Source organism: Corynebacterium pilosum DSM 20521 = CIP 103422, from assembly GCF_000373805.1.
Lineage (GTDB): Bacteria > Actinomycetota > Actinomycetes > Mycobacteriales > Mycobacteriaceae > Corynebacterium > Corynebacterium pilosum.
Genome location: NZ_KB892471.1, coordinates 57,510 through 103,164, shown reverse-complemented (window position 1 = coordinate 103,164; position 45,655 = coordinate 57,510). Strand labels below are relative to the sequence as shown.

At 58.9% G+C, this 45,655-nt stretch carries 46 protein-coding genes, 3 tRNA genes and 1 pseudogene (1 of these 50 running past the window's edge); 17 read left to right on the top strand and 33 right to left on the bottom strand.

The window, feature by feature from the left end:
* Positions 1-232, top strand: a 232-nt coding sequence (locus tag B097_RS13005; protein WP_018582717.1) for an integrase core domain-containing protein, incomplete at its 5' end; no start/stop codon positions are given.
* On the opposite strand, the gene B097_RS0111720 is transcribed toward B097_RS13005, so the two are convergent.
* From B097_RS0111720 to B097_RS0111710, 3 genes are all read right to left on the bottom strand, one after another.
* Positions 195-1,634 carry a hypothetical protein gene (locus B097_RS0111720; RefSeq protein WP_018582716.1) on the bottom strand — a complete coding sequence of 480 codons (1,440 nt, stop codon included), beginning with the start codon at positions 1,632-1,634 and terminating at the stop codon, positions 195-197. The genes B097_RS13005 and B097_RS0111720 overlap by 38 nt on opposite strands.
* Before the next feature lie 146 nt (positions 1,635-1,780).
* Positions 1,781-4,027, bottom strand: coding sequence for a 5-methyltetrahydropteroyltriglutamate--homocysteine S-methyltransferase (metE, locus tag B097_RS0111715; RefSeq protein WP_018582715.1), 2,247 nt, complete (start codon positions 4,025-4,027; stop codon positions 1,781-1,783).
* A gap of 90 nt (positions 4,028-4,117) precedes the next feature.
* A complete protein-coding gene (locus tag B097_RS0111710) occupies positions 4,118-5,104 on the bottom strand; it encodes a methylenetetrahydrofolate reductase (RefSeq protein WP_018582714.1) in 987 nt (328 codons plus the stop codon).
* A gap of 298 nt (positions 5,105-5,402) precedes the next feature.
* Here B097_RS0111710 and B097_RS0111705 point away from each other — a divergent pair, with 298 nt between their 5' ends.
* A complete protein-coding gene (locus tag B097_RS0111705) occupies positions 5,403-6,122 on the top strand; it encodes a hypothetical protein (RefSeq protein WP_018582713.1) in 720 nt (239 codons plus the stop codon).
* Positions 6,123-6,365: 243 nt separating this feature from the next.
* Entirely contained in the window at positions 6,366-6,719 is a 354-nt protein-coding gene (locus tag B097_RS0111700; RefSeq protein WP_018582712.1) for an ArsR/SmtB family transcription factor, read from the top strand.
* 20 nt (positions 6,720-6,739) lie between these two features.
* On the opposite strand, the gene B097_RS0111695 is transcribed toward B097_RS0111700, so the two are convergent.
* The 11 genes from B097_RS0111695 to B097_RS0111640 all read right to left on the bottom strand — a co-directional run bounded on the left by B097_RS0111695 (position 6,740) and on the right by B097_RS0111640 (position 15,357).
* Complete coding sequence (locus B097_RS0111695; protein WP_018582711.1) at positions 6,740-7,618, bottom strand: urease accessory protein UreD; 879 nt, start codon at positions 7,616-7,618, stop codon at positions 6,740-6,742.
* A gap of 1 nt (position 7,619) precedes the next feature.
* Positions 7,620-8,234 (bottom strand): urease accessory protein UreG, encoded by a 615-nt coding sequence (ureG, locus tag B097_RS0111690; protein ID WP_018582710.1) that lies wholly within the window; start codon positions 8,232-8,234, stop codon positions 7,620-7,622.
* Between the two features lie 33 nt (positions 8,235-8,267).
* Entirely contained in the window at positions 8,268-8,987 is a 720-nt protein-coding gene (locus tag B097_RS0111685; RefSeq protein WP_018582709.1) for an urease accessory protein UreF, read from the bottom strand.
* Entirely contained in the window at positions 8,968-9,444 is a 477-nt protein-coding gene (gene ureE, locus B097_RS0111680) for an urease accessory protein UreE (RefSeq protein ID WP_018582708.1), read from the bottom strand. Before ureE ends, B097_RS0111685 begins: the two co-directional genes overlap by 20 nt.
* Positions 9,445-9,586: 142 nt before the next feature.
* Positions 9,587-11,299, bottom strand: a complete 1,713-nt coding sequence (gene ureC / locus B097_RS0111675) for an urease subunit alpha (protein ID WP_018582707.1) — start codon at positions 11,297-11,299, stop codon at positions 9,587-9,589.
* Positions 11,300-11,352: 53 nt separating this feature from the next.
* Positions 11,353-11,664: an urease subunit beta gene (gene ureB, locus B097_RS0111670; protein WP_018582706.1), complete on the bottom strand. Its 312-nt coding sequence runs from the start codon at positions 11,662-11,664 to the stop codon at positions 11,353-11,355.
* A 26-nt stretch (positions 11,665-11,690) separates the two neighbouring features.
* Positions 11,691-11,993, bottom strand: coding sequence for an urease subunit gamma (locus B097_RS0111665; RefSeq protein WP_018582705.1), 303 nt, complete (start codon positions 11,991-11,993; stop codon positions 11,691-11,693).
* 237 nt (positions 11,994-12,230) lie between these two features.
* Positions 12,231-13,418 carry a DMT family transporter gene (locus tag B097_RS0111660; RefSeq protein ID WP_018582704.1) on the bottom strand — a complete coding sequence of 396 codons (1,188 nt, stop codon included), beginning with the start codon at positions 13,416-13,418 and terminating at the stop codon, positions 12,231-12,233.
* Between the two features lie 368 nt (positions 13,419-13,786).
* Positions 13,787-14,236: an Hsp20/alpha crystallin family protein gene (locus B097_RS0111655; protein ID WP_018582703.1), complete on the bottom strand. Its 450-nt coding sequence runs from the start codon at positions 14,234-14,236 to the stop codon at positions 13,787-13,789.
* 400 nt (positions 14,237-14,636) lie between these two features.
* Positions 14,637-14,709 (bottom strand) — tRNA-Ala (locus tag B097_RS0111645).
* 57 nt (positions 14,710-14,766) lie between these two features.
* Complete coding sequence (locus B097_RS0111640) at positions 14,767-15,357, bottom strand: TetR/AcrR family transcriptional regulator (protein WP_018582702.1); 591 nt, start codon at positions 15,355-15,357, stop codon at positions 14,767-14,769.
* A gap of 99 nt (positions 15,358-15,456) precedes the next feature.
* On the opposite strand from B097_RS0111640, the gene B097_RS0111635 reads away from it, so the two are divergent.
* Together B097_RS0111635 and B097_RS0111630 are read left to right on the top strand one after the other, a co-directional pair.
* Positions 15,457-16,119 (top strand): hypothetical protein, encoded by a 663-nt coding sequence (locus B097_RS0111635; RefSeq protein ID WP_040429639.1) that lies wholly within the window; start codon positions 15,457-15,459, stop codon positions 16,117-16,119.
* A complete protein-coding gene (locus B097_RS0111630) occupies positions 16,120-18,168 on the top strand; it encodes a YhgE/Pip domain-containing protein (protein ID WP_018582700.1) in 2,049 nt (682 codons plus the stop codon).
* 95 nt (positions 18,169-18,263) lie between these two features.
* On the opposite strand, the gene B097_RS0111625 is transcribed toward B097_RS0111630, so the two are convergent.
* From B097_RS0111625 to gyrA, 4 genes are all read right to left on the bottom strand, one after another.
* Positions 18,264-18,336: transfer RNA gene (locus B097_RS0111625), tRNA-Ala, on the bottom strand.
* A gap of 1 nt (position 18,337) precedes the next feature.
* Positions 18,338-18,414 (bottom strand) — tRNA-Ile (locus B097_RS0111620).
* Positions 18,415-18,550: 136 nt separating this feature from the next.
* The gene (locus B097_RS0111615; protein ID WP_018582699.1) at positions 18,551-18,922 is read right to left on the bottom strand and encodes a DUF3566 domain-containing protein; all 372 of its coding nucleotides are present in this window, start codon (positions 18,920-18,922) and stop codon (positions 18,551-18,553) included.
* A gap of 2 nt (positions 18,923-18,924) precedes the next feature.
* Entirely contained in the window at positions 18,925-21,486 is a 2,562-nt protein-coding gene (gene gyrA / locus B097_RS0111610; RefSeq protein ID WP_018582698.1) for a DNA gyrase subunit A, read from the bottom strand.
* A gap of 134 nt (positions 21,487-21,620) precedes the next feature.
* Here gyrA and B097_RS0111605 point away from each other — a divergent pair, with 134 nt between their 5' ends.
* Positions 21,621-21,875 carry a hypothetical protein gene (locus B097_RS0111605; RefSeq protein ID WP_018582697.1) on the top strand — a complete coding sequence of 85 codons (255 nt, stop codon included), beginning with the start codon at positions 21,621-21,623 and terminating at the stop codon, positions 21,873-21,875.
* A gap of 179 nt (positions 21,876-22,054) precedes the next feature.
* Here the strand turns inward: B097_RS0111605 and B097_RS13395 are convergent, their stop codons facing one another.
* Positions 22,055-22,723, bottom strand: a complete 669-nt coding sequence (locus B097_RS13395) for a DUF3800 domain-containing protein (RefSeq protein WP_081618066.1) — start codon at positions 22,721-22,723, stop codon at positions 22,055-22,057.
* Positions 22,724-22,835: 112 nt separating this feature from the next.
* On the opposite strand from B097_RS13395, the gene B097_RS0111595 reads away from it, so the two are divergent.
* Positions 22,836-23,114: a hypothetical protein gene (locus B097_RS0111595; protein WP_018582695.1), complete on the top strand. Its 279-nt coding sequence runs from the start codon at positions 22,836-22,838 to the stop codon at positions 23,112-23,114.
* Between the two features lie 32 nt (positions 23,115-23,146).
* Here the strand turns inward: B097_RS0111595 and B097_RS0111590 are convergent, their stop codons facing one another.
* Complete coding sequence (locus tag B097_RS0111590) at positions 23,147-24,319, bottom strand: globin domain-containing protein (RefSeq protein WP_018582694.1); 1,173 nt, start codon at positions 24,317-24,319, stop codon at positions 23,147-23,149.
* Between the two features lie 213 nt (positions 24,320-24,532).
* On the opposite strand from B097_RS0111590, the gene B097_RS13000 reads away from it, so the two are divergent.
* Both B097_RS13000 and B097_RS0111580 read left to right on the top strand, forming a co-directional pair.
* Positions 24,533-24,883, top strand: coding sequence for a hypothetical protein (locus B097_RS13000; protein WP_018582693.1), 351 nt, complete (start codon positions 24,533-24,535; stop codon positions 24,881-24,883).
* A 377-nt stretch (positions 24,884-25,260) separates the two neighbouring features.
* A complete protein-coding gene (locus B097_RS0111580; RefSeq protein ID WP_018582692.1) occupies positions 25,261-25,698 on the top strand; it encodes a DUF6918 family protein in 438 nt (145 codons plus the stop codon).
* Between the two features lie 9 nt (positions 25,699-25,707).
* Here the strand turns inward: B097_RS0111580 and B097_RS0111575 are convergent, their stop codons facing one another.
* The 13 genes and pseudogenes from B097_RS0111575 to dnaA form a co-directional block, all read right to left on the bottom strand.
* The gene (locus B097_RS0111575; RefSeq protein ID WP_018582691.1) at positions 25,708-26,331 is read right to left on the bottom strand and encodes a metallophosphoesterase family protein; all 624 of its coding nucleotides are present in this window, start codon (positions 26,329-26,331) and stop codon (positions 25,708-25,710) included.
* 21 nt (positions 26,332-26,352) lie between these two features.
* Positions 26,353-27,207 (bottom strand): prenyltransferase, encoded by an 855-nt coding sequence (locus B097_RS0111570; RefSeq protein ID WP_018582690.1) that lies wholly within the window; start codon positions 27,205-27,207, stop codon positions 26,353-26,355.
* Between the two features lie 3 nt (positions 27,208-27,210).
* Positions 27,211-27,504 carry a lycopene cyclase domain-containing protein gene (locus B097_RS0111565; RefSeq protein WP_018582689.1) on the bottom strand — a complete coding sequence of 98 codons (294 nt, stop codon included), beginning with the start codon at positions 27,502-27,504 and terminating at the stop codon, positions 27,211-27,213.
* On the bottom strand, positions 27,501-27,815 hold the full coding sequence (locus tag B097_RS0111560) for a lycopene cyclase domain-containing protein (RefSeq protein WP_018582688.1): 315 nt from the start codon (positions 27,813-27,815) through the stop codon (positions 27,501-27,503). The genes B097_RS0111565 and B097_RS0111560 overlap by 4 nt, the downstream gene beginning before the upstream one ends.
* On the bottom strand, positions 27,808-29,403 hold the full coding sequence (gene crtI / locus B097_RS12995; RefSeq protein WP_018582687.1) for a phytoene desaturase family protein: 1,596 nt from the start codon (positions 29,401-29,403) through the stop codon (positions 27,808-27,810). The genes B097_RS0111560 and crtI overlap by 8 nt, the downstream gene beginning before the upstream one ends.
* 2 nt (positions 29,404-29,405) lie before the next feature.
* Positions 29,406-30,293 carry a phytoene/squalene synthase family protein gene (locus tag B097_RS0111550; RefSeq protein WP_026254503.1) on the bottom strand — a complete coding sequence of 296 codons (888 nt, stop codon included), beginning with the start codon at positions 30,291-30,293 and terminating at the stop codon, positions 29,406-29,408.
* Positions 30,283-31,242 (bottom strand): polyprenyl synthetase family protein, encoded by a 960-nt coding sequence (locus tag B097_RS0111545; RefSeq protein WP_018582685.1) that lies wholly within the window; start codon positions 31,240-31,242, stop codon positions 30,283-30,285. Before B097_RS0111545 ends, B097_RS0111550 begins: the two co-directional genes overlap by 11 nt.
* Positions 31,239-32,108: a glycosyltransferase family 2 protein gene (locus B097_RS0111540; protein WP_161795904.1), complete on the bottom strand. Its 870-nt coding sequence runs from the start codon at positions 32,106-32,108 to the stop codon at positions 31,239-31,241. Before B097_RS0111540 ends, B097_RS0111545 begins: the two co-directional genes overlap by 4 nt.
* Positions 32,086-34,185, bottom strand: coding sequence for a DNA topoisomerase (ATP-hydrolyzing) subunit B (gene gyrB / locus B097_RS0111535; RefSeq protein ID WP_018582683.1), 2,100 nt, complete (start codon positions 34,183-34,185; stop codon positions 32,086-32,088). Before gyrB ends, B097_RS0111540 begins: the two co-directional genes overlap by 23 nt.
* A gap of 138 nt (positions 34,186-34,323) precedes the next feature.
* Positions 34,324-34,953, bottom strand: coding sequence for a DciA family protein (locus tag B097_RS0111530; RefSeq protein ID WP_018582682.1), 630 nt, complete (start codon positions 34,951-34,953; stop codon positions 34,324-34,326).
* Positions 34,950-36,131: a DNA replication/repair protein RecF gene (recF, locus tag B097_RS0111525; protein ID WP_018582681.1), complete on the bottom strand. Its 1,182-nt coding sequence runs from the start codon at positions 36,129-36,131 to the stop codon at positions 34,950-34,952. The genes B097_RS0111530 and recF overlap by 4 nt, the downstream gene beginning before the upstream one ends.
* 82 nt (positions 36,132-36,213) lie before the next feature.
* The gene (gene dnaN / locus B097_RS0111520; RefSeq protein ID WP_018582680.1) at positions 36,214-37,410 is read right to left on the bottom strand and encodes a DNA polymerase III subunit beta; all 1,197 of its coding nucleotides are present in this window, start codon (positions 37,408-37,410) and stop codon (positions 36,214-36,216) included.
* 599 nt (positions 37,411-38,009) lie between these two features.
* Positions 38,010-39,584 (bottom strand): annotated as a pseudogene (dnaA, locus tag B097_RS0111515) (chromosomal replication initiator protein DnaA); the annotation flags it as partial.
* Positions 39,585-40,576: 992 nt separating this feature from the next.
* Here dnaA and rpmH point away from each other — a divergent pair.
* The 8 genes from rpmH to B097_RS0111480 all read left to right on the top strand — a co-directional run.
* Entirely contained in the window at positions 40,577-40,714 is a 138-nt protein-coding gene (gene rpmH / locus B097_RS0111510; protein ID WP_018582678.1) for a 50S ribosomal protein L34, read from the top strand.
* A gap of 10 nt (positions 40,715-40,724) precedes the next feature.
* Entirely contained in the window at positions 40,725-41,111 is a 387-nt protein-coding gene (rnpA, locus tag B097_RS0111505; RefSeq protein WP_018582677.1) for a ribonuclease P protein component, read from the top strand.
* 15 nt (positions 41,112-41,126) lie between these two features.
* A complete protein-coding gene (yidD, locus tag B097_RS13390) occupies positions 41,127-41,399 on the top strand; it encodes a membrane protein insertion efficiency factor YidD (RefSeq protein ID WP_081618067.1) in 273 nt (90 codons plus the stop codon).
* A gap of 35 nt (positions 41,400-41,434) precedes the next feature.
* Positions 41,435-42,412 (top strand): membrane protein insertase YidC, encoded by a 978-nt coding sequence (yidC, locus tag B097_RS0111500; RefSeq protein ID WP_018582676.1) that lies wholly within the window; start codon positions 41,435-41,437, stop codon positions 42,410-42,412.
* Positions 42,413-42,568: 156 nt separating this feature from the next.
* Entirely contained in the window at positions 42,569-43,072 is a 504-nt protein-coding gene (locus B097_RS0111495; RefSeq protein WP_018582675.1) for a 16S rRNA (guanine(527)-N(7))-methyltransferase RsmG, read from the top strand.
* Between the two features lie 108 nt (positions 43,073-43,180).
* Positions 43,181-44,164: a ParA family protein gene (locus B097_RS0111490; protein ID WP_026254500.1), complete on the top strand. Its 984-nt coding sequence runs from the start codon at positions 43,181-43,183 to the stop codon at positions 44,162-44,164.
* Positions 44,165-45,274: a ParB/RepB/Spo0J family partition protein gene (locus B097_RS0111485; RefSeq protein ID WP_018582673.1), complete on the top strand. Its 1,110-nt coding sequence runs from the start codon at positions 44,165-44,167 to the stop codon at positions 45,272-45,274. It abuts the gene before it with no gap.
* An 11-nt stretch (positions 45,275-45,285) separates the two neighbouring features.
* On the top strand, positions 45,286-45,655 hold the 5' portion of the coding sequence (locus tag B097_RS0111480) for a hypothetical protein (protein WP_018582672.1). It continues 287 nt past the right edge of the window; only the first 370 of its 657 coding nucleotides appear in the window; the start codon lies at positions 45,286-45,288; the stop codon falls past the right edge of the window.

Sequence of the window (45,655 nt, the reverse complement as noted above, 5' to 3'; positions counted from 1 at the left end):
GATCAACGGGCTGTACAAGACCGAGTGCATCGGCTCCCGGATCTTCACCCCGGAGCGCTTGGAGTCGATCGTGGACGTGGAGCTGGCGACCATGTCGTGGGTGCAGTGGTACAACACCCGTCGACTGCACTCCACCCTCGGGATGGTCCCACCCGCGGAGCACGAGGAGACCTACTGGGCCGGGCACGCTACAATCACCGAGTCACCTGAGAGGGTGGCTCAGCCAATCTAACGGTGGCAACAAAACCGTGACGGTTCACACTGCGATCCCAACGAGTCCCAACTGGTCCCCAAAACCATGAATTCCGCCGGGGCTGAGCCTCATGCATGAAAGCCGCAGAATCTTCCGTCGCAGCGTGCCAGTCTGAGCCCCAGCCGTCGTTATTTCCGCGTTTCTCATGCTTGCCGGAGTAGTAGGTCTTTCCACCGCTGCGATCGATATTGGGTGTCGCGTACGCATAACGAAGGATCTGGCCTTCGTCCGTTCTTTTGGCACCAGAACCGCCGGTTCGAACTGCCTCTTGGATTTCGAAACCAGGGGATGCCTTGGTCATTCCGACCCAATAGTACGCATGAGTATCGGGACCCGACACGGGTACATCGAATACACATTCACCATTGCTATCTGATGTACACGTCGCCCATGGCTGCTTGACGGGAATCGGACGATCATTCAACCGATTTGTATTATTCGCTTCAGTGTTACCGAACTGCTTGGCGTTAAGCGGGCGGTAGAGCTGCAACTCCGCCCCAGGCTCTGGAGAAAAACGATAAACACTGTCGAGGCGGTCGTTTCCCCGCTCTACCCCATTGTCCCCGCTGAGCAATCGGTCGCCGCCCACTTGGACCACTAGACGCACATGGTCCGAAGGTACCTCGCCTCGTAGCGCCCTGGTCGAGACGTTCAGGGAACGCGCGGAAGCCTGACCAGAATAAAGTGTCCACTCGGCTGGTTGTGCCTCCAGCTCTGGCAGGTGGATTTCTGCGCTAAAAGTGGTTCCGGTAACGAGGTCAACGTCCTCGGTATCGAAAGTCACCAGATCACCGGTCACATCATCTGGGATAACGTCTGCAAGCTCAACGTCGTCCTTTTCTCGAGGAAAGTGGAAGGTCTCCACGTCATCCTGAGCAACCTCGGCTCCGTCGATAGTGGCATCGGCAACTTCCGCCAGTGGCACCGCAGATTCACTACGGACGAAAGACACCTCCGGCACCTTCAGCGGCACCCCGCCCTCTGTTTCTGGCACCGCCACCGTGGCCTCTAACTGGTAGACCTCTGTTCCATCATCCGATGGTCCGACATAGTCAACATCAACCTCTCCGAGAAGCTCCAGCTCTTCATTTTGAGGACCTGCTGAAAGCGTTTCAGGGGGCAGCGGAGACATAGGCTCCGGGGCCGTGTCCTCAAAGCTGTGAGATTCACCTTCCACGGTGCTCATCGCGCCGTCGTCTTCAACAACAGTCCATGGAGATTCAGTGGAGACAAGGCCCCCAAGGTCGCTGTCTGCGGTGGTCGCCGTGGCCTCTTCTACAGTGTCGCCATCGGTGGCGTAGGTGGTCCCCACGGCAACCGTTGGTACCGCCAGGGCAGCGACAAGCAAGCTCGCGGCGAACGCTCTGGCCCGCCGAGCCATGCCACCTAAAATGGGGTGCTCGCAGGGCGCGACGTGCTCAATTTCGACATAGACCGTTCCTAGTAGACCAAATTCCGCTAACTATGATGATATATTCTTAGAGACATATTGCACCACAACGGCCTTGGCGTTCACAAACTAAAGGTCTACAGCCCAGCAGCGACCACTTCGTCGCGGGCCAGCACCAGGTTGCGCAGCGATGGCTCCACCTCGGCGTAGCCGCGGGTCTTCAGGCCACAATCAGGGTTGACCCAGAGGCGCTCGCTAGGAACGTTCTTCAACGCGGCGCGGATCAGCTCGGCCATCTCAGCGACGGAGGGCACGCGTGGGGCGTGGATGTCCCAGATGCCGGGGCCGATCTCCGAGTGGAAGGTCTCGTCGATATCCTCCAGCAGCTCCATGCGGGAACGGGCGGCCTCGATGGAGGTCACGTCGGCGTCCAGGCCGGCCACGGCGTCGATGATCTGGCCGAATTCGGAGTAGCAGAGGTGGGTGTGGATCTGCGTGGTCGGCTTCGCAGTCAAGCTGACCAGGCGGAAGGAGCGCACGGCCCATTTCAGGTACTCCGGGCGGGCATCCTCGCGCAGAGGCAACAGTTCGCGCAGGGCAGGCTCGTCGATCTGGATCACCTTGATGCCGGCGTCCTCGAGGTCGCGGACTTCGTCGGCAAGCGCCACACCGATCTGGTCGGCGGATTCGGCGAGCGAGACGTCATCGCGCGGGAAGGACCATGCCAAGATGGTCACGGGACCGGTGAGCATGCCCTTCACCGGCTTGTCAGAAAGGGACTGCGCGTACTTCGCCCACTCCACTGTCATCGGCTCCGGGCGAGACACATCACCCACGACGATTGGCGGACGGGTGCAACGCGAACCGTAGGACTGGACCCAACCATTGTCGGTGGTGACGAAGCCGTCCATCTGCTCCGCGAAGTACTGCACCATGTCATTGCGCTCCGGCTCACCGTGCACCAGCACGTCAAGGCCGAGGCGTTCCTGCAGCTCAATGACGTCCTTGACCTCTTGCTTTAGGCGCGCGTTGTAGTCGGCGTCGGAGAGCTCGCCGTTGCGGTGCAGGGTGCGCGCGCGGCGGATCTCGGCGGTCTGCGGGAAGGAGCCGATGGTGGTCGTCGGCAGGGCAGGCAGGTTCAGCTCCGCTTCCTGCAGCGTGATGCGCTCTTCGAAGGCGGGTTCGCGCTTGACTTCACCTGCAGGGAGCTTATCGACGCGCTGTTGTACCTCTGCGTTGTGCAGCTTGGTGGATTCTGCGCGGGTGCGTACTGCGCGGTCGGAACGGGCGAAAGCATCGGCAGCGTCGAAGCGACCGGCCACCAAAGCCTGGACCTCGGCGATCTTCTCGTCGGCGAAGGAGAGCCAGCCGGCGACATCGACGGGCAGGTGCTTCTCATCGTCCAGGGTGTGCGGCACGTGCAGCAAAGAAACAGAAGTGGACACGGAGCTAGCGCCCAGCTGCTGGAGCACCTCTTCCTTCGTGCGCAGGTCACCGGCCCAGATGTTGCGGCCATCGATCAGGCCTGCCACCAGGTGGGTCTCTGGGGCGACGGCGGCGGCGACGCGCTGCGGGTAGTCCGGATCCGCAGCCAGGGTGGCTGGGGCGAGGTCCACGTGGAGGGCTTCGGGCTTGGCGTCGGCAAGCGCCTTCAGGCCCTCGCGCAACGAACCGTATGGCGTGGTCAGGTACACATTCGGGCGGTCCTTCGCGCCGAGGAGCTCGGTCCAGGCCTCGGAAGCGTGCTTTGCCAGCTCCGCGTCTGGGTGGCCGGCGATGTCGGCGGTGAGGATCGGTTCGGCGACCTGCACCCACTCCACACCTGCCTCATGCAGCGCGGCGAGGACCGTAGCGTAGGCGGAGGTCAGCTCGTCGAGACGCGAGAAGTCGATCGGCTTGGACAGCGCCAGCAGGGTCACCGGACCCACCAGGTAGGGGCGGATGGTGTGGCCGGCGGCGCGCGCCTCCTCCACGATGCGGACGATGCGCTCCGGTGCCGGATCGAAGGCGTTCTCCGTGATTTCGGGCACCAGGTAGTGGTAGTTGGTGTCGAACCACTTGGTCATTTCCAGCGGGTTGCGCTCATCGGTGCCGCGGCACAGGGCAAATTCTTCGTCCAGGTCAGCGGCCTCGACCACGCCGACGGTCAGCGCGGTTTCCAGCACGTGGTCGTAGTAGGCGACGTCTGCGGGGATGGAGTAATCGTCGTTAAGCCCAAGATCGCGCAGGTGGTTGTAGGTGTCGATGCGCAGGGCGTGCGTGGTGGACAGGAATGTTTCCTGGTCGATGCGGCCGGCCCAGTAGGCTTCGAGCGCGCGCTTCAGCTCGCGGTTGCGGCCGATGCGGGGGTATCCCTCGATTGTTGCGGATGGAAAAGTAGTCATGGGAAGGAAGATCCTTTGGTCAGATTGTGTGTCAGAAAGGGGAAAATCTTCTGCGACTCTGCGGAGGCTTCCGGTTTGTGCAGCGTATGCTTAGTGCTCAGCACCAGGGTGTTCAATGCCGATCCGCGTTAGGATGTCGCGGGTGACCTCGGCATTGTTGTGGGTGTAGATGTGCAACCCGCCGGTTCCTGCGTCCAGGATGTGGCGAGCGAGTTCGACTGTCATCTGCATGCCGATCTCAAACTCTTCAGCCTCCGAGGAGGCCTGGCGCATTCGCTTGTACACCCGATCGGGAACGCTGATTCCCGAAAGCACGCCCATGCGCTCAGCCCGCTTCAGGCTGGTCATAGGCATGATTCCAGGGATCAGCGGGATCCGAACGCCGGCCAGGCGGGCGCGCTGCTCGAAGCGCAGGAAGTCCTCCGCATCGAAGAACAGCTGCGTGATGGCAAAATCAGCACCCAGGCGCTGCTTCGCCAGCAGCACATCCAGGTCCTCATCGGGACCGGAGGATTCGGCGTGGCCGGAGGGGTAGCACGCCACCGACACCGCCAGGTTGCCGGCGGCCAGGCGGAACGCCTCCTGCTGCTCGATGGTGCGAATCAAGCTGACCAGGTCGGTCGCGTGTTGCAGGTGGTCGTCGTCAAGCCTCGTGACGCCCTCCGGCAGGTCCCCGCGCAGGGCCAGGAAGCCGCGTACGCCGGAATCCAGCAGCGTATGGATCCATTCGGTGAGTTCCTCGCGCGTGCCGGCGGTGCACGCCAGGTGCGCGATGGTGCGTGCCCGGGTGTTCGCGCTGATGCGTTCGATGAATTTGGCGGTGCCGGTCAGCCACTGGGAGCGTGCCGACGACGTCACCGAGATGTAATCCGGCTGATACGCGTTGAGGGTATCCAGCAGGTTGTCGATCTTCACCTCGTCGGCGTCGTGGCGCGGAGGGATCACCTCGAAGCTCAAGGCGAGGCGGCGTGGCCGGGGTGCGCCCTGGGGGCTGTCGTGAATGTCGTCGAGGCCGTCGAGGGGCGCGGAGGCAGAAAGCCGAGCGGACGGGCGCGACGACGAATATCTCGCAGACACAGGAGTGTCCTTTCCAAAATTCGGATGGTTTCGTCGTGTAGTTGTCGCGGCCGGGCTCGGCACTTGTGTTGAGAATGAAACTAGACCAAGCGGTTTAACCTGTTCAATCGAAACGAATTCGTATGACCAGCAAAAACTGGACTGACGTGCGGTTTCTTTGTGAATATAATTCGAAGCCTCGTTGCCCCTGAAGGCGCCTCAAAGGTAGTGAATTTTCGGCTTCATGGGGGATCATTCCTAGGTAGTCTAGAGACAGAAACGTCGCTGAAGACGAAACAAACGTGAAAGAAGGAAGACAATGAACCCCATCCTTTTGAAGCAGGGATTTTCCGTGGCGCGCGACCTGTTTGATCGCGTGAATGACTACCGCGCGGAGAAGCAGCGCGAAGCTTACGACGCCCTCGTCGAGGCCGCCGACAACTTCGACAACCTGGACCGCGACGAGGTGCTCGAGCGCGGGCAGCAGCTTTTCGACGAGTCCCGCCGCGAAGCTGGCAAGCTGACCCTGGCGGCGCACCGTCGCCTGGATAAGGCCCGCGCACAGCTGGCCGACCGCGCGCAGGATGCTTCCAAGGAAGTGGAAAAGCGCACGAATAAGCTAGCTGACAAGGTGACTGGCAAGGAGGCGAAGCGGAAGAAGCGCCGCCAGACCTTGGGCCGGATCGCTGCCGGCACCGGCATTGTTGCCCTGCTCGCGGCGATTGCTGCGGCGGTGTACTACTTCGTTGCCGGGCCGGGCAAGAAGCAGGAGCCACGCACCACTCCCCCACGCGTGGAGGAGCACTCTGGCGAGAAGGATTCGAAGCTGGTCTACTCCACCACCACCGAGGATGATGGCGCGAAGGGATCTGCCGGCCCACTGGCCGAGGAGCCTGCGGAGCGCGACGACGAGCTGATGGATGACATCGACGCGCAGCTTGCGGCCTTCGACGGCGAGGGCGGCGAGCAGGACCCAACCCCTGTTGAGGATCTGGAAGAGGACGCAGAGAACTACGGCAAGCACGCGAAGGATGACTAAAATTTGCTAGTCAGCTTGACTTAAACACGCAAACCGAGGTACTATTCAATTGATTGTTTGAGCGACAATCACTCTTATCTAGTTTGCGTATTATCTGGCGGGCCGACCTACCGACTTTCTCCTTCGCGTAGGCCGGTCCGCCAGCCTTCTCTGTTTGGCCGTTTAACGCTGTACACGCCTAATTTCCCGCTACAGTAGTGTGTAATATCACGATCAAGAAAGCTGGGAAGGAAGATACAGCTCATGGCGCACGATGACCATGCGAGCCACGCTGACGCGGGACCTAAGGAGGAACTAGAACACAACCTCGCTCTTGCGGAAGAATGGGCGGGAACCTTCAAAATCCTAGGTGACCCGACGCGCCTCAAACTGCTCAGCGCCATCCACTTTGCTGGCCAATTCCAATACACAGTGACCGAACTGGCCGAAGCCACGGAGGTTCGCGTGGCCACCGCCTCCGCAGCGCTGCGCGCCATGGAGCTCAACGGCACCGTGAAATCACAACGCGAAGGCCGCAGCATCCACTACGGCATCGCCGACGAGCATGTGCATGACCTGCTCCACTGGATTGGAACAGGCCACAAGCACAATCACTAACGCCCCCGCCTGCGCCTAGATTAGTACTGGCGCAGGTGAATCTTTCCCTGGCCGCGCAGTGCACCCCGCACCTCGCTGGCCACGGCAATCACCAGTGCCAACAGCTCCTCGGTGCGGTTGCCTAAAGCGCGCAACACAAAACCGGGGCGGTCACACTCAGTAATCGCGGCGATCATGGACTCATCCGCCGCCTCATGCTCCTTCACCACGGCCCGGATTTGGTCGAGGAGCTCGTCGTTAAGCCCCGGGTCGAAGCAAATCGCTGTGGCGACGTGCGTGCGCCCGCCCATGAAGAAGTCCTTGTCATCACCGAACTCGCTGGCCAGCGGGTTGATCCGCATGTTGTCGATGAGCACCGGCTCGCCATCCATGTACACCTCATTGAGCAGGTGGGCCTGCTCGTAGAGGAACTGTCCGCCGTCCGGCGACCAGCCTGGCGTGATGATGTCCGACAAGAACAGTGACCCATTCGGGTGCACGTTAGCGGTGATGCGCTGACGGAAATCAGCTTCGCGGTACAAGATCAACTGATCAGGGATGTACTCGAGCACCGCCCCGTCCCCGACGTTGAGCTCCATGTTCTGCACGACGAAGTCACCCGGGGTGCGGTACACCTTCGCCGCGGACTGGTCCGTGATCAACGCCGAAGCGCCATCGGCCACGCTGAACTTCATGCGATAGGCGTCCCCGCCCACATACCCACCGCCCGGGTTGACGATGATGTAGTACACCTGCCCAGAATCATCCAGGTAGTGCGCACGAATAATCTTCAGCGCCCGGGTGTGGAACTGGGAGGTGGCGATGGACTTTCCGCCGGAGACAGAAATGCCCAACTCCAGTTCACCCATGGGTTCGCGCGGTGGATCATGGTCAAAAACACCTGCTGGAATCTGCCACATATTATTTGGCAAGGTCCAGCATCAGCACGTCGTGGCGAATCCACTCAATGATCTCGTCCAGACCCTCGTCGGTCTTCAGGTTGGTCAGCACGAATGGCTTCTCACCGCGGAACTCCTTGGAGTCATCCGCCATCACCTGCAGGTCAGCGCCCACATAAGGTGCAAGGTCCGTCTTGTTGATCACGAACATGTCGGACTTGATCATGCCCTGGCCAGCCTTGCGAGGAATCTTTTCACCCTGGGCCACGTCAATGATGTAAATGGAGAAGTCCACCAGCTCTGGGGAGAAGGTTGCGGACAGGTTATCGCCGCCGGACTCCACAAACACAACCTCCAGGTCGGGGTGGCGTGCCTGCAGTTCCTCAACAGCTGCATCGTTCATCGAGGTGTCCTCGCGGATCGCGGTGTGTGGGCAGCCGCCGGTCTCCACACCGATGATGCGGTCTTCAGGAAGCAGACCCTCGCGGGCGAGAATCTTCGCGTCCTCGGTGGTGTAAATATCGTTGGTGATCGCCGCCATCGACACCTCGCCATCAAGGGCGCGGGTGATGCGTTCGATCAGGGCAGTCTTACCGGAACCAACAGGTCCACCGACACCAATTTTAATCAAGCTCATAATTCTTCAACCTTTCGTTTTTAAGTTTCTTTTTTAAGACATGAACATGCGCGAACGCAACGCTTCGTGCTGCATCTGCGCAACTTCCAGCCTAGGGGCCACCGCACCTAGATCTGCCAGGGTGTGCTCCATCGTCATGTCGCCCGCGCGCTCGATCGTCGAGTACGCCCCCACCAGCACACGCTGGCCAGCATCCTGGCCTAGCGGGATCGCCCGAATCGCATTCTGCGTCATCGAGTTCGCCAACTGCATCAGGTACGCATCCACTGCCTCGCGCTCGCCGACGCCAGACGCCGCCAGCGCCAGACCCGCCGCGATGCCCGGGTTGCCGTGCATCGTGCGCGCAGTGATGGCCTTCTCATATTCGGTCACCAGCAGATCTTCCGGCGCCACGATTGCAGCCACCCGCGACATACGCTTACCCATCGAGTTCATCGAGGTGCGCACCTGCTTCGGCGTCTGCGCGGCGTGCAGCATCGTGTCCAGCTGCTCTAGCAGCTCGAGCTTTTCTTCGTCGCTTTTCGACGAAGAATGCAGCTGAACCGCTAGCTTGACCGCGAGCGCGTCGTTGAAGCTGGCCTGGCGGAGGTAGCCGTGCAGCCACTCCCCGTAGGTTTCTGGATTGTGTACTTCGTCTGCCTGCACATAGGTCTCTAGACCCGCGGAGTGGGCGAAGCCACCTGTGGGCAGCGCCGAGTCCGTGAGGTGCCAGACGACCAGCTGTGCGCGGCGACTAGTGGGAGTGCTCTGCATGACGGAATGCCTCTGGCATGACGTGCTCCCCGCGGGTGTATGGCGCGCCCGCGTGGTCCAAGTAGTGCTCCACGGTGTGGTCGTAGCGCACCACCATGACATCCTTGCCGAACTCCGAATCAGCATCAAAGAACTGGGCCTGGAGGTGGCGGTTGCCCAGGGTGTGCGCCACGACGAGTGCCTCGCGCGTATCGCGCGGAGCGATGACCAGAACGTCGGTGGGCTTCATCTTGGCGACGAATACCTTGTCGTCAGTGCGCTGGAGGATGTCGCCGTCCTTGAGCTCGCGGAAGTCCGTCGGCAAGCGCAGTGCAACCTCTTCGCCGGATTCCGCTTCGACGCGCTGGACGCGCTTCAGGCGGGTCTCATTGTCGAAATAGACTGGGTCAATATGAAGCTTCTCGCGTTCTGCCTCCGGCAGATCAGCGAGATTCTCGGTGATTTCTGTAATGATCATGGTTTCCCTTACTTTTCGTGTGGTTTTCTGTTTTCGATAATAGTTAGTTGTGAGTGTTACGTCTCAGTGTAAAAACCTATAGGTGAAACGAGGCGGGCCAGTGCGCTAACACACTGGCTCCGCCCCCGTTCAACTGCTCAATTTAGAACAGGAAGTAACGCTGTGCCATCGGCAGCTCAGTTGCTGGCTCGGAGGTGATCTTCTCTCCGTCGATGGTCAGTTCGTAGGTCTCCGGATCAACCTGGATATCTGGAGTTGCATCGTTGTGCTTCAGATCCTTCTTGGAGATCTCGCGCATGTTCTTCGCCTCAACGAAGGTGCGGTTGATGCCAAGCTCCTCAGGCAGACCTGCCTCGAGTGCTGCGGTTGGCAGGAAGGTGACCGAGGTCTGGCCTGCTGCCTCACCGATTGCACCGAACTGGTAACGCATGGTGCGTGGCTGAGGGGTTGGGATGGATGCGTTGGAGTCACCCATGATCGCACGAGCGATGATGCCGGACTTCAGTACCAGCTTTGGCTTCACACCGAAGTATGCAGGATCCCAGACAACCAGGTCCGCAATCTTGCCCTCTTCCACGGAACCAACTGCGTGGGAAATACCAGAAGCAATTGCCGGGTTGATGGTGTACTTCGCGATGTAGCGCTTGATGCGGTTGTTGTCGTTGTTCTCGGAGTCGCCCTCGAGAGCACCGAACTGCTCCTTCATGCGGTGAGCAACCTGCCAGGTGCGCAGGACGACCTCACCGACGCGGCCCATTGCCTGGGAGTCCGACGAGGTGATCGACATGATGCCACGGTCGTGCAGCACGTCCTCAGCCGCAATGGTCTCCTTACGGATACGGGAGTCAGCGAATGCGACGTCCTCCGGCAGGTCTGGGTTGAGGTGGTGGCACACCATGATCATGTCAAGGTGCTCATCCATGGTGTTCACGGTGTACGGCAGGGTTGGGTTGGTCGACGCCGGGATGACGTTGTTCAGACCAGCAACCTTCAGAATGTCCGGAGCGTGGCCACCGCCAGCACCCTCAGTGTGGAAGGTGTGGATGACGCGGTCCTTGAACGCGGCGATGGTGTTGTCCGCAAAGCCACCCTCGTTCAGGGTGTCAGTGTGGATGGCGATCTGGATATCCATCTCATCTGCCACCGACAGTGCAATGTCGATAGCGCTGTAGGTGGAACCCCAGTCCTCGTGAATCTTCAGGCCCACGGCACCGGCACGGATCTGCTCACGCAGAGCCTCAGGCTCAGTTGCGTGACCCTTGCCCAAGATACCAATGTTGATCGGCAGGTTTGCCGTTGCCTTAATCATGGTCTTGATGTTGGCCGGACCAGACGTCACAGTCGTTGCGTTGGTGGAGTCCGTTGGACCGGTGCCGCCACCGACGAAGGTGGTGGTGCCGTTATCCAGAGCGGCCTCAACCTGATCTGGGGAAATGTAGTGAATGTGGGTATCGATCGCACCAGCGGTGACGATCAGGCCCTCGCCACCGATAACCTCGGTTGCCACACCCACGGTGATGTCCACATTGTCCTGGGTATCAGGGTTACCAGCGTTACCGATCTTCAGGATCTTGCCGTCCTTGACAGCAATATCGGCCTTGTAGATGCCGGTGTAGTCAATGATGATCGGGTTGGTGATCACCAGGTCTGGAATATCGTTGTCTGCGGTCAGGCGACCGTTCTGGCCCATGCCGTCACGGATGACCTTGCCGCCGCCGAACGAGACTTCCTCGCCGTAGATGGTGGAGTCAGATTCAACGACTGCTACCAGGTTTGTGTCTGCTAGGCGGATGCCATCACCGGTGGTAGGACCGTTTAGCTCGGCATACTCGCGCCTATCCATTTCAAAAGACATATGCTTTTTCTCCTAAAACTCTTGCTAGTTTGCTTGTCTGTGTGCTTTACGGATTACTTGACTGGGCCGTTGACCTTAGCGTTGAAGCCGTAGACTTCACGGTTGCCGCCGAAATCAACCAGGTTGACGGTGCGGGAATCGCCCGGCTCCAGACGCACTGCAGTACCAGCAGGAATGTCAAGGCGCTTGCCCTTGGCTGCCTCGCGGTCAAACTCCAGTTCGTCGTTTGCCTCTGCGAAGTGGAAGTGGGAACCAACCTGCACTGGGCGGTCACCCGTGTTGGTCACCTCGATGGTGATGGCTTCCTTGCCTTCGTTGATGAGGATCTTTTCGTTCTCGTTGATGATGAGTTCACCAGGAATCATGTTGTTTTCTCCTTCGCGACGTTTCTTTAGCGGATCGGGTTGTGAACGGTGACCAGCTTGGTGCCGTCTGGGAACGTAGCCTCAACCTGCACGTCGGTGATCATCTCTGGGACGCCCTCCATGACATCGTCACGGGTCAGGTAGGTGACGCCTTCGCTCATCAGCTCTGCCACGGTCTTGCCGTCGCGTGCGCCTTCGAGCAGTTCTGCGGTGATCAGGGCCTTTGCCTCTGGGTGGTTCAGCTTGACGCCGCGCTCCTTGCGCTTGCGAGCCAGGTCAGCAACGACCACGATCATGAGCTTTTCTTGTTCACGCTGAGTCAGGTGCATGAAACTCCTCCATCTAGTTTGATTTGATTATTCACACGGCTGTTTGCGTTCAGCCGTGCAAAGTCCGAGTAATTCTTATGTCTTCCATGAGCATCAGAAGGACACTTCCTATGATGCCTCAATCGAAGTCTTTTTGTGTACAGGTGACCTAGTTACGACGAGACGATTCGACAATAGCCGGGGCCAGAGCGTTCGCTCTGACACTCCGGCTATCTCTTTAGTCGAGCTTTCGTCTCTTTACTTTGCTGGCCAAGGGCCTTCGCCTGGTTCACGGACCGGCTCTGCGTCTTCGTGAACTGCCGCGCCCGTTTCAGGGTCGATATCTACTACCTCATTCGGGTCATCTGATTGGACTGTGGTGTCCTTTTTCTTCTTTCCGAAGAAGCTATCGAAGAGGCCATTCTGGTACATCACCGTACCCAGAATCATGACGATACCGATCCACTGCAGGACCGATGGGATCTCACCGAACAGTGGCCATGCGATGATCACCGAGGACACTGGGGAGAGCAGCAGGATACCTGCGGACAGGGTTGGATCCAGCCAGACTGAACCCCACTGGACGAAGGTCCATGCGACTGCCTGGCCCAGGGTGGCCAGCATGAGCAGCCACAGCCAGTTCATGCCAGTGAGCTCTGCACCGAGTGCAGTCTCTGGGTTGACGGTTGGCAGCAAACCGTTCTCGTCCAAGACGCCGTACTTGAAGTCGAAGCCATTGCGGGAAGAACCGGTGTACGCCCAGATCAGCGGTGCAACCATCTGCGCAGCAGCGGTATACATCATTGGCTGGATGTAGAGGTCCTTACGTGGAGCGGTGGTACCCGCCTTACGGGAGAAGTACAGGTAGAACGAGTAGCAGATACCGGAGGTCAGACCCAGCAGGGTACCAAGGGTTGCGGTAGGAATACCGTAGATTTCCGCTGGGCCGGTCGCCTCAGAAGGCTCGAACACGCCACCGGTGAGCAGAACACCGACGATCATGATCGGAACCAAGATTAGGAATACTGGCGGAATCTTGTACTTATCGAAGATTGCCGTCAGCATTGGCACCACAATCACCTGCAGGTTAAGCAGAATTGCGGCAATACCGGCACCGACGTAGAAAATTGAGTAGTTCCACGCGGTGAAGTCCACGCCCAGGAACAAACCTGCGACGACGGACATGATGATTCCCTTCTTAGGCAGGGAACCCTTCTTTTTGATCTCCCACAGACCAATCGGCAGGAGAAGTAGGAAACCGATAGACACGCGCAGGAAGGCCTGGGTCGCTGGGTCCATGTTCGAGGCCTTGACCCAAATCGGGGTGAAGGCGAGGAACGCAGTACCAACAGCAAGGATCAGGACAGCCTTACCGTGACTGACCGGTTTAACGGGCAGATACTGGTTTACAACGGTGCTCGCAGCACTCTCTGAAGTCTTGTTCACAACTTGAACCTTAACTGAAAACTCTTCCTATTCGAACCTTTTCGTAGAACAGATAACACTTAGCGAACGTACGCCCCCACACACAGGACAAATAGGAACTACCTATTTACGCCTTTTCTTTTGATCTAACCCTTTCGGGGGTGGGTATAAATATTATCTTTACATGTTTTGATGGAATTCACCTTGCGTAAGCTGGGAGTTTCCCGTCAACATTCAAATATTTGAATATTTTTCATTCAATTATCCGCTTGAAGGTTGACATCCTAACAAGAATTTGCTTATTGCGTTTACCAACAGGCTTCCAAACTTAAGCCCCCAGCCACGACGGGCCGAGGGCTCACTTTCATTAAGTTTTCTAATTAAAGGCGTTAGCCCTCTTTGCTATCCGCAGTCGATTCGCCTTCGTCGATAGCAATCTTCTTCTTTCCGCCGGTTGCGTCCGGGGTTGGGATTGTCACCTTCAGTACGCCGTCAGCCAGCTTCGCCTGGATAGCGTCCGTATCTACACCTTCAGGCAGCGATACGCGACGCTGGAAGCTTGACGACGATTCCCTCACAACGTACTTCTTGTCTGTATCTTCGTCGCGGTTCTGTCGTGTAGCGCTAATCGCCAAGGTTCGACCTTCAACGTCCAGGTCAATGTCGTCCTTCTTAAAATTGGGCAGATGCGCTTCAACGACGATTTCACCGTCACGCGTATAAACGTCCGTCGCCATATTGTTGGCGTTCCGGAATGCCGGGGTCCAATCATCCCCGAAGAAAGCCTTCTGCAAAGAGTTCAACTCACTAAACGGATTCCAGCGTGAAATATCAGCCACAAAACATTCTCCTTTTCTGTTTTCTTCTCAATTGTCTTCTAAAGTTCAACGCATACAGCCTGGTCAACCGTTTGCGTCTACCCCCATTATAGGTACTATTTGACAATTGTCAAACAGTGTGATTCTTTCCCGCATCATCGACGCGCCTCGGCATCAATTGGCCGACCTAAACTCCCCCCTCCGCAAAGTGTTGGAACAGGAATGCTGGAACAGGGCGCTTTTTCCCGTTTGGCGCGCCTCAAGGCCCCTGTTCCAACAGTTGAGCTCCAACAGTTTGGCCTCTAGGGAAGAGGGAAGAGAGGAGAAGAGGGAAGAGAGGAGAAGAGGGGAGAACAGCCCCAGCCACTCCCCCGCGCAACGAAAAGACCCGGTCCATTTCTGGGCCGGGTCTTACTTCTTGTGGAGGATAGGAGAATCGAACTCCTGACATCCTGCTTGCAAAGCAGGTGCTCTACCAACTGAGCTAATCCCCCGTTGGGTGTTTATTACTGTACTCCCTTCAACCGCAGATTAAAAAATCGCGGCCGCACCTATCCCCTCCCCTGGTTCTGCGCGGCCACTTCCCACGCCAAGAGCAACCTCTCCACCAGCCGATCCTGCACGTCATTATCGATGCTATACAACCCGGCGCTTTGCGGGCGGGTGACCACAATGATCTCGGCAGACAGCTGCAAGGGGTGAAGATCTCGCTCCACAAGGCCCTCTTCCGCGGCCTTCTCCATGAGCTTCCCCACGCTATCGATGGCCTGGTCGCGCACTTCGGCGACAGGTTCAGGCAGGTCATAGATGTTTCCCGGGTCGAGCACGGTGGCCAGGGTACCGCCACCGATGTTGACGATCCTCCAGATGAAATCGCGCCATTGCGCCTTCGGGTCCTGCTCAAAATCGGCACTGACCCTGCGCGCCAAAACGTCCAGACGCACGAGTAGGTCCTGTGCGCAGGCCATGTCGAGGTCGCTGCGGGTGGGAAAGTGCCTGTACAGGGTTGCAATGCCGACGCCGGCACGTTTGGCGATGGCGTCGAGGGTGATCTCGGCTTCGGGCACGGTCCGGAAAATGTCCTGTGCCGCCTCAAGGATGTCCTTGCGGCGTTGGCGGGCGTCGGCGCGTTGGGCTGCCACAGCGTTCTCCCAGCTTTTCTTGTTGACAAGTCGTTGTTCCTCGTTAGATGATACTTGCCTATTAAGTGATAGTCGCTCCTCCGTTTAAAGGATTTTGAATTGAGCTTCCGTATATCTGCTCAGGACTTGGTCCTCACCAAGGGCCAACCCCCACTCACACTGTCTATCGGCCCGGGCCTGACCCTGATCCACCACGCGCGCGAGGCACACGCCTCCGCACTCACCTTGGCCATCGCCGGACGCTTTCGTCCCGCGAAAGGCACCATTTCGCTTATCGACGACGACGGCACCCACACCGGTACGCGTGATCGTTTTTCACGCATCGCCCTTGCCGGCGCCACCGAGATCGATTCCCTGGAACGTGGTGTCTCCGTGCGGGAAACGCTGCGCGAGCAGCTCGCCTGGTCGCTCCCCTTCTATGCCTGGGTACCCCGCGACGTGGTCACTCATCCACGAGTGGCCCGGTGGTGGGACGTGCTCCTTCCACATGTGGACCCGAACGAACACGTCGGCGACATCGCGGTGCAGGATCGGTTCCTACTCAGGATCGTTCTGGCCTTGATCGCCCGCCCGCAGGCAAGTGCGTTGCTTGTCGACGACATCGATCAGCTTCGTGATATGTCACTACGCGGTGAGGTGCTGTCGTCGTTAAGCACTGTTGCTCAAAGCCTGCCGGTGATCGTAAATACCGTGAACGGGGACGTGGATGGGCTGGCCAACGATGTGATCACGCTGCGCGAGGCCGAAGAGGAGGCTGCGTAAATGTCACTGACACACATTGGTACGAATTTCCGCCGCTTCTTCCATGGCACTCTCCCACCGCTGGCGCTGGTGGTGATCAGCATCCTGCCGCTGCTGTTTGGTGGGCTGTTTGTGTGGTCCTATGAGGACCCGCTGGGCAACCTGGACAAGCTGCCGGTGGCGCTAGTGAACTCGGACGAAGGCGCCGAAGAACCGGACGGCTCCCCGCTGAACGCGGGCGAGGAGGTAACGGACAAGCTGCTGGAATCCCAAGAGCTGGACTTCCACCTTGTATCGGCCAGGGAGGCTCGCGAGGGGATTGCCGACGGCACTTACTATTTGGGCGTAGAGATCCCCACGAACTTCTCCGACGCCACTACCAGCGTCAACACGGACAATCCGCACTCGGCCACACTGAACGTAACCCTGAGTAACACCAACGGGTTTATCCCCACCATCCTGGGCAACCAGGCAGCGCGCGTGATGTCCAGCGTCATTAGTGAAACCATCAGCGACACCATCTCCCGCCAACTCTTCATCGGCTTTAACACCATCGGCGAAGGAATGGATGAAGCGTCGGAGGGTGCGGGCCAACTCTCTGACGGCGCTACCGACGCTTCCGATGGCGCCCACAAGGCACGCGAAGGCGCCACCCAACTGGACGAGGGCCTCACCGAGGCCGACTCCGGCGCGCACGAACTGGCAGACGGTGCGGCCCGTCTCGATTCTGGCGTGGCCGAGCTCTCCTCCGGGGCCGCCACGTTGAACGAGGGCCTAGGGGCCGCCTCCACCGGTGCGGAAACGCTCGCCTCTGGCATGGATCAACTCCAGTCCGGCACCGACCAACTTGGCTCCGGTGCAAGCCAGGTGGCCTCGGGTGTCGATCAGATTGCCACCGTGGCCGACAAGCTTGCAGCGGCCCAACACGTCCTGGCCGATGTCGCGGATAAGGCAACGGCACTCGGTTTGGATACCACCCAACTGCAACCTCTTACCGACACCACCCTGGTAGAGCAGGTGGGCGCGCTGCAGGCAGGTGCGCATGAGATTGCCAACCAGCTCAACGACCCCACCGCCCAGTACCGCTCCGGCGTGGACACCGCGACCAACGGCTCACACGAACTGGCCCAGGCCCTGGCCATGTTGCATGACGGTTCTGGACAACTGGTCGCTGGCACAGCCACCCTGAAAGACGGCACCAGCACGCTGGTGGTCGGCGCGAACACGCTTGCCGACGGAACCAGCAAACTTTCCGCCGGCTCCCAACAGTTGGTCGTTGGCTTGGCGGCTCTCGACGAAGGCCTAGTTACCCTCGATGCTGGGTCGGGCGAACTGTCCATGGCCATTACCGACGGCGCCAAGGAAGTACCTCGCTACGAAGGTGAACGCCTTGATAAGGCGGCGGAGGCAGCAGCGAACCCGGTCGCACTCAAGCAGCAGGGTGATAGCTTGACCACCTTCGGTACCGGCCTGGCGCCATTCTTCCTCTCCTTGTCCATGTGGTTTGGCGCCATCGTCATGTTCTTCGTGCTGAAGCCGATGTCTCGCCGCGCGGTGGATTCTGGAGTGTCACCCCTGCGTGCCGCCCTGTCCACCTACCTGCCGGCCATGATCATTGGCTTGGTTCAGGCAACCGCTGTGTGGGCCGTCGATGTCTTCCTCATCGACCTCTCTATCGTCCACCCCATGCGACTACTAGCAGCCTTGTGGTTTGTCTCCATGGTGTTCGTCGGCCTGGTGATGACAATCAGCAATGTCTTTGGCCCCACCATCGGCCGTGTGCTCAGCATCGCGCTGATGTCGCTTCAGCTGGTGGCCTCCAATGGCCTGTACCCGCCAGAGGTGCAGCCCGGATTCATCCAGTGGGTGCACTCCTGGGACCCCATGCGCTTTAGTGTGGATCTGCTCCGCCACTGCATTGTTGGCGCACTGCCCGGCGACAACCGAGCCGGCCACGCCATTGTGGTGCTGGCCTGCATTGGTCTGGGATCGCTTGTGGTGGCGTGTATCGCGAACTACACGCGCCGCGTGATCGCGTACAAGGACCTCCACCCAGAGCTTTCGATATAGGGCGATGGTGTAGGGCTGCTCGGGGGCAGCCCACACTCACGCGCACGAAAACACCCGCCGCACTCTCTCGAGTGTGGCGGGTGCCGTGTTCCTTGTGGAGGATAGGAGAATCGAACTCCTGACATCCTGCTTGCAAAGCAGGTGCTCTACCAACTGAGCTAATCCCCCATGGTGCGCCCGGGAGGAATCGAACCTCCGACCTCATCGTTATCAGCGATGCGCTCTAACCGACTGAGCTACGGGCGCTGGGAACGAAATAGAACATTACCCACCATTATCCGCAACACCAAATCGCCAGGTCAAAGCCATAAAATACAGCGCCCCTCAGCCGTACTTTTCAAGCACAGTGCCAAGGGGCGCAGAGGCAATCGTCGATAAGTGATTAGGCGTTCTTGGTCTTCTGCTTCTTCGATGAGTTGGTGTCCGTCAGGGTGACCGTGATGCCGCCCAGCAGGTCTGCGACAGCGTTGTAGATCACGGCGATGAGTGGGGAAAGGACCGCCATCATAACCGTGCCGATCACGCCCACCAAGCCCGCGGCGGAGAAGACTAGGCCATAGCCCACGCCTTGGTCACCGCCGACGCCGCCGATGAGGGAGTTGACTTGGTCGACAATCCCGGCTCCGTCGAGGCCGATGTACACGATGGTCACGGCGATCAACCACACCACCATGCCGATCAGGCCCATGATCAGCCCAATCTTGAAGGCGGTCTTGGGAGACACTCGGCTAATCTCAACGTCTCGTGATGCCATGACTACTCCTCACCCCTGCTTGGTGCGCCAGTCGAGTCCATTGCTTCCTCGGGCTTCTTTTCGCCCTTGGCTACTGCGGTCGCTTCCTCTTCGCCCTCGTCTTCAACATTGACGTCGATGGCCAGCAGTTCCACATCCTCGGCCAAGTCCACCAGGCGCACGCCCATGGTTGCGCGTGACGACGGGCGGATCTGGTTGACCTCGGTGCGGATCACTCCGCCGGCGGACGTGATGGCAAAGATCTGGTCATCCTCGTCCACGGCCAAGGCACCAATGAGCTTACCGCGCTTCGGGGTGTACTTGAAGGTCATCACACCCATGCCGCCACGGCCCTGGGGGTTGTACTCCTCGATGGCGGTGCGCTTGCCGTAGCCGCCGGAGGTAGCCACCAGCAGGTACTCGCCGTCTTGGACCACGGTCATCGCCAGCAGCTGGTCGTCGTCCTTGAAACGCATACCCTTCACACCGGCGGTTGCGCGACCCATGGGGCGCAGCTGATCGTCGTCGGCGGTAAAGCGAATGGCCTGGCCTTGCTCAGAGACCAGCAGGATGTCGTCGTCCGCGGAGCACAGCGCAGCGCCGATCAGGGAGTCGCCCTCGTTGAGGTTGATGGCGATCAGGCCCGCAGAGCGCGCAGACTCGTAGTCCGTTAGGCGCGACTTCTTCACGCGTCCGTCCTTGGTGGCCAACACCAGGTAAGGCGCATCTTCGTAGCTGTGGATCTGGATCACCTGAGCGATCCTTTCCTCCGGCTGGAATTCCAGCAGGTTAGCTACGTGCTGGCCGCGGGCGGTGCGTCCTGCCTCAGGCAGTTCGTAGGCCTTCAGGCGGTAGACGCGGCCGAAGTTAGTGAAGAATAGGATCCAGTCATGCGTGGAGCAGATGAAGAAGTTCTTCACCACGTCGTCCTGCTTCAGCTCAGCACCACGCACGCCTTTGCCGCCGCGCTTCTGGGATTTGTAGGCGTCCACCTTGGTGCGCTTGGCATAGCCGGTCGAGGTGATGGTGACCACGACGTTTTCGCGCGCGATGAGGTCCTCTTCGCTCACATCACCGGTTGCGGCAATGATCTTGGTGCGCCGGTCATCGCCGTACTTATCGACGATTTCCTCAAGCTCATCGTGGACGATCTGGCGCTGACGTTCTGGATTGGCCAGGATGTCCTTGTAGTCAGCGATCTCTTCTTCGATCTCCGCCAACTCATCAACAATCTTCTGGCGCTCCAGGGCTGCCAGGCGGCGCAGCTGCATCGCCAGGATGGCGTCTGCCTGGATCTCGTCGACGTCGAGAAGCTCCATCAAGCCGGTACGGGCTTCGTCGACAGTCGGCGAGCGACGGATCAGGGCGATGACCTCGTCCAACATATCCAGCGCCTTGACCAAACCACGCAAGATGTGGGCGCGTTTTTCGGCCTCGTCGAGGCGGTACTGGGTACGGCGGACGATGACTTCGATCTGGTGCTTGACGTAGTAACGCAGCATCTGGTCCAAGCGCAGGGTGCGCGGCACGCCCTCGACGATGGAGAGCATGTTGGCCGAGAAGTTGGACTCCAGCTGGGAGTGCTTGTACAGGTTGTTCAGCACCACGCGTGGTACGGCGTCGCGCTTGAGCGTGACGACGATGCGCATGCCGGCTCGGTCCGAGGACTCATCTTCAATCTTGGAGATGCCCACCAGCTTGCCGTTGGTCACCTGGTCAGCGATGTTGGCGATGAAGCTGTCCGGGTTCACGTTATAAGGCAGCTCGGTGATGGTGATGACCTGGCGGTTGCCGATCTCCTCCATCTCCGCCACACCACGCATGCGGATGGAGCCGCGACCGGTGGTGTAGGCATCCTTGATGCCCTGGTCGCCCACGATCAGCGCCGCGGTAGGGAAATCGGGCCCCTTGACCCGTTCCATGCAGGCTTCCAGGGTGGTCTTATCGTCCGCGTCGTGGTTGTCCAGAATCCAGTAGATGGCCTCCGCCAGCTCATTCAGGTTGTGCGGAGGAATATTGGTGGCCATACCCACGGCGATGCCGGAGGAACCGTTCATCAGCAGATTTGGCACGCGCGACGGCAGAACATCAGGTTCTTTGGTCTTGCCGTCGTAGTTCGGGGAGAAGTCGACGGCGTTTTCCCGGATGTCGCGCACCATCTCCATCGCCAGCGGAGTGAGCTTGCACTCCGTATAACGCATGGCGGCGGGGCCGTCGTGGCCACGGGAGCCGAAGTTACCTTGGCCGTCGATCAGCGGGTAACGCATCACCCATGGCTGCGCCAGACGCACCAGGGTGTCATAGATCGCGGTGTCGCCGTGCGGGTGGTAGTGGCCCATGGTGTCGGCCACGGGGCGTGCGGACTTCACATAGCCGCGCTCGGGACGGTAGCCAGAGTCAAACATCGCATAAATAATGCGCCGGTGAACCGGCTTCATGCCGTCGCGGACTTCTGGCAGAGCACGCCCGACGATCACGCTCATCGCATAATCAATGTAGGAAGTCTGCATTTCCTCATTGATGTCGATGGGGATGATCTGATCGTGGCCCGTGCCGTCGCCACCGTTTGTGGTGTCGTCGCTCATTCAAGACCTCTCTTTAAATGTTCTTGTCTTTGCCGGTGCGCGTGTGCGCGCTACGCAGCACTCCGCACCGATTCTACCCCGCCCTAGACGTTTCAGGCCCGCCACCTGCGGTATCAAAATGATACCGTGACTGCATGGCAATGACGCTGAGACTGACTAACGACGAAGACCGCGCCCTCGGTCTGCTTGCCTCCGCTTGGGGGTGCAGCAAGCAGGAGGCGGCAAAGCGCGCGATCCTTACCTCCGCCACCAGGCTTCTCGACGACGCCGCCGTCGAACAACTTGCCCGCGAAGTGCTCGCCGAACACGATTCCAGTCACGCGCAGCTGGAAGAACGCATCCGCAGCGCCGAGCGACCCCGCACCACCATCACCTTCGACAAGGACTAAGCCATCAAGTCGCTGAAGAGTTAATTGAGCATCAGAATAATCATCTTGACCTGCTTAAACTAAAAATTTTTAGTTGCTATATCGATACTTTTTTAGTTAAGATAGAGGTGAATCCGGCGACAAGTCCTCCAGGGGAGGACTTCCCACCCCGATAGGTGGGATAGCCGGATTCATCGCGTCTATGGACGTCCCCATGGAGTGAACAGACTAGCGAGAGTAGGTTCGATACACGGCTCATACCAAGAGCAGTTTTTACCTTCAAGATGTCGCTGTACCGCCCAAAGACCGTAATCAGCTACTTGTAATCCCCAGGCTGATTGCGCCGTCCAAACGCAAAGGGTGATGTCCCTGTTCACCTGCGTGCAGACCTCAGATACTGCCTCGTATGCCGCCGTCCTAATACCTTTTGTTCCAAATTCAGCAACAATAACGTAGAGCTCATCACCGGGTTCTGATACCTGGAGTGCGATTTCTTTCAGATGGAGGTACCAGGCAAGTTTGTAGAGATGCATGGGGCCTTTATTCCTGACACTGGGGTAGGCGTTGGATTTATACAAGAAAGTGGCGTCAAATCGGGGAGCCTGGTCTTTGATCAGTCGAAACATTTCATTACGGGTCTTTTGTGAATCGTCGACAGCGTGAAACCCTCTAGCAAGCTTTATGCCTTCCTTTGACCGGCTGGCTCGAAGGTGAAGCCCTTGGAGAGGGTCATTGCCATGGTTTTCAGTCTTAAAAGCAGCAGTGCCAAAACCGAAATAGGTGGAAGCTCCCCCACCTTGAGGATTCGGGGTGCCGTTGTAATCCAGATTCCCGGTCTCGTCAGCATAGAGATAGATACGGTTAGGCAAGTCAGTCCTTGTCTCGCTTAAATTTTTCAATATGGATTTATCTACTGAGGGTTTTATTATGCATGATGCATGGCACTTAAGATTCAACTACAGATTGGAGACCGAGTAAGCCATGAAAGCGCTGAGCCCAGAGCAACTTCTCATCATTGCTGACGCCTTCTGTGACAAGCACAACGTGCAGGTCACCAGCTTTTCCGCTCTCGTCGCCGCTGCTGCTGTTCCCGGCGCGCGCTTTGAGGGCATCGCCGTTTTCACCGAGGTCACCGAGGCTGCGCGTGCACTGGAGGAGGCTATTTGCAGATTAGAACCCCTCGATCATGCCAATGAGGATTTCGCAGCCTACGTGCGCGCGGTATACAAAAAGTGGGCCTTGCATCCACTGACCGATTGACCTGCTGAACGCGCAGGAGTGACAGGCGTTCGCTAGTTAATCAGCCAGTCGTTCGGGCTGAATAGTTCATAATGCACAGCAGCCGGTGCCAGATCCATCGGCAGCTCATCCAGGTCTGCACGGATACCCTGAAGGAAGGCGTTACCGCCACAGAGGTAAACATCGGCGCCTGCGACATCGTGGTCAGAGATAGCGATGCGCTCACCTTGATCACGGAAGGCAGGCATCACGGTTGCGTTAGCTAACTGCTTCGCAAGGTGGTTCGTTTGCTCGCGTTGCGCCCACGTCGCTTCGGAATCATCAGCATGGAGATAGAGGACAGAGCGATCCGAACCGGTACGCACCAAATGGGAGAGCATGCCCACCATCGGCGTGGAACCAATCCCGGATGAGATAAGCACCACTGGGCTCGTACCTTTCTCCAGAACCAGGTCACCGGCAGAAAGGGTCGCCTGAATGGAGTCGCCTTCGTTCACCGTCTGGAGAAGACGCTGAGATACCTCGCCATCGGTTTCAACGGCGATGGTGTAGCGCGAGGCATCCCCTTCGATGATTGAGTATTGGCGTAGCTGGCGGGCGCCGTCTGCCAGAACAACGCCGATCGACGTGTACTGGCCAGGCAGTGGAGCCGTGAGGTCGCCTTCCACGGTATAGGACGTGACTTTTTCGGTCAGCGCCGTTTTCGCAGTGACGGTCACATCGCGGAACACATGACCGGGGGTGACGGCATCGGATTGGTAGAGCTTGTGCTCATGCGTGATTAGTACGTCGGCCATGAGCCAGTAGACACGACTCCAGGTAGCGGTGACGTGTTCAGTGACAGCATCACCAAGCACCTCGGCAATGGCAGCCATGAGGTTGTCGTGGACAATCTGGTACTGGTCCTCAGTGATACCGAGGGAGACGTGCTTATGGGCGATGCGGTCCAGCATCATCACTGGGTCCGGCGCATCGGGGTCAACCAGCTGTGTAGCAAACGTTGCTACAGAGGCGGCTAGCGCTTTCTGCTGAGCACCCTGCTTCTGGTTGCCACGGTTGAAGGTGTCGCGCAACAGCTCAGGGTGTGCGGTGAACATTCGGCTGTAGAAGTTCTTGGCAATGGTCTCAATGTTCTCACCGACCCCTGGAAGAGTGACCTTGACTGTGTCCGCTTGCTCATCTGTTAGATATGCCTTCTTGGGGTTGGGCTTTTCGGCAACAAACATTTCTTGCTCCTCGCACTATAGAAATTAAGTACGGTTTTTATCGTACTTAATTAGAGGGAGAAATGATACGGCCTGTTTACAGGACCTATCTCCCTCCCCCAACGCCCCTTTCTTCGCTTAACGACGAGTTTTTCACAGGTGTACTATGCGGGACCATTGACTTAAAGTAGTGTCCAGAGAAAGCAATAACGCCCCGGAGAGGGTGTCACAACCATGAAGAAGACTACGTCGATTGTTGCGGCTTTAGCCGTCTCGGCCTCTCTTGTCGTCGCACCGAGTGCGAACGCACAAGAACCCAACATGAACTACCAGCCGCCAGCACAGACCGCGACCGGCAGCGCCTACACCGGCTCCGCCCCGATAAGCCTGTTGCTCGCCGCATTGGGTGTCGCAGCGGTGGCCAAGCTGATCACCGATAACGTGCCTGAGCTACGCCAGGCCGTCGATGATCTGGCGGCACAGGTTGGCATGTCTGGTGTGTGGGGCTCTTCTGAGGCAACGCGCACGCAGCCGTTGTCGGATTTTGATCTCAGCCAGATCATCGCTCAACTCAACCTCGGCTAAGTAGCGTGAGGCGGGCGACGAAGGCGTGAGCTGCACGTTTCTTCACCCATCGTCCGAACGATTGACCCCCAGAACGCGCCCATTGTGGCAGTTCGAGGGTCATTTTTCTGTTTGAAGTGGCGCACCCATCGCCCAATCTGTTAAATTTGGGAACGTTGTGGTTGTAGTGACTGATGTGAACCGTTAGACCGGTAACACGTTCAGCACTATGGCGGAAGAACTGCAACAAGCGATTACCGTCGGCGGATGTGCGACGAACTCAGCTTCTTGAGTTGTACGTCCCCCCATGGGAATCGCTTTTTCTTTCCCTGCCTCCCCATTCGGTGTGCGAAGACCGCTACAGTATGAAAAGAACTTAAACACTGAAAGGTACCGCCATGTCAGAATTGTCCGCTTTGCTGAATGAGCAGAAACGCCCACAGGTTGTCGCCGACCTCAACACCGTGGTCGATGAGACCGTCTCCAACGCATCCGGCCTGGTCGGCATGGCCCTCAAGGGTGGCGTGGGCGCAGCGAACAAAGTCGACAGCGACTTCATCAACAAGGGCATCAACCGCATCCTCCCCGACCTGCTAGGCGAGCTGCAGCCACACTGGAACGCCTACCGCGACTCCGACTCGGCCGATTTCGGCTCCTACCTTGCCGCGCACGAGGACGAAGTGACCAATGGCCTGCTCAAGCTTGCCGACGACAACGTGAGCAATGCCCCTGCTGCCCTGCAGAAGATCTACAACGGACTGCGCAATAAGGCGGCCAACATCGTTGGTCCGGCGCTGCCGCAGGTGGGCAACGTCATCGAGAAGCACGCGTCCTAAAACGCCACGCTATAGCGTGATGTCCACCATCACGCCCACCCCGGGCCACCCAATATATGGGTCCGCGCTCAAGGTGGTCGGGGCGTGCACGTGGCCTAACACCCACGCCCCATAACCTTTTGCCTGCAGCTGCTCAAAAGTAGCTGGCAGGCAATTATTTTTGGTGTACTCACCCGTCAGACCAGTGTGGAAAACACCCACATGCTTGGTACTCACACTGGGATCAACCACGGGAAACTCGTCGATAAGCACACGCTTGTCACGCTTCTTGGCCACATTCACGGCGTGAAAAGTGACATCCACGCCCGGAATGTTGAGCGCGCACACGTCAAAATCCTGGGGGAAATGGACACCGTCGATCGTCGGAAAGCGAGTGTGAAATTCGAAGCCTTTCGCTACGTCGTGGTTGCCCCAGATTGCCACCACCGGCACCTGCAGATCCTGCGTGATCCAGCGAAACAGGGCGGCACCCTCGGCCTCCTCGTCGGGGCCGGAGGTGTGGCGGTCAAAAAGATCGCCGCCAAAAACCACCACGTCGGGCTGGCGGGCGGCAAGCTCCGTGCGCACCCAGCTGCTGCCGGGGCTGTAATGGGCGCCGAGGTGGAGGTCGGAAAAGGCAGCAATCTGAGTCATGCGCTCATTCTAGATCCTGGCCTACAGCACCGACACCAACGCGATCGTCACGATAGCGCCCACCACATAGTTGAGAACCAGAAACACGCGCCAAGCACGGCGGGTATCCTCCGCGTGGGCATCATCCACATTCCAGAAACGGGCAGCGTTAGCGGCGTAGCCCAGCCCCGCGAAAGCGACGATCCACGCCGGTGCAGGCAACGTCAACAACAGCGCAGCCGCCACCAAATAGACGATCGCGGAAGCGCGCGTTGTGGTGCGCGCACCCAACTCTGTGGCCACCGACGTCAAGCCACCCTCCCGATCCGCGTGGATGTCCTGCACCGCACCAAGCGCATGCGAAGCCATGCCCCACAGGAAAAACGACCCAATGGCCACCCAAAACGGGCCCGGAATGTGCGGCTCCACCATCGCTGCACCCACCATCGCCGGGGTAGCGAAGTGCGCCGAGGACGTCATCGAATCCAGCACCGGCTTTTCCTTAAAGCGCAGACCCTTCGCCGAATAGGCCACCACGGTGAACATGGCGAGTGCCAACCAGCTTGTCGACGACCACGTACCCCCAATCACCAGCGCCACGATGAACGGCACCGTCGTAATCGCTGAGGCCCACAACACTGGTGCGTGCCACCGCGGATGCAGAACCGAGCCCTCCAGGCCGCCCTTGCGGGGGTTGCGCATATCGGATTCATAATCGAAGACATCGTTAATGCCGTAAATCGCAATATTGTATGGGATGAGGAAGAAAATGGTGCCCACGATGAGCTGCCACGTCACCCCACCGCCGGCGAACAGGTAGGCGGCGGCGAACGGGAAGGCGGTGTTGACCCAGCTGATCGGCCGGGATGACGCCAGTACGACGCGACAAAGTTCCATGTTTTACTCCTCTGGCGTGGTCGGTGGCCAGACCGCGGTGATGATCAAGCCGGCGAAAATGGGATAGAACAAGTCCTCGATGGGCACCAGGCCGAGGTAGATGCCTAAGTTCTGGTCCTCGCCGTAGGCCACGTTGCCGAACGCGATCATCAGGTTGTCGAAGATGACGGTGAGGATGAGCACGGTGGCCAGCACGATCGCTGTCACCGCGCCCTGGCGCGGGTAACGCCGCCACCGCCGCGCGCACACGATGATCGCGACGAGAAGAAAAGGCAGAGAGATGAGCAGGTAGGTCATCGCGCACCCACAATCTTGCGGGCGCCAGTGGTGAGGTTGAGCAACAGATACACCAGGAAGAACAGGAAGATGGGTTCCTCGATCGGCATCTCAGGCCCCAGCATGATCCCTGTCATGTAATCCGCGGTGCCCCGGAAGAAGGTGCCGGTGGCAATGCCCAGCACATCCCACACCAAAAAGGCGAGGACCAACACCACGGAAAGGATAGCTGCGCGGCGAGCATCCAGGAAGAATGCTAGCTTCCAGCGCCAGTCGCACAACACCATGCACCCGATGGTGACCAGTAGAAAGATGAGGTAGAGGCTACCCATGGACGCTCTCCAGAGGGAAGGAATCTTTCTTGTTGAGTATGCGCTTAAGCACGTTTTCCGCGGAGATTAGGCACATGGGCACGCCTACCCCAGGCACGGTGGTTTGGCCTGCGTAGAACAGATTCTCTACTTTCGACGACACATTCTTACCGCGCAGGAATGCCGATTGGCGCAGGATATGGGCAGGCCCCAGTGCACCGGCGGAAAATGAGTAGTAGCGCTCAGCAAAATCGGCAGGACCGATGCTGCGCTGAACGACGATCCGGTCCTTGAGATCAGGGATGTCTGCCCACGCGGCAATCTGGTCGATGGTGCGCTGCACAATGGCAGCGACCTGCTCGCTCTCTGCTTCTCCATAGGCGTTGCCGTGACCGATGGACGCGTCTGGTGCCACGGGGATGAGCACAAAGAGGTTCTCGTGGCCTTCCGGTGCCACCGAAGGATCCGTGGCCGAAGGCTTACAAATATAGATGGAGTGGGAGGAGCCTTCTGGGCGCGAAGCCTGCGGACCTTCATAGACCACGCCGAAATCATCCTCCCAGTCCTGGGAGAACATCAGGGTGTGGTGCAGCAACTGTGGCAGCTCACCTTCCACGCCGAGGAGAGCCAGGACGACTCCCATCCCCGGATCGGTGCGGTCAAAGTGGCCCTTGGAGTAGGTGCGCAGGGACTTTGGTAGCAGGCGCGATTCGGTATGTTCTAGATCGCCGGCGGCGACGACCAGGTCGGCCTCGATGGTGAGAAGTTCGTTGTTGCGGAGGGCACGCACGCCGGCGGCGCGGGTGGTTTTTCCTCTCTTGCCAGCGAGGCCTTCGGCCTCGCTGATTATGCCGGTGACTTCGGTGCCGGTAAGAATTTCTACGCCATGCTGAATGGCTAGGCGCTCTAGGGCCTCCACGATGGAGGAGAACCCGCCCTGCGGGTATTGCACGCCCAAACTCAGATCCGTATGACTCATCAGGTGGTACATGCTGGGCGCCTTCTTCGGCTGCGAAGACAAGAATACGGCCGGGTACTGCAAGATCTGGCGCAGGCGAACGTCCGTGAATCGGCGTTCCACATAGGACTTCAGCGACTGAGTGAGCAGCACGGCCAGAGTCAACAATCGGGACGTGACGTCCTTGTGCAGCAAGGGTTGGAAGGCGGAGAAGGTGGTGTACAAGAAACGGTCCAATGCCACCTGGTAGGTGTCCGCAGCACTAGCCAGGTAGTCGCGCAGGCTGTCACCGGCACCGGGCTCGATGGACTCAAAAAGGTCCGCAACCTGCTCTGCTCCTTGAGGGATATCCAACGGTTCGTGGCCTTCGCTGTACACGCGGTACCCAGGATCCAGCAGCTGCAGGTCCAACTCCTTGGCGGTGGACGTACCCATAAGCTCAAAGAAGTGGTCGAAGGCCTCTGGCATGAGGTACCAGGACGGCCCGGTTTCAAAACGGAAACCGTCGACGGTGATTTCGTCGGCGCGCCCGCCGACGTGGGAATTCTTTTCGACGACCGTGACATCCATACCCGCCCGGGCTAATAGGCCTGCGGTGGCTAGCCCGGCAACACCAGCGCCGATAACTACAGCAGTTTGAGGGTTCTCCACTGTTACTCTCCTGTCATTCGAGGTGCCTGCACCACTGCCGCTGCACAAATGCGGGCTTTGGTACGCCGCGGGACGCTAATGCGGGCCTGGGTCAGTTCTTCGACCGTGGCCCGATCCACAAGCGTGGTCAGTTCTGTAAAGAAATTGGTGGCCGCCACCACTCCGATGCGTGCGCTCAGCGGCAACATGGGGATGACAGACCGTGCTCGGTCGAGGTCGTGGCGGATATCGGCGACGATCTCGTCCTTGATATCTGTGGTGAGTTGCTGCTCTGTTCCGGGAAAATAGGACCTGCCTAGCTCAGCCGAGTCCTCCCAATAGTCGCGCAGAAAATTGATCTTCTGGAAGGCAGCGCCCAGGGCCCGGGCACCATCCTCCAGCTCGGCGTACTGGGCATCAGATACCTGAGCGCGATCGTCGGCGAAGAACACGGACAGGCACATAAGCCCGATGACCTCGGCAGATCCATAAATATACTCGTCCAAGCTGGCAGGATCATAGGTGGATGTGTGCAGGTCAGTGCGCATGGAGTGGAAGAAACCAGCGAGGTGCTCGTCGTTAAGCGCACAGCGTCGTGCGGTCTGGGCGAAAGCGTGGATCACAGGGTCGGTGTGGAATCGCGTGGCGGGGGCCTGGCGAACCTGCTGTTCATAGGCGTCGAGAGCGGCCGCGATATCGGTGATGTCGGCCTGGTCGGCGGTGCCATCGACGATCTCGTCGGCAATGCGCACCATCGCATAGAGGTTGCGGATATCGCGACGCACCCGCGGTGCCAGAAGCTTCGTGGCAAGGCCGAAACTCGTGGAATACGCAGCGATGACCTCGTTGGCGGCGCGGTCCGCCATCTCGTCGTATCGGGCTAAATAATCGGGTGAATTTTTAGAGCTCATGCGACGACCTCTCAATCCTGTCAATAATATCCTCCACGCCGGTGCGCGTAACGGGGTTCAGTTCGGGCGATGCCGCCGCGGCGCGGGCCTGCGAAAGATACTGCGTGGCTTCCTGCTTGACCTCTTCCACGGCCTCATCCAAGCTCATGTGGTCCAGGCGGATGGTCAGCAAGGTGGTGCGACCGGCCTCAAGATCGCCGCCCTGCACCTTGCCGGTGACCTCCATCGGGGCGATCGCGCCCGCGATATCGTCGACAGCCTGATATGCGCGCCCGAGGGGATCCGCGACGCGCTGCAGCGCGCGCACGCGCACCGGGGTATTCTCGCCCGCTGCCAAGGAGCCCAGGTGCAAAGGCGCCAAAAAGGAGTAAATGCTGGTCTTTAAAAAGTTACTTTCGCGCACGGTATCCATCGTGGTGTCATGGTTGATCAGGTGAGAAACATCCATGAGCTCCCCGTACACAGTTTGCACCGCGTAGCTGGACATGATGGCGCAAGCTTGGCGTACCAGCTGCGGCGCCACTTTCGATGAGGACAGGGCCTGGAATGTGGCCATCAAACCCATATCACCTGCAAGAATGCCGGTGGATGTGCCGATGTGGGCATCCCCGCTGGCTTCCGCCACCTGTGAATGAATCGTGCGCACACCGCGCCGGAAGGGGTCTTCGTCGATGATGTCGTCGTGGATCAACAGCGCACTATGCAAAAGATCCACAGCGCCGCCGAAAACGACAGCGGTCTCTTTCTGCTCCCCCTGCACATCGCCGGCGCCGATGTGCACGAGGCGCGAACGCAGGTGCTTTCCACCCAAGGCAGTGACCTTCAACGCCTCCAATGCCGAGAGGTACAAAGGCTCATGCGAATAGTTCTTCACCGCCTCAAAGTGCGAGCGAAGAAAATTCAAGGAATCCTCCACCCGTTGGTCAATAAAATCAATGTCCACGGTCATGGTGTGCTCCCTGCGTGCTTGAGTAACCCGCGCTGCGCCAAACGCACCGGCGGTGACTGTCTGCGGAAATTGATTCCCATCGTACGGAAACCGCGCCAGAACCGTCGCGTTAACTGAGCAATGCCGACGAGAGCGCGGCTATCCATCTGCACGTGCAGATCTTGCTGGTACCACACGGTTTCGTCGGGACGCACGGCGAAGGAAAGATGCAGATCATCGTGGACGTCGCGGACTGTCGTTTCGACGATGTCCCGGACCTCGTGCCACCAGCTGGTCAGCATGGAAAAGTTGGTACCGAACAGCGGATAGTGGCCGAGCGCGCTGCGTGTGGTGGCGTAGTAGGCCCCAAGGTAGGCGCGGCTGACTCCCCTGCTCCACCGGCCAGGCCGGTCAAAGGTGGCATTTCCCGTTGCCGCCACCACGCGCTTCGGCGTAAAGGGGCTGGACGCGGAAATGCGCTGCCACGTCCGGCTGAGATCCGCGATGAAGGTGGTGGGTGGAAGGGTGTCAGCGTCGATGCGGGCGATGACATTTCCTGTGGCCGCGTTATAGCCGGTGGTGGCAGCCGGCAGGATGCCCTGTTCCGATTCATGCAGCACATCCACATCGGGAAAAGTGCTGGCCACAGCCGCAGAATCATCTATTGAGTTATTATCAACAACGATGATTTGATGGGGTCGGAGCGACTGGCGGTGCAGTGAGTCAAGCACGCGCTTCAGGAATACAGCATCGTTGAAGCACGGTATGACAACAGATACCTTCACATCGCCACCTTGCAGAAAATGGCACCCGCCCGGTCCAGTGATCTGGCCGGGGGTGCTCGAGTGCTCGTCGATAAGCGAACTACACGTCCAAGAAGCGGACATCGCGCGCCTTGCGGGTGATGAAGGAACGGCGGGCCGCAACATCGTCGCCCATGAGGACGGAGAACAACTCGTCGGCGCGCTGCGCATCCTCGATGTTCACGCGGCGCAGGAGACGGTGCTCCGGATCAAGCGTGGTCTCCCACAGCTCATTCGGGTTCATCTCACCGAGACCCTTGTAACGCTGGATGCCATCGTCAGTGTTGATGGAACGGCCGGCGTTGAGGCCTTCCTCCAGCTCACGGTCACGCTCAGCGTCCGAGTACGCGTAGCCAGGCTCGCCCTTCTTCCACTTCAGCTTGTACAGCGGCGGGTTCGCCAGGTACACGTGGCCTTCCTCGATCAGCTCCGGCATGAAGCGGAACAGCAAGGTCAGCAGGAGTGTAGCGATGTGCTGGCCGTCCACGTCGGCGTCGGCCATCAGCACGATCTTGTGGTAGCGCAGCTTCTCAATGTCGAACTCTTCATTGATGCCGGTACCCAGCGCGGTGATGATGGCCTGCACCTCGGCGTTCTTCAGAACGCGGTCCAGGCGGGCCTTCTCCACGTTCAAAATCTTGCCGCGCAGCGGCAGAATCGCCTGATACATGGAATCGCGCCCCTGCTTCGCGGAGCCACCTGCGGAGTCACCCTCCACGATGAACAGCTCAGCGGTTGTGGGGTCCTTGGTGCGGCAGTCAGCCAACTTGCCGGGGAGCCCACCCATGTCCGTGGCGGACTTACGACGAACCAGGTCACGCGCCTTACGGGCAGCAACGCGGGCGTGCGAGGAGGCCACGGCCTTGTTCACGATGGCCTTCGCCTCTGCCGGGTTCGCGTCGAACCAGAACGCCAGATGCTCGTTGACTGCGCGCTGGACGAAGCCCTTGAGCTCGGTGTTTCCCAGCTTGGTCTTGGTTTGGCCTTCGAACTGTGGATCGCCCACGCGCGCGGACACGACGGCGGCCAAGCCTTCGCGGCAGTCATCGCCGGTGAGGTTCGGGTCTTTGTCTTTCAGCAGCTTGTGGTCGCGGGCGTAGCGGTTCATCAAGGTGGTCAGCGCGGCGCGGAAACCTTCCTCGTGCGTACCACCCTCATGCGTGTTAATGGTGTTGGCGAAGGTGTGCACCGACTCCTTGTAGCCGGAGTTCCACTGCATGGCGATCTCCACCTCATGGTCCTCGCCCTTCGCCTCGAAGCCGACGACGGTGGGGTGGATCTCGCTCTTGCCCTTGTTTAGGTAGTCGACGTAGTCGATTAGACCATTCGGGTAGTGGTAGGTGACCTTCTTTTCGCGCTTCTTCGGCTTCGTTGGCGCAACCTCTGCGCCGGCTTCGCCAGCGACATCGTCTGCGTCATCCGCGTCGGTCTCCTCAGCGTCCACCACAGCATCATCGTCGAAAGAATCACCGTCGATGGATTGAGCGGTGTCGCCCTCTTCGGCCAGTGCCTCAAGTTCGAGTTCTTCGTCGCTGACCCGCTCGTCCTTCAGCGTGATGGTCAGGCCCTTGTTCAAAAAGGCCATCTCCTGCAGGCGCCGGGCGATGGTGTCCCAATCGAAGTCGGTGGTCTCGAAGATCTCCGGGTCCGGCCAGAAGCGAATAGCACTGCCAGAGCCGCGGGCGTTACCGCCTTCCACCAGCTCATCTGGGACAGAGTTCTGGAAATTCTGGTACCAGTGCTTGCCGTCACGCTTGATATCCGCCTCCACGCGGGTGGACAAAGCGTTCACCACGGAGATGCCCACACCGTGCAGGCCACCGGAAACGGCGTAGGACTCGGAGTCGAACTTGCCGCCGGCGTGCAGCTGCGTCATCACAACCTGGATGGTTGGTGCGCCAGAGGGGTGCATTTCGACGGGGATGCCGCGGCCATTGTCCACGACTTCCACACCGCCGTCGGCAAGCAGGGTAACGTCGACGCGATCGGCGTAACCCGCCATTGCCTCGTCGACTGAGTTGTCCACGACCTCCCAAATTAGGTGGTGTAGACCGCGCGGCCCAGTAGAACCGATGTACATGCCGGGGCGCTTGCGCACGGCTTCCAGGCCCTCGAGGATCTGGATTGAATCCGCGCCATAATCTTTATTTGTGGTAGCCACGTAAAACAAGTACTCCTGTCGCGCTACGGATATCTAACCTGTTCAATACTACACCCTAAGGGTGCCCCACGCGCGCTAGGGTTACGTGCGTCGCAGGGCCTTTTTTTCGCCGGAAACGGCATTTCCCCTGGATAATTTTTATCCATATGTATCGCGCGGGCCACGCCCCTTCACGTGGAGGGGCCCATAGCGCCAACTCTTCGTCTTCGGCGGGAAGACATGGACGTCTGTAATAATTCCTTCCCCGATTTTCTCATCTAGGCGCTGCAAAATCTGCCTTTTCATGTAACGCAGCTGCGTTGCCCAGTTCGTCGCATCGGTCGAGAGGAAAAGCGTGCCGTCTTTGACCATTTCCACCTTCGTGTGTTGGGCTACCTTCTCCCCGACGATCTCCTCCCAACTTCCCATCACCCACCCCATGGCCAGGGGTTTTGCCCAGTCACGGTTGCGCACCTCCCGCTTCAGCAGGTCAGAAAATCCAGCTACGGCATAGCTGCGCCGCGGGGCACGCCCGTCTGGCCCGCTCATTCTTCCTGATCCCCGATATTTTCGCTTATCGACGCTCGCCTGATCCTGGCCCAAGTCCAGTCCAGGGACGGTAACCGTGGGTCCATCGGTGCTGTGGTCTGCGAGTTTTCCTAACGCTCGCCGCGGAATCATGTTGCGGCCCTGTTGGTGCAGGTTGGGCACAAAACCATTGCTTTTCTTGGCGATCGCGCGCACAGTGTCGAAGGCGTGCTGCACAATATCGTCGCTGGACTCACTCATTCGATCGCCTCAATAGAGGAGGTCCCGTTATCCATGGTCACCATGTAGCGTGCGGCCACGGCATCGTCGAGGTTGCCTGGAAGATCGTCGCCCACGGCGGCGGTGATCAGCACCTGTTCTGCTTCCTCGGCCACGTGGACCAAACGTTGGCGGCGTTTCGCATCCAGCTCGGCGAAGACATCGTCGAGGATCAGCACTGGGTCCGAGCCGTCTTGGGACAGAAGCTGGAACTCGGCGAGGTGCAACGCCAGCGCGAAGGACCAGGACTCGCCGTGACTGGCAAAACCTTTGGCTGGTTGGTCGCCCAGAATCAGCTCCACGTCATCACGGTGGGGACCCACCAGGGTCACGCCGCGGTCGATCTCCTGGCTGCGCCGCCTGCCCAGTTCGTTCAGCATCGCCGCCTCGATCACCGCTGGCTCGCGGGTGGATTCACCTGTTAGTTCGCGCACGGCATCATCGAGTGTGGAGGAATAATGCACCTGGGCAGGACGTGATTCCGGGGCGATCGCCGCGTATGCGTCGTGGATCAGTGGGGCGAGTTCGTCGATAAGCGACATACGCGAGGCAACCACCAGTGCCCCGAACTGAGCAAGCTGGGCGTCCCACACGTCGAGGGTGGTCAGGGCGCTGGCGCCATCGGGATCGTCGTACCCGCGCCGCAGGTCTGCCCACGAATTCTTCAGCAGCGCGTTGCGCTGGCGCAGGACCTTGTCGAAGTCAGCTTTCGCCCCTGCCAGGCGCGGGGTGCGAATCGCCACGATATTGTCGATGAATTTCCGGCGCTCCGCGGGCTCACCTTTAATCAGCGCTAGATCCTCCGGCGCAAACAGCACTGTGCGCAGCACACCGAGCATCTCACGGGCGGACTTCAGCCGGGTGCGGTTGATCTGCGCCTGGTTCGCGCCCTGGGCTTTGATCAACAGGTGCGTGGTCAGCTCGCGTCCCTCATTGACCGTGGTGGCTGATACCCGCGCGTTGGCCGCACCGGTCCGGATCAGTGGCTGATCTGTGGAGACGCGGTGGCTGACCAGGTGGGCGGAGTAGCCGATGGCTTCCACAATATTTGTTTTGCCAAAGCCGTTGCGGCCGGCAAAAACAGTCACGCCCGGGGTGAGTTCTAGCTCTAGTTCTGGCCAGGAGCGAAAATCGCGCAGGTCAAGCTGCCGAACATACACAGCAACTCACACCCTTTCCCGATCTGCCACGATGTGCCCGGCTAAGTACGTCACGGTCCGGCCCAGCACGGCCTGGCACAGTTTAGCCCGGCAGGCGCACTGGCATCAGCAGGTAGGTGAATTCGGTCTCCGGGGTGGGGAACGTACCGTCGGCGTCTGCTTCCGGCATCTCCTCAGGCTCCGGGATCATGATGGCGGGGCGTGAAGGCTCCGTGAAGCCGAAAACGGCCCGATCAGTGCGGATCACGTTCAACCCATCGCGCAGGTAACCGGAGTTGAAGGCGATGATCAGCTCGTCCTGGCCATTAAACGCGCACGGCAAGGACTCGTGCGCCTCACCCGAGTCCGCGCCGGAAGCGTACAAAGTCAGCTCGCCGGAACGGAATTCCATGCGCAGCTGTGCGTTGCGATCAGCGACCAAGCTCACACGACGAATCGCGTCAAGCAGTGGCGCAATCTCCACCGATGCCATCGACGTGTGCGTCTTCGGCAGCAGAGGCTGGATATTCGGGAAGTCCGCATCCAGCATGCGTGTGGTGGTCTCACGGTTTGCCGAGTGCAGGCCAAAAAGCCCGTCACTGCCAACACTGTCTCCGGTGCCCACTGCGATCTCAACCGGATCGTCCAACTGCGTATCTAGTGTGCGCGCGTTGTCCAACAGGGTTTTCGCAGGCACCAGGAGATCGGCCTTGACGTCCGGGGAGACTGGGTTCCACTGCATGGTGCGCATCGCCAGACGGAAGCGGTCTGTCGCCGCGAGCTGCACGTTCGAACCAGTGACCTCAATGTGGACACCGGTGAGCATGGGCAAGGTGTCATCCTTACCGGCCGCCGAGGCCACCTGAGTCACAGCGTTGACAAACTCGGAGGGGTTAACGGTGCCGGTGGTCTCCGGGAGGGTGGGCAGCTGTGGGTAATCGTCGAGAGGCATCAGCGGCAACTCAAAGTGCGACTGGCCGCCTTGGAGCAAAAGACGGGAATTGTCCACGTGCGCCTCGACTGGTTTCGCAGGCATCAAACCGACGATATCGGCCATCAATTTACCGGCGACAGCGATACGTCCTGGCTGGTCAACTTCTGCTGCGATGCGGACGCGGGAGGAAACTTCGTAGTCGAAGCCGGCGAATTCCAAACCATTGTCGTCGGCGGTGATAACTACTGCGCGCAGGATCGGCTGAGTGTTTTTCGTCGGCAAGCTCCTGGCAACCCATGCGACAGCATCGGACAGGTCGTCCTTGTGAACGCGAAATGACACGTTGTTGTCCATGATGTCGTCCATGGTGTGGCAAGACTCCTTGTAATTCTAAAAACTCGAGCTTTCGTTGTTCACCACTCTATGTTGGTGCGCCATGTTTTGTCATTTGCGGTGGGCAGATCTTCTTGCGTCTTTGCTCCTGGCGTGACCGCCAGTTCGCTTTTCGACGAAAGTTGTCCCCAACCCCTTCCTTTGCTAACTAATTACAAGTAATAGATATGGGAAGAACAGTAAGTCCTGTGCAGTCTGTGGAGAAGTTGAAATCCCGGCTGTTGGCCTCGGCGATTCGCCATGTGATTTGCCCTGTGGATAAAGGTTGTGAATCTGTGGATAGCTGTGGATAACTTTTTGGGTTTCTTTGCTATCCACAGCCTCGTTGAGTTTATCCACCCATTATCAACAGGCAAAACAGAGTTATCCACAGGTTCAATATTCTAGTGATCTAGGACACTTTGTGAGTAAAATCATTTAATTACAACGGTGTAATTACACAGCTGTGGATAACTCTGTGGAAAGTGTGGATAACAGTTCTTTAGCGCTTGTGAGGTGCAAAAACAGCATTGGGGACAGCGGTTACTTTTGTTCCGCTGTCCCCAATGCTGTGCGTGGTGGCGTTGTTGTTCTTAGCGCCGGTTGTTCTTCAGAATTTGGGTCAATTCCTGGATCTCGTCGTACGTGTCGCGCTTTTCCGTCATTTCCTTGCGGATCTTGCGGTCGGCGTACATCACGGTCGTGTGGTCCTTGCCGCCGAACTCATCGCCGATTTTCGGCAACGACAAGTCCGTCAGTTCACGGCAGAGATACATCGCAATCTGACGCGCGTGGGCGACAGCACGAGTCTTCCCAGCACCGGTCAACGTATCCACGCTGACGTCGAAGTACTCGGCCGCGGCCTCCTTGATGGCCGTCGCGGTAATTTCTACCTGACCCGCCTCCGGAAGAATGTCGCGCAGCGCAATCTGCGCAATATCCATCGTGATCGGCTCGTTGATCAGGGAAGAATAGGCGCTCACGCGGATCAAAGCGCCCTCGAGCTCGCGTATCGACGATTCAAACTGCGAAGCGATCAGCTCGAGGACAGCGTGATCAACCTGGGTGCCATCGGCAGAAGCCTTCTTCATCAAGATGGCGATGCGGGTCTCAAGATCCGGTGGCTGAATATCAGTAATCAGACCACCTTCAAAACGCGTGCGCAGGCGATCTTCCAGCGTGGTCAGTTCCTTCGGCGGCCGGTCCGAGGACAAAATGATCTGCTTGTCCGACTGGTGCAAGGAGTTGAACGTGTGGAAGAACTCTTCCTGGGTTCCCTCTTTACCCTCGAGGAACTGAATGTCATCGACCATCAAAATATCCAGGTTGCGGTAGCGCCGCTTGAAGGATTCCTGGCGGTCATCACGTACTGAGTTGATGTAGTCGTTGGTGAACTCTTCCGAGGACACGTACTTGATCCTCAAACCGGGCTGCAATACCTGGGCGTAATTGCCGGCAGCATGAAGCAAGTGGGTCTTGCCCAAGCCAGAACCACCCCAGATGAACAGCGGGTTGTAGGCGCGGGCCGGGTTTTCCGCTACGGCCACGGCAGCAGAGTTGGCGAAACGATTGGAAGAACCGATCACGAAATTCTCGAAGGTGTACTTCGGGTTCAGGCTGGCATCCCGGTCTGGGTTGTGCGCCGGGGTTTCGCGTGGCAGACGTTGTGGCTGCTCAACGACCGGATGCGGAGTGTATCCAGGGTGCGTTGGTTGGTTGACCGGCTGTGCCTCAGGGCTGGTCGCGGGCGCGTATGGCTGTTGAATTGGTGCCTGCGGCTGCACGTGCTGGCGAGCAACCTCATCCCAGCCCAGCTGAAATGTCTGACCGACCTCTGGCATCTGCGGAGAGGCCGGAGCACCATATGTTGATGTCCACGGCTGTGAACTCTCCGCTCCTTGGGCACCCTGTGGGTCCTGGGCACCCTGGCCAGGTTGAGCGGAGGGTTGCTCACCAGTCTCACGTGGGGCCGGCGGCTCGAAGCTCTGCGGGGCTGGCTCCTCCTGGGATTCAGGCTCCTGCTGTGCGACGTCATGCTGCGCTACAGAAACCGCGAGTACGCAGGGGCGATTGAGGTGGCGGGACAACACAGCGGTGATATGCGGTCCCAGGTTTTCCTCGATCACGGCCTTGGCCGCGGTGTGTGGTGCATTGAGGATGGCATAGCCCTCCACAATCATGACAGGGTCGACAAGCTGGAGGTATGCACGCTCCTGGTGCGTAAACGTGGGGACGTCAGAGTTAGGCCGCTCAGAAAGAGTCAGCAATTCATCGACGACGGAACGCCAAAGCTCGTCGATCGGCTGATGTTGTCCTGCCACGTAATCCCTCGTTGTTTCCTTCTTGTAATTTTGGCTGTGGATACAGCCCTAAAAACGGTGCGCCGTTCGACCCTCGGTTGTGGGAAAGAGAACTTGTTGTTCACTTCCCATTCACAACCGCTGAGAGGTACCGGCGCGGTCCCTACCATGAGTTTTCACAACTTTATCCACACCTGTGGATAACTAGGCCGTAAAAGTTATCCACAGTCTAGTTCAGGTTTTGTGGATAACTTCATCCAGGGTTTATACGCCCCTTGACCTCGCCTTTTGTAAATCTTTCAGGCAAAGTCTCAACATGATGTTGAGAGTTATCCACAGTTTCAATTATTCACAGCGTGTGAGTTGTGCGTGATTCTTCAATTATTACGCGCACCGAACCGGCATTGTCTAGACGGCAAAATCAGACTTCCAAGATTTAACTATTTCTGGAAAGTGAACGGGTGTGTTACTTAATCTCACTCCCCCTGCGTGCTCGGGCGATTCGCGCCCTCACCAGCAGAAAAACACAACATTGTAATTTCGGGGGTACCCGTTTTGCTTATTGAAAAAACCAACCGTGTCGATTTGGCCGAACTTCGATTCTTCGCGTAGCCTAAGGAGGTCTGTCACATCGGACTTCTTTCCGAGTTCCGGTGTGCGTGAGAGCATTACTCGCACAGTCAACCGGGCCACCGAAAGGTGCGTCAGTGTAAGTAGCGCGGGCGGTCCCCAATCGCAACAGCGATTATGGAGCGCACTCACTTCACATTTTTCCATCCCGGACGGCCTAATACCCGGGAGGTACTGCACGCGCGCCGTGGAGTACCGCAGGCCGTCGCAGCTCTTACAAGGAGACAACCGTGTCTAAGCGGACGTTCCAGCCGAACAACCGCCGTCGCTCTCGTAAGCACGGCTTCCGTACCCGTATGCGCACCCGTGCAGGTCGCGCAATCGTATCCGCGCGCCGCAAGAAGGGCCGCGCAAAGCTGACCGCTTAAGAGCGCGTCAGTGCTGCCCAAAGCGCATAAACTCGCTCAATCGGCCGATTTTCGTCGGACCATGAAGACGGGAACCCGCGCCGGCAGTCGCACCCTCGTGGTGCACCAATCAGCCCGCACCGAGGACATCATCACAGGTGGCCCACGGTTCGGGCTGATCGTGTCTAAAGCCGTCGGTAATGCAGTGGTTCGCCACCGCACATCCCGCCGGCTGCGGCACATCTGCCTAGGCGTCGTCGATACGCTCGATGCGCGTATCGACGTGGTCATCCGGGCTTTACCCGCCGCCGGGACCGCAACGAGCGCCGAGCTGGAACGCGATTTCCGCGCTGCGCTGCGCAAAGCCACAGGCAAAGCTGCGTCTCAGGCTGCGGCGAAGCAGGAAGGCAAGGCGTAAGCGATGGCCAACTCCATGTCTCACCGCAATATCTACGGTGAGGAGATCCCCGAACCTAAAGGTCTCGGATCGCGTGGCCTAGTGAGGCTGGTCAGGGTCTATCAAAAATACATCTCTTCGATGAAAATGTATTCCACCTGCCGCTTCGAGCCAACATGCAGCGCTTACGCGCTTGAAGCTATTTCGCGGCGCGGCGCCATAACCGGTACTGTTCTAGCCATAACGCGGCTGGTGAAATGCGGGCCGTGGCACCCGGGCGGAATTGATCCCGTCCCACGAAGCGAGTAGTCCCCACACAAACCAACTAGGAGTTACGACACACAGTGCTCAACTTCATTTATTGGCCGATCTCGGCCGTGCTGTGGTTCTGGCACAAGGTTTTCGGCTTCATTTTCGACGAAGCCTCAGGTCTTTCCTGGATCTTGGCCATCATGTTCCTGACCTTCACCATCCGCGTGCTGCTGGTTAAGCCAACGGTCAACCAGCTGCGCTCCGGCAGGAAGATGCAGGAACTGCAACCCCAGATGCAGGCCATCCGCGAAAAGTACAAAAACGACCAGGAAAAAATGGCGTTAGAGACGCAGAAGCTCTACAAAGACGCCAAGATGAACCCGCTGGCCAGCTGTATCGCCCCCTTGGTACAGATGCCAGTGTTCTTCGGTCTGTTCCACGTCTTGCGCTCCTTCAACCGCACCGGTACCGGCACCGGCCAGCTGGGCATGAGTGTTGAGGAAAACCGCAACACCGCGAACTACATCTTCAGCCCGGAAGAGGTTCGCTCCTTCCTGGATGCCACGGTCTTCGGCGTGCCACTGTCTGCATATATCTCTATGCCAGAAGACATGATGAACGCCTTCACCACGGACTTCACCAAAACGCAGGTGGTCCTGGTCGCGGCACCGCTGATCGTGATCATCGCCCTGTTCACGCACTTCAACGCGCGCCTGAGCCTGAACCGTCAGAAGCAGCGTCGCGCATCCGGTAAGACGTCCGCCCCGACGGGCGACAACGCCGAGATGATGGAAATGCAGATGAACATGATGAACAAGATGATGCTCTGGTTCCTGCCAGCCACCATCTTCTTCACCGGCTTCCTGTGGCACATCGGTCTGCTGTTCTACATGTTCGCGAATAATATTTGGACCTTCTTCCAGAACCTCATCGTCTTCCGCAAGATGGACGAGGAAGAGGCCGCAGAGGAAGAGGCGAAGAAGGCAGCCAAGCGCAGCACCGCACCCGTTGTTGGCGCCCGCAAGGTAGACAAGCGCACCAAGCGCGAGCGCAAGGAAGGCAAGAAGTAGCCAGCCTCCCGCATGCTTTGACCGCTTATCGACGAACAGCCGATCGTCGATAAGCGGTTTTTCTTTGCCTACTTTTCCCTTGGGGCCGCGTTGGCTATTCTGATCAGTGATCTTTGTCATTTTCTCTCTAACTTTTTCTCCAAGGAGCACACAGCCGTGTCAGTCGAATTCGAACCCACTCCCGACGTAGCCAAGCAGGTCTTCGGGGATCGCCTCGCCTTGGCGGAGCAGTACCATGATTCGCTGGCAACCACTGCCGCTGAACGTGGGTTCATCGGACCTAAGGAAGTATCCCGGCTGTGGAGCCGCCATATCCTCAACTGCGCCATCATCTCTGAGGCTTTCGACGAGGGCCTGCGCGTGGCAGATATCGGATCCGGTGCGGGACTGCCCGGCATTCCGCTGGCTATTGCGCGTCCCGATCTGTCCATCACGCTGATCGAGCCGCTGTTGAAGCGCTCCACCTACCTGGGCGAGGTGAAGGAGCAGCTTGGCCTAGACAACGTCACCGTCATCCGCGGGCGCGCGGAGGACCAGAAGCTGGAGCGCGATGCGGCGCACATTAAGAAGGTTGGTGGCGGCGAGGCCACGATCTTCACTGTCGGCGATGATGTGCTGGCAGAACCTTCCACGTTGATCCGCATTGAGCGGTCGCGCTAACACGTGGGGCGCTTAGCCATTAAGGTTGGAGACAATTGACCCTTTGGGACGCCAAGGGGGACGGCATCCGTGGAAAGAGGGCAAGCAGCATCCATGACTGATAAAAACCTGGATGATCAGCAGTGGGAAGAAACCCCTATTGCTGCGGCGGCCCGACGGGCCGCGGAAGTAACAACCGGAACACTGCGTTTGGATCGTCCGGAACAGCCGCGCACCATCACTGTGGCCAACCAGAAAGGTGGCGTCGGGAAAACCACAACATCGGTGAACCTGGCGGCGGCGTTGGCACATCACGGCCTGAAGGTCCTAGTGATTGACCTGGACCCGCAGGGTAATGCGTCGACAGCACTGGGTGTGGAACACCGCACGGGTACCACCTCTAGCTATGAGATGTTGATTGGGGAGGCCACCGCAGAAGAAGCGATGCAAACCTCGCCCTCCAACCCGAACTTGATGTGCATCCCCGCCACCATTGACCTGGCCGGTGCAGAAATTGAGCTGGTCAGCATGGTGCGCCGAGAGTATCGCCTGGCGGACGCGGTCAAGCAGGGATTCATCGAGGACAACGGTTTTGACTATGTGTTCGTCGATTGCCCTCCGTCGCTGGGTCTGCTGACGATCAACGCGATGACCTTTGTCGATGAGGTGCTAATTCCCATCCAGTGTGAGTACTACGCCCTAGAGGGCGTGGGCCAGCTTTTGGGCAATATTTCGATGATTCGTGAGTACCTCAATGAGAACCTGCACATCTCTGCGATCCTGCTGACTATGTATGACGCCCGCACTAAGCTGGCTGAACAAGTGGCGCACGAGGTCCGCGAGCAGTTCGGCGACGTGGTGTTGCGCAACGTGATCCCGCGTTCGATCAAAGTGTCGGAGGCGCCGGGTTATGGCCAGACTGTGATTGATTATGATCCGGGGTCCCGGGGGGCACTGGCATACCTGGATGCCGCGAAGGAATTAGCGCAGCGTGGTGACTATCAGCCGCACGAATCGACCGGGCCGATTGGTGTCAGCCCAGAGATTGCGGAGCAGCTTGAAGCACACGCCGGCGAAGGCGATGAGAATCTTAACGATGAGGTGGAGGAGTAAATGGCGAAGGAACCAACGCGCAAAGGCGGTCTCGGCCGTGGTTTGGCGGCCCTGATCCCATCGGGCAATGAGTACAGCGCGAAGACTAACGGTCTGGGTGCCGGTGCCGCGGATGTTGTGCTCGGGGGCGCGAAGGGTGCGCGTAACGACGATGATTCTTCGGCTTCTGAGAAGAAGAAGGTGAAAGGTGCGCCGTCGATCCCGGGTGCACCAACCATTCCTGGTGCACCGACCGTGAGTTCCCCGCAACCCACCCGCACCCCGGATGCCCTGCGTGGTTCTTCCGGCGAGCAGGCGCGTGACGACGAGTTCGGCGCCACCTACGAGGAAATCCCGCTGGGCACGATCGTGCCGAACCCGAAGCAGCCCCGCCAAGTCTTCGACGAGGACGAGCTTGCGGAGCTGGTGCACTCCATCCGCGAGTTCGGGTTGCTCCAGCCGATCGTCGTACGACCCCAAGGCGATTCCTACGAACTGATCATGGGCGAGCGGCGCTGGCGTGCCGCGTCGAAGGCCGGCCTAAAGCGCATTCCGGCGATTGTGCGGTCGACCTCGGACAGCGACATGCTGCGCGACGCGCTGCTGGAAAATATTCACCGCGTGCAGCTCAACCCCCTGGAAGAGGCGGCGGCGTACCAGCAGCTTCTGGAAGAGTTCGACGTGACCCAGGAGGAGTTGGCCCAGCGCCTTGGTCGGTCTCGTCCTGTGATCACGAACATGATTCGTCTGCTGAAGCTTCCCGTCAGCGTGCAGCGCCGCGTGGCAGCCGGTGTGCTGTCGGCGGGACATGCTCGCGCGCTGTTGGGCGTGAAGGTCGGCGAAGAAGCCACAGAGCAGCTTGCTGATCGCGTCGTGGCCGAAGGCATGAGCGTCCGCGCGACCGAAGAGGCCGTGACCTTGCTGAACAAGAACGGGGAGATGCCCGAGAAGAAGAAGCGCGAACCGGTTGAGCAGCCAGAGTTCCTCACTCAGGCCGCCGAGCGTCTTGCCGACGAGTGGGATACGCGCGTCAGCGTCTCGATGGGTAAGCGCAAGGGCAAGATTGTCGTGGAGTTCAGCGACAAGGATGACTTCGAGCGCATCATGGGATTGATCCAGAAGGACGACTAAGGACGGCAACCATGGCGAAGCGCCAGGCAGGGGTTCTCCCCTTAACCTATGACGCGATGGGTCGCGTCCACCCTGCCTGCGCGCGTGCCACGTTCTGGGAGCTCGATCCGCTTTCCGACGATGCCCCTAATATCTCCCCGGAAATCGACAAAGAGGCCTGGCTGACCGCCCAAGTATTTGCGCATGGTTCGTGCGGCTTCAATATTGTCGATCGCGCCTCTGACACATCTAGTGCCTATGCCACCGTGCTGTTCTGTCCGCGCGACGAAGCGCCAGGCAGCCTGAGAATGCCCACTGCTCCGGCCTCCTCGGAGGCGTGGTTGATTACCAGCCTGCACATCGACCCAGAGTTTGCGGGCCGCGGGTGGGAGGCTGTGCTGC

Excerpts from the sequence above, each read along its gene's own strand:
- B097_RS0111695 (WP_018582711.1), bottom strand. The coding sequence starts at position 7,618 with ATGTGGCAGATTCCAGCAGGTGTTTTTGACCATGATCCACCGCGCGAA.
- yidD (WP_081618067.1), top strand. The coding sequence starts at position 41,127 with ATGTCTCACCGCAATATCTACGGTGAGGAGATCCCCGAACCTAAAGGT.
- B097_RS0111485 (WP_018582673.1), top strand. The coding sequence starts at position 44,165 with ATGGCGAAGGAACCAACGCGCAAAGGCGGTCTCGGCCGTGGTTTGGCG.
- B097_RS0111530 (WP_018582682.1), bottom strand. The coding sequence starts at position 34,953 with ATGAGTGAGTCCAGCGACGATATTGTGCAGCACGCCTTCGACACTGTG.
- ureG (WP_018582710.1), bottom strand. The coding sequence starts at position 8,234 with ATGAGCTTGATTAAAATTGGTGTCGGTGGACCTGTTGGTTCCGGTAAG.
- ureC (WP_018582707.1), bottom strand. The coding sequence starts at position 11,299 with ATGTCTTTTGAAATGGATAGGCGCGAGTATGCCGAGCTAAACGGTCCT.
- B097_RS0111550 (WP_026254503.1), bottom strand. The coding sequence starts at position 30,293 with ATGAGCTCTAAAAATTCACCCGATTATTTAGCCCGATACGACGAGATG.
- B097_RS0111560 (WP_018582688.1), bottom strand. The coding sequence starts at position 27,815 with ATGGGTAGCCTCTACCTCATCTTTCTACTGGTCACCATCGGGTGCATG.
- B097_RS0111700 (WP_018582712.1), top strand. The coding sequence starts at position 6,366 with ATGGCGCACGATGACCATGCGAGCCACGCTGACGCGGGACCTAAGGAG.
- B097_RS0111605 (WP_018582697.1), top strand. The coding sequence starts at position 21,621 with ATGGCAATGACGCTGAGACTGACTAACGACGAAGACCGCGCCCTCGGT.
- B097_RS0111575 (WP_018582691.1), bottom strand. The coding sequence starts at position 26,331 with ATGACTCAGATTGCTGCCTTTTCCGACCTCCACCTCGGCGCCCATTAC.
- dnaN (WP_018582680.1), bottom strand. The coding sequence starts at position 37,410 with ATGGACGACATCATGGACAACAACGTGTCATTTCGCGTTCACAAGGAC.
- gyrA (WP_018582698.1), bottom strand. The coding sequence starts at position 21,486 with ATGAGCGACGACACCACAAACGGTGGCGACGGCACGGGCCACGATCAG.
- B097_RS0111720 (WP_018582716.1), bottom strand. The coding sequence starts at position 1,634 with ATGGCTCGGCGGGCCAGAGCGTTCGCCGCGAGCTTGCTTGTCGCTGCC.
- ureB (WP_018582706.1), bottom strand. The coding sequence starts at position 11,664 with ATGATTCCTGGTGAACTCATCATCAACGAGAACGAAAAGATCCTCATC.
- B097_RS13000 (WP_018582693.1), top strand. The coding sequence starts at position 24,533 with ATGAAGAAGACTACGTCGATTGTTGCGGCTTTAGCCGTCTCGGCCTCT.
- B097_RS0111565 (WP_018582689.1), bottom strand. The coding sequence starts at position 27,504 with ATGACCTACCTGCTCATCTCTCTGCCTTTTCTTCTCGTCGCGATCATC.
- B097_RS0111570 (WP_018582690.1), bottom strand. The coding sequence starts at position 27,207 with ATGGAACTTTGTCGCGTCGTACTGGCGTCATCCCGGCCGATCAGCTGG.
- B097_RS0111630 (WP_018582700.1), top strand. The coding sequence starts at position 16,120 with ATGTCACTGACACACATTGGTACGAATTTCCGCCGCTTCTTCCATGGC.
- metE (WP_018582715.1), bottom strand. The coding sequence starts at position 4,027 with ATGACTACTTTTCCATCCGCAACAATCGAGGGATACCCCCGCATCGGC.
- B097_RS0111545 (WP_018582685.1), bottom strand. The coding sequence starts at position 31,242 with ATGACCGTGGACATTGATTTTATTGACCAACGGGTGGAGGATTCCTTG.
- B097_RS0111615 (WP_018582699.1), bottom strand. The coding sequence starts at position 18,922 with ATGGCATCACGAGACGTTGAGATTAGCCGAGTGTCTCCCAAGACCGCC.
- B097_RS0111590 (WP_018582694.1), bottom strand. The coding sequence starts at position 24,319 with ATGTTTGTTGCCGAAAAGCCCAACCCCAAGAAGGCATATCTAACAGAT.
- ureE (WP_018582708.1), bottom strand. The coding sequence starts at position 9,444 with ATGATCATTACAGAAATCACCGAGAATCTCGCTGATCTGCCGGAGGCA.
- B097_RS0111705 (WP_018582713.1), top strand. The coding sequence starts at position 5,403 with ATGAACCCCATCCTTTTGAAGCAGGGATTTTCCGTGGCGCGCGACCTG.
- B097_RS0111665 (WP_018582705.1), bottom strand. The coding sequence starts at position 11,993 with ATGCACCTGACTCAGCGTGAACAAGAAAAGCTCATGATCGTGGTCGTT.
- B097_RS0111580 (WP_018582692.1), top strand. The coding sequence starts at position 25,261 with ATGTCAGAATTGTCCGCTTTGCTGAATGAGCAGAAACGCCCACAGGTT.
- B097_RS0111540 (WP_161795904.1), bottom strand. The coding sequence starts at position 32,108 with ATGTCCGCTTCTTGGACGTGTAGTTCGCTTATCGACGAGCACTCGAGC.
- B097_RS0111595 (WP_018582695.1), top strand. The coding sequence starts at position 22,836 with ATGAAAGCGCTGAGCCCAGAGCAACTTCTCATCATTGCTGACGCCTTC.
- B097_RS0111685 (WP_018582709.1), bottom strand. The coding sequence starts at position 8,987 with ATGCAGAGCACTCCCACTAGTCGCCGCGCACAGCTGGTCGTCTGGCAC.